This window comes from Peribacillus sp. NPDC101480, from assembly GCF_050277335.1.
Classification (GTDB): Bacteria; Bacillota; Bacilli; order Bacillales; family DSM-1321; genus Peribacillus.
On the sequence record NZ_JBNNSB010000001.1, the window covers coordinates 1,461,827 to 1,519,497 of the forward strand.

50 protein-coding genes, 3 pseudogenes and 1 riboswitch are annotated in these 57,671 nt (G+C 39.8%); of the genes and pseudogenes, 39 read left to right on the forward strand and 14 right to left on the reverse strand.

The annotated features are described in order from the left end of the window. The first annotated feature begins 163 nt into the window (after window positions 1-163). Both ACQKMF_RS07285 and ACQKMF_RS07290 read left to right on the forward strand, forming a co-directional pair. Window positions 164-1,090: a CobW family GTP-binding protein gene (locus ACQKMF_RS07285; RefSeq protein ID WP_427572325.1), complete on the forward strand. Its 927-nt coding sequence runs from the start codon at window positions 164-166 to the stop codon at window positions 1,088-1,090. 65 nt (window positions 1,091-1,155) lie between these two features. Continuing rightward, window positions 1,156-1,302 (forward strand): annotated as a pseudogene (locus ACQKMF_RS07290) (DUF2188 domain-containing protein); the annotation flags it as partial. A 57-nt stretch (window positions 1,303-1,359) separates the two neighbouring features. On the opposite strand, the gene ACQKMF_RS07295 reads toward ACQKMF_RS07290, so the two are convergent. After that, window positions 1,360-1,602: a DNA alkylation repair protein gene (locus ACQKMF_RS07295; protein WP_101225235.1), complete on the reverse strand. Its 243-nt coding sequence runs from the start codon at window positions 1,600-1,602 to the stop codon at window positions 1,360-1,362. A 109-nt stretch (window positions 1,603-1,711) separates the two neighbouring features. Here ACQKMF_RS07295 and ACQKMF_RS07300 point away from each other — a divergent pair, with 109 nt between their 5' ends. The 6 genes from ACQKMF_RS07300 to ACQKMF_RS07325 all read left to right on the forward strand — a co-directional run bounded on the left by ACQKMF_RS07300 (window position 1,712) and on the right by ACQKMF_RS07325 (window position 6,829). Then, a complete protein-coding gene (locus ACQKMF_RS07300; RefSeq protein WP_427572327.1) occupies window positions 1,712-1,978 on the forward strand; it encodes a hypothetical protein in 267 nt (88 codons plus the stop codon). A gap of 118 nt (window positions 1,979-2,096) precedes the next feature. Next, complete coding sequence (locus tag ACQKMF_RS07305) at window positions 2,097-3,059, forward strand: WD40 repeat domain-containing protein (protein WP_402937657.1); 963 nt, start codon at window positions 2,097-2,099, stop codon at window positions 3,057-3,059. Window positions 3,060-3,064: 5 nt separating this feature from the next. After that, window positions 3,065-3,751, forward strand: coding sequence for a response regulator transcription factor (locus ACQKMF_RS07310; protein WP_402937654.1), 687 nt, complete (start codon window positions 3,065-3,067; stop codon window positions 3,749-3,751). After that, on the forward strand, window positions 3,748-5,163 hold the full coding sequence (locus ACQKMF_RS07315; protein ID WP_402937651.1) for a sensor histidine kinase: 1,416 nt from the start codon (window positions 3,748-3,750) through the stop codon (window positions 5,161-5,163). The genes ACQKMF_RS07310 and ACQKMF_RS07315 overlap by 4 nt, the downstream gene beginning before the upstream one ends. Before the next feature lie 19 nt (window positions 5,164-5,182). Next, the gene (locus ACQKMF_RS07320) at window positions 5,183-5,620 is read left to right on the forward strand and encodes a FixH family protein (RefSeq protein ID WP_101225230.1); all 438 of its coding nucleotides are present in this window, start codon (window positions 5,183-5,185) and stop codon (window positions 5,618-5,620) included. A 465-nt stretch (window positions 5,621-6,085) separates the two neighbouring features. Beyond that, window positions 6,086-6,829, forward strand: coding sequence for a CAP domain-containing protein (locus ACQKMF_RS07325; RefSeq protein ID WP_427572330.1), 744 nt, complete (start codon window positions 6,086-6,088; stop codon window positions 6,827-6,829). A 193-nt stretch (window positions 6,830-7,022) separates the two neighbouring features. Here the strand turns inward: ACQKMF_RS07325 and ACQKMF_RS07330 are convergent, their stop codons facing one another. Beyond that, on the reverse strand, window positions 7,023-7,490 hold the full coding sequence (locus ACQKMF_RS07330; protein WP_427572332.1) for an Hsp20/alpha crystallin family protein: 468 nt from the start codon (window positions 7,488-7,490) through the stop codon (window positions 7,023-7,025). Window positions 7,491-7,648: 158 nt separating this feature from the next. Between ACQKMF_RS07330 and ACQKMF_RS07335 the strand changes: the two genes are divergently transcribed. Beyond that, entirely contained in the window at window positions 7,649-8,422 is a 774-nt protein-coding gene (locus ACQKMF_RS07335; RefSeq protein WP_260357879.1) for an SDR family oxidoreductase, read from the forward strand. A 48-nt stretch (window positions 8,423-8,470) separates the two neighbouring features. Here the strand turns inward: ACQKMF_RS07335 and ACQKMF_RS07340 are convergent, their stop codons facing one another. Both ACQKMF_RS07340 and ACQKMF_RS07345 read right to left on the reverse strand, forming a co-directional pair. Then, window positions 8,471-9,826, reverse strand: a complete 1,356-nt coding sequence (locus tag ACQKMF_RS07340; protein WP_101225226.1) for an MATE family efflux transporter — start codon at window positions 9,824-9,826, stop codon at window positions 8,471-8,473. A gap of 676 nt (window positions 9,827-10,502) precedes the next feature. Further along, window positions 10,503-11,615: a mechanosensitive ion channel family protein gene (locus ACQKMF_RS07345; RefSeq protein WP_427572334.1), complete on the reverse strand. Its 1,113-nt coding sequence runs from the start codon at window positions 11,613-11,615 to the stop codon at window positions 10,503-10,505. Between the two features lie 193 nt (window positions 11,616-11,808). Between ACQKMF_RS07345 and ACQKMF_RS07350 the strand changes: the two genes are divergently transcribed. Next, window positions 11,809-12,897, forward strand: a complete 1,089-nt coding sequence (locus ACQKMF_RS07350; protein ID WP_427572336.1) for an undecaprenyldiphospho-muramoylpentapeptide beta-N-acetylglucosaminyltransferase — start codon at window positions 11,809-11,811, stop codon at window positions 12,895-12,897. 52 nt (window positions 12,898-12,949) lie between these two features. After that, entirely contained in the window at window positions 12,950-13,093 is a 144-nt protein-coding gene (locus tag ACQKMF_RS07355; protein WP_427572338.1) for a DUF2639 domain-containing protein, read from the forward strand. A 43-nt stretch (window positions 13,094-13,136) separates the two neighbouring features. Here the strand turns inward: ACQKMF_RS07355 and ACQKMF_RS07360 are convergent, their stop codons facing one another. The 4 genes from ACQKMF_RS07360 to ACQKMF_RS07375 all read right to left on the reverse strand — a co-directional run bounded on the left by ACQKMF_RS07360 (window position 13,137) and on the right by ACQKMF_RS07375 (window position 16,059). Then, window positions 13,137-13,820 carry an LrgB family protein gene (locus ACQKMF_RS07360; RefSeq protein ID WP_101225223.1) on the reverse strand — a complete coding sequence of 228 codons (684 nt, stop codon included), beginning with the start codon at window positions 13,818-13,820 and terminating at the stop codon, window positions 13,137-13,139. Next, a complete protein-coding gene (locus ACQKMF_RS07365) occupies window positions 13,795-14,187 on the reverse strand; it encodes a CidA/LrgA family protein (protein WP_402937634.1) in 393 nt (130 codons plus the stop codon). Before ACQKMF_RS07365 ends, ACQKMF_RS07360 begins: the two co-directional genes overlap by 26 nt. Window positions 14,188-14,392: 205 nt before the next feature. After that, the gene (locus ACQKMF_RS07370) at window positions 14,393-14,947 is read right to left on the reverse strand and encodes a GNAT family N-acetyltransferase (RefSeq protein WP_101225221.1); all 555 of its coding nucleotides are present in this window, start codon (window positions 14,945-14,947) and stop codon (window positions 14,393-14,395) included. 332 nt (window positions 14,948-15,279) lie between these two features. Beyond that, complete coding sequence (locus tag ACQKMF_RS07375) at window positions 15,280-16,059, reverse strand: undecaprenyl-diphosphate phosphatase (protein WP_101225332.1); 780 nt, start codon at window positions 16,057-16,059, stop codon at window positions 15,280-15,282. Window positions 16,060-16,266: 207 nt separating this feature from the next. On the opposite strand from ACQKMF_RS07375, the gene ACQKMF_RS07380 reads away from it, so the two are divergent. The 5 genes from ACQKMF_RS07380 (at window position 16,267) to dapF (ending at window position 21,116) form a co-directional block, all read left to right on the forward strand. Further along, complete coding sequence (locus ACQKMF_RS07380; RefSeq protein ID WP_034311189.1) at window positions 16,267-16,587, forward strand: DUF4870 domain-containing protein; 321 nt, start codon at window positions 16,267-16,269, stop codon at window positions 16,585-16,587. A 443-nt stretch (window positions 16,588-17,030) separates the two neighbouring features. Further along, window positions 17,031-17,825, forward strand: a complete 795-nt coding sequence (locus tag ACQKMF_RS07385) for a hypothetical protein (RefSeq protein ID WP_101225219.1) — start codon at window positions 17,031-17,033, stop codon at window positions 17,823-17,825. Between the two features lie 89 nt (window positions 17,826-17,914). Then, on the forward strand, window positions 17,915-18,487 hold the full coding sequence (locus ACQKMF_RS07390; protein WP_101225218.1) for a beta-class carbonic anhydrase: 573 nt from the start codon (window positions 17,915-17,917) through the stop codon (window positions 18,485-18,487). Between the two features lie 158 nt (window positions 18,488-18,645). Then, window positions 18,646-19,947, forward strand: a complete 1,302-nt coding sequence (locus ACQKMF_RS07395; protein WP_402937624.1) for an NCS2 family permease — start codon at window positions 18,646-18,648, stop codon at window positions 19,945-19,947. A gap of 182 nt (window positions 19,948-20,129) precedes the next feature. Then, on the forward strand, window positions 20,130-21,116 hold the full coding sequence (gene dapF / locus ACQKMF_RS07400; protein WP_101225216.1) for a diaminopimelate epimerase: 987 nt from the start codon (window positions 20,130-20,132) through the stop codon (window positions 21,114-21,116). Window positions 21,117-21,458: 342 nt separating this feature from the next. Here dapF and ligD read toward each other — a convergent pair whose 3' ends face one another. Then, the gene (ligD, locus tag ACQKMF_RS07405; RefSeq protein WP_427572343.1) at window positions 21,459-23,306 is read right to left on the reverse strand and encodes a DNA ligase D; all 1,848 of its coding nucleotides are present in this window, start codon (window positions 23,304-23,306) and stop codon (window positions 21,459-21,461) included. A 150-nt stretch (window positions 23,307-23,456) separates the two neighbouring features. Here ligD and ACQKMF_RS07410 point away from each other — a divergent pair, with 150 nt between their 5' ends. The 11 genes from ACQKMF_RS07410 (at window position 23,457) to ACQKMF_RS07460 (ending at window position 41,082) form a co-directional block, all read left to right on the forward strand. Then, window positions 23,457-24,299: a Ku protein gene (locus tag ACQKMF_RS07410; RefSeq protein ID WP_427572345.1), complete on the forward strand. Its 843-nt coding sequence runs from the start codon at window positions 23,457-23,459 to the stop codon at window positions 24,297-24,299. A gap of 504 nt (window positions 24,300-24,803) precedes the next feature. After that, window positions 24,804-25,454, forward strand: coding sequence for an MOSC domain-containing protein (locus tag ACQKMF_RS07415; protein WP_427572347.1), 651 nt, complete (start codon window positions 24,804-24,806; stop codon window positions 25,452-25,454). A gap of 111 nt (window positions 25,455-25,565) precedes the next feature. Then, window positions 25,566-25,664, forward strand: a riboswitch (SAM riboswitch). A 104-nt stretch (window positions 25,665-25,768) separates the two neighbouring features. After that, window positions 25,769-27,616 carry a bifunctional homocysteine S-methyltransferase/methylenetetrahydrofolate reductase gene (locus ACQKMF_RS07420; RefSeq protein ID WP_427572349.1) on the forward strand — a complete coding sequence of 616 codons (1,848 nt, stop codon included), beginning with the start codon at window positions 25,769-25,771 and terminating at the stop codon, window positions 27,614-27,616. Beyond that, window positions 27,609-31,058, forward strand: a complete 3,450-nt coding sequence (metH, locus tag ACQKMF_RS07425) for a methionine synthase (RefSeq protein WP_427572351.1) — start codon at window positions 27,609-27,611, stop codon at window positions 31,056-31,058. The genes ACQKMF_RS07420 and metH overlap by 8 nt, the downstream gene beginning before the upstream one ends. Before the next feature lie 102 nt (window positions 31,059-31,160). Continuing rightward, complete coding sequence (locus ACQKMF_RS07430) at window positions 31,161-31,928, forward strand: polysaccharide deacetylase family protein (RefSeq protein ID WP_101225210.1); 768 nt, start codon at window positions 31,161-31,163, stop codon at window positions 31,926-31,928. A gap of 75 nt (window positions 31,929-32,003) precedes the next feature. Further along, window positions 32,004-32,774 (forward strand): dioxygenase family protein, encoded by a 771-nt coding sequence (locus tag ACQKMF_RS07435; protein ID WP_230175704.1) that lies wholly within the window; start codon window positions 32,004-32,006, stop codon window positions 32,772-32,774. Window positions 32,775-33,150: 376 nt separating this feature from the next. Beyond that, window positions 33,151-36,003 (forward strand): 2-oxoglutarate dehydrogenase E1 component, encoded by a 2,853-nt coding sequence (locus ACQKMF_RS07440; RefSeq protein WP_427572353.1) that lies wholly within the window; start codon window positions 33,151-33,153, stop codon window positions 36,001-36,003. Window position 36,004: 1 nt separating this feature from the next. After that, entirely contained in the window at window positions 36,005-37,282 is a 1,278-nt protein-coding gene (gene odhB / locus ACQKMF_RS07445) for a 2-oxoglutarate dehydrogenase complex dihydrolipoyllysine-residue succinyltransferase (protein WP_402937603.1), read from the forward strand. Window positions 37,283-37,512: 230 nt separating this feature from the next. Then, on the forward strand, window positions 37,513-38,265 hold the full coding sequence (locus tag ACQKMF_RS07450) for a DeoR/GlpR family DNA-binding transcription regulator (RefSeq protein ID WP_402937601.1): 753 nt from the start codon (window positions 37,513-37,515) through the stop codon (window positions 38,263-38,265). Further along, the gene (gene pfkB / locus ACQKMF_RS07455; RefSeq protein WP_230175707.1) at window positions 38,265-39,185 is read left to right on the forward strand and encodes a 1-phosphofructokinase; all 921 of its coding nucleotides are present in this window, start codon (window positions 38,265-38,267) and stop codon (window positions 39,183-39,185) included. The genes ACQKMF_RS07450 and pfkB overlap by 1 nt, the downstream gene beginning before the upstream one ends. 4 nt (window positions 39,186-39,189) lie before the next feature. After that, window positions 39,190-41,082: a PTS fructose transporter subunit IIABC gene (locus ACQKMF_RS07460; protein WP_402937598.1), complete on the forward strand. Its 1,893-nt coding sequence runs from the start codon at window positions 39,190-39,192 to the stop codon at window positions 41,080-41,082. 132 nt (window positions 41,083-41,214) lie between these two features. Here the strand turns inward: ACQKMF_RS07460 and ACQKMF_RS07465 are convergent. Both ACQKMF_RS07465 and ACQKMF_RS07470 read right to left on the reverse strand, forming a co-directional pair. Then, window positions 41,215-41,422 (reverse strand): annotated as a pseudogene (locus tag ACQKMF_RS07465) (IS5/IS1182 family transposase); the annotation flags it as partial. A 57-nt stretch (window positions 41,423-41,479) separates the two neighbouring features. After that, a pseudogene (locus tag ACQKMF_RS07470) lies at window positions 41,480-41,730 on the reverse strand (IS1595 family transposase); the annotation flags it as partial. Between the two features lie 128 nt (window positions 41,731-41,858). On the opposite strand from ACQKMF_RS07470, the gene ACQKMF_RS07475 reads away from it, so the two are divergent. From ACQKMF_RS07475 to ACQKMF_RS07490, 4 genes are all read left to right on the forward strand, one after another. Then, entirely contained in the window at window positions 41,859-42,095 is a 237-nt protein-coding gene (locus ACQKMF_RS07475; RefSeq protein ID WP_427572356.1) for a hypothetical protein, read from the forward strand. A 536-nt stretch (window positions 42,096-42,631) separates the two neighbouring features. Next, window positions 42,632-43,036 carry a secondary thiamine-phosphate synthase enzyme YjbQ gene (locus tag ACQKMF_RS07480; RefSeq protein ID WP_402937592.1) on the forward strand — a complete coding sequence of 135 codons (405 nt, stop codon included), beginning with the start codon at window positions 42,632-42,634 and terminating at the stop codon, window positions 43,034-43,036. Between the two features lie 39 nt (window positions 43,037-43,075). After that, window positions 43,076-43,651 carry a GNAT family N-acetyltransferase gene (locus ACQKMF_RS07485; protein ID WP_402937589.1) on the forward strand — a complete coding sequence of 192 codons (576 nt, stop codon included), beginning with the start codon at window positions 43,076-43,078 and terminating at the stop codon, window positions 43,649-43,651. A 105-nt stretch (window positions 43,652-43,756) separates the two neighbouring features. Further along, window positions 43,757-44,356 carry a cell wall hydrolase gene (locus tag ACQKMF_RS07490; RefSeq protein WP_427572359.1) on the forward strand — a complete coding sequence of 200 codons (600 nt, stop codon included), beginning with the start codon at window positions 43,757-43,759 and terminating at the stop codon, window positions 44,354-44,356. A 61-nt stretch (window positions 44,357-44,417) separates the two neighbouring features. Here the strand turns inward: ACQKMF_RS07490 and ACQKMF_RS07495 are convergent, their stop codons facing one another. After that, window positions 44,418-45,005, reverse strand: coding sequence for a metalloregulator ArsR/SmtB family transcription factor (locus ACQKMF_RS07495; RefSeq protein ID WP_427572361.1), 588 nt, complete (start codon window positions 45,003-45,005; stop codon window positions 44,418-44,420). 159 nt (window positions 45,006-45,164) lie between these two features. On the opposite strand from ACQKMF_RS07495, the gene trhA reads away from it, so the two are divergent. Together trhA and ACQKMF_RS07505 are read left to right on the forward strand one after the other, a co-directional pair. After that, a complete protein-coding gene (trhA, locus tag ACQKMF_RS07500) occupies window positions 45,165-45,809 on the forward strand; it encodes a PAQR family membrane homeostasis protein TrhA (protein ID WP_101225198.1) in 645 nt (214 codons plus the stop codon). Between the two features lie 99 nt (window positions 45,810-45,908). Next, entirely contained in the window at window positions 45,909-46,394 is a 486-nt protein-coding gene (locus tag ACQKMF_RS07505) for a YusW family protein (protein WP_101225197.1), read from the forward strand. Window positions 46,395-46,676: 282 nt separating this feature from the next. Here ACQKMF_RS07505 and ACQKMF_RS07510 read toward each other — a convergent pair whose 3' ends face one another. After that, window positions 46,677-47,249 (reverse strand): biotin transporter BioY, encoded by a 573-nt coding sequence (locus ACQKMF_RS07510; protein WP_230175713.1) that lies wholly within the window; start codon window positions 47,247-47,249, stop codon window positions 46,677-46,679. A gap of 275 nt (window positions 47,250-47,524) precedes the next feature. Here ACQKMF_RS07510 and ACQKMF_RS07515 point away from each other — a divergent pair, with 275 nt between their 5' ends. Then, entirely contained in the window at window positions 47,525-48,043 is a 519-nt protein-coding gene (locus ACQKMF_RS07515) for a hypothetical protein (RefSeq protein ID WP_101225196.1), read from the forward strand. Between the two features lie 21 nt (window positions 48,044-48,064). After that, a complete protein-coding gene (locus ACQKMF_RS07520) occupies window positions 48,065-49,597 on the forward strand; it encodes a flotillin family protein (protein ID WP_230175714.1) in 1,533 nt (510 codons plus the stop codon). 350 nt (window positions 49,598-49,947) lie between these two features. Here ACQKMF_RS07520 and ACQKMF_RS07525 read toward each other — a convergent pair whose 3' ends face one another. Then, a complete protein-coding gene (locus tag ACQKMF_RS07525) occupies window positions 49,948-50,298 on the reverse strand; it encodes a hypothetical protein (RefSeq protein WP_427572364.1) in 351 nt (116 codons plus the stop codon). Window positions 50,299-50,734: 436 nt separating this feature from the next. Here ACQKMF_RS07525 and ACQKMF_RS07530 point away from each other — a divergent pair, with 436 nt between their 5' ends. The 4 genes from ACQKMF_RS07530 to ACQKMF_RS07545 all read left to right on the forward strand — a co-directional run bounded on the left by ACQKMF_RS07530 (window position 50,735) and on the right by ACQKMF_RS07545 (window position 56,586). After that, window positions 50,735-52,123 carry a M28 family peptidase gene (locus ACQKMF_RS07530; protein WP_427572366.1) on the forward strand — a complete coding sequence of 463 codons (1,389 nt, stop codon included), beginning with the start codon at window positions 50,735-50,737 and terminating at the stop codon, window positions 52,121-52,123. A 704-nt stretch (window positions 52,124-52,827) separates the two neighbouring features. Further along, on the forward strand, window positions 52,828-54,363 hold the full coding sequence (locus tag ACQKMF_RS07535; protein WP_402937517.1) for a spore germination protein: 1,536 nt from the start codon (window positions 52,828-52,830) through the stop codon (window positions 54,361-54,363). A 28-nt stretch (window positions 54,364-54,391) separates the two neighbouring features. Next, window positions 54,392-55,471, forward strand: coding sequence for a Ger(x)C family spore germination protein (locus ACQKMF_RS07540; RefSeq protein WP_427572369.1), 1,080 nt, complete (start codon window positions 54,392-54,394; stop codon window positions 55,469-55,471). Between the two features lie 26 nt (window positions 55,472-55,497). Next, on the forward strand, window positions 55,498-56,586 hold the full coding sequence (locus ACQKMF_RS07545) for a GerAB/ArcD/ProY family transporter (RefSeq protein ID WP_402937511.1): 1,089 nt from the start codon (window positions 55,498-55,500) through the stop codon (window positions 56,584-56,586). Window positions 56,587-57,671 lie beyond the last annotated feature (1,085 nt).

The following is a 57,671-nucleotide window of genomic DNA, read 5'->3' on the forward strand; positions in this document are numbered from 1 at the left end:
TAAATAAAATATTGCAGTCGAACTCGCTTTTCTTCGAATTTGCCTAGTCTGAAACCAGCTTACGGGCTGGTTTTTTTATGTGAATCCGGCAAGTGCTTTAGTAAGGTAATTATGATAAAATTTAACGGAATCGAATTTAACCGGATCATAGGAGCAGATAAGAATGAAAACAACCGAAGTGTACATATTGGGCGGCTTTCTCGGCAGCGGGAAAACGACGCTTCTTCGAAATATATTAAAGCAGGAAAGTGACGCGGGCAGAAAAGTGGCCGTGCTTTTAAATGAGCTCGGCAGTGTATCGGTTGACAGCGGACTCATTGGTGATGGAGTGCCTCTGAAGGAGTTGTTTGACGGGTGCATCTGCTGCACAATTCAAGATAAACTGGAAGTTCAGCTTCATGAATTGCTAACCGAAAATGACTTGGATGCGGTTTATATTGAAACGACGGGCGCTGCTCATCCAGTTGAAGTATTGGATGGCATCATGTCCCCGATCTTCGCCAAAAGGCTGGAGTATAAAGGGATTATCACCGTGGTCGATTTATTAAGGTGGCGCGATCGCGAGGAACTGTCTCCTCAGCTTCGACAGCTGCTTGCCGAGCAAATCCACCATGCCGATTTCATACTATTGAATAAAGCGGATTTAGTAAGTGAGATGGAGGCCGCACAGCTGATATATACGATACAGGCACTGAATACGGATGCTGTATGTTTATTGACGGAGTATGCAGACGTTTCCTTGAAATCATTGCAAGGGATGCAAAGAAATCGGCAAAATAGCCATCAAAAGCTTGATGTACATGACCATTTGCATTTAACTGCAGTCGTTCATACCTTTGAAGGTGCCGTGGCACAAACCGACTTTGAAGAGTGGCTTAGGTCCCTGCCGGAAACTGTATATAGAATGAAAGGATACATTTCTTTTACATATTCACAATACCCCCATTTATTTCAATACTCATACGGAATGCCGATGTATATGAATGAAATGATGAAAATGCCATTGAATATCGTCATCATCGGGGAAAAGTTGGATAAGGAAATGTTGATCGGTCAGTTGAAAGCTTTGGAAGCGAGAGCGGTCCGATAAACGTTTACCGCCCATAAAAGAAGGGAAACATATAAGAAGACTTTCTTATCAAGGAGGCGGTATTAATGCCATGGAATAAGAACGATTACCCAAATTCGATGAAGAATCTAGATAAAGATGTCAGGGAAAAGGCTATAGAGATCGCGAATTCATTATTGGATGAAGGATATGAGGATGGAAAAGCTATTCCAATTGCCATAGACCGGGCTAAGTTGTCGGTGGGAAAAGATTGAAAAAATGGTCAGACCCATTTGTGGGTCTGACCATTTTTATTCTTGCATTCCAAAGGCGGCAAATGTCTTTTCGTCTTCTATTAATCCGCACGCAGCACATTGCACCCGAACTTCAGGACCATTATATGCTAGATGGAACGGCTGAAGGGAATCGTTCGAATATTGTTCAACAATCTCACCGGATTGCGGATCCTTTTTAACGGGGGTTGCTACTTGCTGAATGAGATTGAAGCGAGATTTATTTGTTCGGCAATTCGGACAGCGGTATACTTGAGACACTGTACTCACTCCTTTTTTGAATTTTAAAAAGCGTAATCGTATTATTAAGATAGTCTTTACGAACTTGATCAATAATATGTATGAATTAGTAATGGATGGAAGGGATACTATGAAGGAAAATATCAGGCAAGAAGAATTACTGGTGGCTTATTTAAGCATATGGAACAATCGTAAGGTGACCGATGGAGGTGGAAGTGAAGTTTTGCCGGAACTCATCCGCCGTGAGCTTTTGGATGAAAATGCCCATCCCCGTGCCCGAAAACCAGTATTGGAGAAATTTTACCTCTCCATTAAACGCGTGATGGAATCTTCGCTTTCGGAAGAAATGAAAAATGCGATCGTCAAGCTCTATATCACTGAATTGGAAAGATTATGATTTCAGATTGTGATACGGGTGCTTGTTAGCAAATATTCTTATCCGCTTCATACTTTTTTCACAAATCATTGTTAAAATTTTAAAAAAATAGATATTTAATGAATAAGGAGCTTAAAATATGAAGTGGGGCATTGGGGTTTTTCTTGCCATCGTACTGCTTACTGGGTGTAATAGCGGTAATGCATTTACTAAAATCAATAAAAGTGAATCTTTCCTGGCGACTGTCAATATCAAGGATACTTCTCTGACTTTTATAGATGAAAACTATCATCCATTTGCAAAATGGGATATTTCAGAACCATTTACCGGAGCCCTGCTCCTGGCAGACAAAGATACTATCCTGCTTTATGGAAAAGAGATGAAGAAAGTCCAAGTTTACTCTTTATCAGCAGGAAAACTGATAAACAGTTGGGAAATTGGGAAAGGAATCGTCAATATGCAATTGTTACGTGATGGAAAAAGCATCGTGGCGGTCAATCAAGCGAATCACTCCATTTATTTTTTAAATGCTGATGGGGAGGTACAGGATATTGTCAAGGTTGGTAAAAGCCCCTTGACCGTTCTTCAAGGAGAGCAAGCAAATCGCTTGTATGTTATTAATTTTGGTGATACCAAATGTTCAGTGATAAACCTTGAAACGAAAAAGGTCGATTTCGAATTTCCCGTACATAGTTCCAGCACCGGCACGTTATTAAGGGAAGAAAAGGATGAAATATGGATCGGAGGACATGGTGATGGGGACCAAGTGGAAGAAGATCTATATATTTATTCGGCAAAAACGGGAGAGTTGAAGAAGAAACTGAAGGCCCCCACCATGCCGATAAAGTTCCTGGAGAATGCTGAAGGCATATTTGTCCTAAGTCATGGTACAAGCTCCTTATATAAATTGAATGATCAATATCAGGAAGTGAAAAGCAAAGTGGTCGGCGTCAACCCCTTTGAAATGGCGAACTTCAATGAAGATGTGGTCGTGGCGGGATATGATAGTGATGAAGTGTATGTAATGGATGCTGAAACAGTCGATGTTAAAAAAACGATAAAAGTCGGCGAAGGTCCGTTCCAATTGATGTTGAGGGAGTAGATGACATGCATGCTTACACCATTTTAGTCGTGGATGATGAAGAAGATATGCGAAATCTAGTTGAAATGTATTTGCTGAACTCAGGTTATCGATGCCTTCAAGCTGCGAATGGAAAAGAAGCTATAAGGATGGTTGAAACAGAGGAAGTGGATTTAATCCTATTGGATATCATGATGCCAGGTATGGACGGTTTCTCCGTTTGTGAAGAGATTCGTGATAATTGGGAGATCCCTGTGATATTTGTCAGCGCGAAAGGTGAAGAATGGGATAAGGTGAAAGGGCTGAAGCTTGGCGGCGACGATTATATCGTCAAGCCGTTCAATCCAGGAGAATTGGTAGCAAGGGTCGAAGCTGTATTGCGAAGGACAGGGAAATTATCATTGAATGAAGAGAATCAAAACCATATCCGATTCGGTAAAATTAGCTTGAACTTACAATCCAGAACGGTTTTGGTTGAAGGGAAGGCAATCAATTTAACCTTGAAAGAATTCGAATTGCTGTTATTTCTCATGCGTCATAAAAGCCAGGCACTCAGCCGCGAACAACTGCTTGAAAATGTATGGAGCGGGGAGTATGGAGGATCTTTACGTACTGTGGATACCCATATCAAAACGTTACGAATGAAATTAAGAGCGGCCGATTACATTCAAACCGTCTGGGGAATCGGTTATAAGATAGAGGAAAAGAAATGATCAATAAATGGCGAACCCTTTCATTTAAATTATGGCTCACCATCATCACCGCCATCATCCTTTCCGTTCTGTTCGCATACTCACTTTCTCAATATTATTATAAAAATCTATATGTCGAGAAGCTTAAAACAGATTTAGTCAATGAAGCGTCATTGCTAGGGGCGGATTATACCGGCGGTGAAATCAGTGATGACTTCAAGGGAAAAGTTGAATGGTTTAACAGTAAGAATGACAGCGAGGTCTTTGTCGTCAACAATCCCAGGGAATTGAGTGCCTGTCTGCCTTTTGAAATCAATTATGATACTCTTATTTCTGAAGAAGAACGGCAAATGCTTTTAGATGGGAAAGCCGTTGAAAAAGAGGGATATGAGAAAAGGTTTGAAAAGAACATCGTAGCGGCGATCATACCCCTGATTGACGAAGATCGCCTCGAAGGTATCATCTATACATATATTCCAGTAGATTCCATTACGGTCTTACTTAAGGAATTTGCTGTAAAATGGTTGGCAGCGATCCTATTATTCTTGATAGTCGCGATATTTTTTACTACAAAATGGTTGAAAAGGCTAATCAGTCCGATTAAGGAAATCGAGACTGCAGCCCATCTCGTTTCAGAGGGGAATTATGACATACAGGTCCATGTAAGGAGCCATGATGAAATAGGTAAACTGGCAATAGCCTTTAATGATATGGCCAATTCCATCCATTTGGAAGAAGAAAGAAAAAAAGAATTTCTTGAAAATGTAGCACACGAGCTCAGAACCCCGCTTAGTTACGTAAAGGGATACACGCAGGCCATATTGGATGGTGTCGTGAAAAATGATGAAGAACAACGGAAATACCTTCATCTCATTTCAAGGGAGGCCCTTAGGCTGCAGCGGCTTGTGGGTGATCTGATGGACTTAACAAAAATGGATAGTGATCCATTCTTGTTAAATAAAATCCCAATTGCCTATGCTCAATTCATAGAAGACGTACTTGTGAAATATGAACCGATAATAAAGGAAAAGCAATTGGACTTGCAGTTGGATCTGGATCCAGACCCGATTATTTTTGGGGATGAAGGAAGGATGGAACAGATCCTGCATAACATTTTTGATAATGCCATTCAGTACACGGATTCTGGAGGGGCGATTCATATTACCCTAATTCAGCATAAAGATGATTGCGAACTGCTGATAACTGACACGGGTAACGGGATTCCGGAAGCGGATCTGCCTCATATCATGAATCGTTTTTACCGAGTGAACAAAGCACGCAGCCGTTTTGATGGCGGTTCAGGGCTTGGACTGTCCATTGTCAAAAAATTGGTGGAATTGCAAAATGGTAAAATCGAAATAGAAAGCAAGGAAAAAAGGGGAACAAAAGTCAAGGTCATCCTACCGGTTATAAAAGAAGAATGGAATTCATAAAAAGGGGATACGTTCAAAAATGAAAAAAATCGTATTATTTTGCATGACGTTAATTTTTTTGGCCGGATGCGGCAAGGAAGAGGAAATTCCGAAAATGTTAAATGTCGATTTAGCTGTCGATCCAATTCAGGGTAAAGTGAATGAGCCTGTGAAATTTCAGGCAAAAGTGACTTATGGGGACGAAGCCGTGACAGATGCGGATGATGTCAGTTTTGAAATTTGGCTTGCGAATAGCGATGACCATGACAAGATTGCAGTAAAACATAAAAGAAACGGCATATATGAATTGGAGAAGATTTTTGATGAAGAAGGAACCTATTATGTATATGCCCATGTAACGGCAAGGGATATGCACAACATGCCAAAGAAAGAATTCGTCATAGGGAAGCCAAGCACTCCTGAACAAAATGGTGGGAAAAAGGAAATGGACGAAATGGATGATGAAGAAATGAAATGATGAATGACCATCAAACTCAAAACAATTCGGAAGTGAATCCGAATTGTTTTTTTTTTTTTTTTTGAAAAATGGACCAAGGCAATAGGGTAGAAATGATCGGGACAAAAGACGGAGCATCGAAGTTAAATCGAAAAATTTGTAACATAAAAGTAATGAAAGTCATATTAAGTTGGTTAAATACGATATGTCAACAAAAAGTTATTAGTATTCAATGGAAATGGTTCTATGTAACTACCATTGACAAGTGAGGGCTGGAAAAATATGAGTATATATACCACCGAAAGAAACATAGATAGGTAAAGCATTCTTGCAAGTTTTCTCTGAAACTAGGATAATAATATTTTCTCTTTCGTATCCTGTTAAATTCGATGGAAATTTCTGGTGCATTTATTACAAAAAGTGCATGTTATGATAATTCCAGAAGCAAAGCACAACACAAAACGAACATCACAGGAGGAAATACGAATGAAAAAGAAAATGTTTATGTCAGCAGCAGCGGCTGCAGCTATTATATTCACAGGAGTAGGAGCTAACCAAGCTGAAGCAGCCAACTGTGATACTGTTAAACAAGTAACTTATAAATCTATGAATAAAGAGGATATGCAAAATGTCCTTAACCAATACCTAGCTAAATACAACATCACTTTACCTGCAGCGCAGGCACAACAAAAACCGGTTCAAAAACCAGTTCAAAAACCAGTTCAAACACCAGGTCAAGAAGCTGGAACAGCGAACCAAGCAAAACCTGAAGCAAAGCCTGAAGCAAAACCTGCAGCACCGGAAGTGACACCTGATAAATCAACTGATGAAAAACAAGAGACAAGCTCTGAATTAAGTGCTTTTGAACAAGAAGTTGTTAAATTAACTAATGCAGAACGTGAAAAACAAGGTTTGTCAGCTCTTAAAATCGACACTGAGTTGAGCAAAGTTGCACGTATCAAGTCTCAAGACATGAAAGATAATAACTACTTTGATCACAATAGCCCAACTTACGGCTCACCATTCGATATGATGAAAAAATTCGGAATCAGCTATACATCAGCTGGTGAAAACATCGCACAAGGTCAACAAACACCTGAAGAAGTGGTACAAGCTTGGATGAATAGCCAAGGACACCGTGAAAACATCATGAACTCTAGCTTTACTCATATCGGAGTAGGTTACGTAGAATCTGGTAACTACTGGACTCAACAATTCATCGGAAAATAATAGATTAATAGAAAAGTGCATCCCATTAATATGGGGTGCGCTTTTTTTTTGCGAGAAATAGATTATTCCATTCCATGGAAAAAAATCAATTCTGACATTGATTGTTCTCTATAATGTACCCAAATCTAAAAAAATTGAACCAAGAAATAACTGGAACCGCACCTTAACATCAGTGAGGTCCCGGTGAAGCCACTTAAATCTCGGATACATCGATTTCTGAATACTGTGTATTGAAACTTTTCTGAAGACGTATTTCCAATGTTGATTCTTTATATTGGGCTGATGCCCCTTTTTTCTTTACAGGTGCGGGGAGTGTTATGACATGCCGATCTGACTCTTCAGGAATCCCCTCGATGATGGATTGGGTAGATGTATGGTAAAGTTTCATTTTCTTTAGCCAAGATTCATCTTCTATTGGAATTCTTACGAAGACATATAAATGCGTTTCAAATACTTCGGCATGTAAAGGATGTTCAGATCTGGCATTTTCTTTTTGTGAGCGGCCATCATTTTGATTCATCATACCTTGCATATTTTCAGGTATGACTTGTGAAAATACTTTTTCAATGAATGATTGTACATCACTTTGCTGCATATTTTTCATGAAATCCTTTTGGTTCGGGTTATTCTTAAAAGAAAAAAGTGAATTCCAAGGAAACATATTGAATTCCTCTCTCCTGCTTATGGTCTGACAGGTTTATTTGTTATATTTTATGCAGCTAAAGCCCATAGGTTCTTTTATATAATTACTAAATTATAGAAAACGGAATAAACTTATGTATAATTAAGTAAAATCCATTAGATAAAGAGGGTAGGCCTGTGGATGAAAAAGTAGCTTTTATTACTGGTGGAGCAACGGGAATCGGCAAAAGGATGGCATTTTCACTCGCGGATAATGGAATGGCCATTATCATTACTTATCGAAAAAGTAAAAAGGCAGCTTTAGCATTAGTGGATGAATTACAGGAAAAATACCATGTTAAGGCACTTGCGATTCAAGGTGACTCGTCAAGTGAAGAAGATTGCCGGAATATTTTGCAAAAGATTTTGGAGGTCTTTGGCCATGTTGATATCTTCATTCATAACGCAGGGCCATATATGCATGATCGTAAACACATGACTGAATATGGCAGTGATGAATGGAAGTACATCATGGATGGGAATTTAAACGGTTTTTTCTATTTTGCGAAGGAACTTATTCCGCAAATGCGAAGTAGAAACTGGGGCAGAGTCATTACATTAGGGTTTGAACGGTGTGAAACTGCACCAGGCTGGATTTATCGTTCTGCTTTTGCCGCGGCAAAGAGCGGCTTGACCTCCTTGACAAGAACTTTAGCTGCGGAAGAAGCTACACATGGCATCACCGTGAATATGGTCTGTCCTGGTGATATAGTAGGTGATTGGAAAGAGGGGGAAATCAGGGGCGCGAGAGCAGAAAAGGATGGTACGGTTCCAATCGGCAGACCGGGTACAGGCGAAGATATAGCGAGGGTCGTCACGTTTCTTTGTGATGAGGAGTCAGATTTCATTACCGGCAGCATCATTCCGGTAACAGGCGGAAAGGATGTTCTCGGGAAAATATATAAAGCCTAGCGTGAGAATGAAAAAGGGTGAGGCCGGTAATCCAGCCCCACTCTTTTTTCACGCCATTTTTTTATATTTCACTTGCTGTATGAACCGTAAGCGAGCCGCCAAGCCTATTGCTCCGAGAGCCAAGCCGGTAATTAGGCCAATCCAATACCCAAAGGCTCCCATATCGGTATACTTTGCGAAAACATAGCCAATGGGAAGCCCGAGAATCCAGTAGGAGACCAGTGACATCGCAAATGTGACATTAACATCTTTATAACCACGCAATATACCCTGAATAGGTGCCTGGAGGGCATCCGATATCTGAAAGAAGATGGCATATATTAAAAAATGTGAAGTCAGCATCATTACCTCATGATCTTTTGTGTATAAAGAAGCCACAGGTTCACGGAAGAGGAATAGGATGGTCGACAAAACGAGCGACATTGTCAAGGCCATCGAAATGCCAATCCAGCTATACACTTTTGCATCTTTATAACGGTTTGCCCCAATTTCAAATCCAATGACGATCGTCAAAGCCATGGATATACTTAGCGGTATCATATAAAGCAGGGAGGCAAAATTCATGGCAATCTGATGCGATGCTATTGTGACGGTATCATACTTACTCATCAAAAGGGTGACGGCCGAGAAAATGCTTGTTTCAAAAAAGATAGCCAGCCCGATGGGTACTCCAATCAACAATAAAGCACGCCATTCTTTCCAGGAAACCCGGAAAAATTCATTGAAAACCTTATATGTCGAAAACGGGTTTATTTTTATTACAACAAGGATGGCCACCAAGGCAATTAACCAATAAGTAATGGCAGTGGCGTACCCCGAACCGACACCGCCAAGTTCGGGGAATCCAAGCTTCCCGTAGATTAATAGGTAATTAAAAAGGACGTTTACCGGGAGTGCACACAAGGTGATTATCATGGATATCCTGGTCTGCCCCAGAGCATCAATGAAGGCCCTTAACGCATTATAAACGAATAAAGGAATGATACCGAGTGAAAGTGCAATCAAATAATCATGAGCAACCATGTGGACACTATCTTCAAGGTCCATGGCATTCAATACGGGGTTCAAAGAAAACGCCCCAATGATTAATATGAATAAGGCTAAAGTGACAGCTAAATAAATGGCCTGCATCACGGAATAGGAAACGGATTTAGACTGCCTGGAACCGACCAGCTGTGAAACCACCGGCGTTAAGGCAATCAATATCCCGCTCAGCCCCGTGTATACGGGTGTCCATAGCGAACTGCCGATGGAGACGCCAGCAACGTCCTGAGTGCTGTATTGTCCTGACATCATCACATCAAAAAAGGTCATGGCATACATGCTGATTTGGGTTATCAGGATAGGTATCAATATATAAAATAATAGGCGGATCTTTTGTGATTTAGTATAAGTCTGATTCATTAAAGTACCTCAATATCAATATTTGCAATTTTCAACACAATGAAAGAATTATATCACATAAGCATGTGATGTTTTAAGAGTTTTTATTTGAAGCTAAAAAAGACTTGCCGTTTTGGGCAAGTCTCAGCTTGTAGACAAAAGGGGTTCGGATAAAAAATTCAGAACCCCTTTTGATTTTTAGCTTATTTAAGTTAATAAGTGCAAAGCAAGTATACGTGGATTCCACACATGTGAAAAAGTGCGATATGGTTTCCATGAAAAGTGCCTCATATCTCAATGTTCGGGGAAAATTAAACGACACTTTAAAGATCTAAAGTAACCATTTCAAGTTGATCTCGCTGAATAGAATCATGTTTAGAAAGCATCCTCATCACCTCAAGTTTTAATTAGTCTATTTTAAAACAATAAAGACTTTAGGCAAAAGGGTTCTATCTAAAAGTTAAAACAAAGTTGATTGGAGCGGGTGTGCGAGACTCCTGCGGGAAAAGCGCGTCCAGGGGAGACCCCACAGGCGCAAGGGCGCCGATGAGGCTCCCGGACAGCCCGCCGAAAGCGAGTGCCTTACGTTATAATCAACGTCAAAATTTGTACAAGCCATAAAAAAATGTAGACAACCTCGATTTTCATCGAGGTTGTCTACATTCTGAGACTTTCCGTTTTTGGGCAAGTCCTTTTGTCAGTCGCGCATGGATTCAAAATCATTCATGGCTTCCATATTTGAGTCTTTTTGAAGAATGAAGGCTTGGGACGGAATGGCAATTTGTACATCTTCCTGTTCCAATATCTCCATTATTTTAAAGTTCACATCTTCTTTGATTGATAAATATCCTCCAAAGTCCGTCGCTTTCGTGAAGAAATAAAGGTAAAGATTGAAACCGGAATGACTGAACTCATCAAATTTAACCAAAATCGTTTCCGGATGGACTTCAGGATGATCAATCAGCATTCTTTCTATGTCTTTAATGACATTTTCCAATTTTTCTTTTGGTGTCGTGACATTCACACCTAAATGGAAGGCAATCTGTCTTTTTCCCATCTTGGACCAGTTGATGATCGGTTCATTCGAAAGGGTCGCATTTGGGACTGTAACTAAAGCTTGGGCAAAAGTCCGAACTTTGGTGCTTCGGAATGTGATGTCTTCAATGGTTCCCTCAACACTTGGAGTTTTGACCCAATCTCCTATGGTAAAAGGTTTTTCGGTAACGATGACGATCCCTCCAAAGAAGTTGCTGACTGTATCTTTAGCGGCAAGAGCGAAAGCCAATCCACCCAATCCAAGCCCTGCAACGAATCCATCGACATTAAATCCCCATTCTTCAGCAATGATGGAGGCACCAAAAGCAATGATGATTAATTTTATGATTTTCGTAAAGAACGGCATGACGATTTGATCGACTTCAAGCCCGAATTTACTTACTAATTTCGGAAATAAAATGGTTAAGATCGAACTGATATTGAAAATCGTCCAAATTATTAAGAAGACAAAAAATGATCTGTATATTTTCGATCTTAATTCAACCGAAGGTGAGTCAATCGGAAAATAGTGCAGTGAAATGATAACACCAATCAAAACGATAAGCCATCTTACCGGCTGTTCTATAGCGAGCATTAAGTTGGCGGCAAATTCTACTTTACGTTTTTCTGCAATTCGTAGAAAGAACTTGAATATATATGTAGTAAATACTTTCCGAAGCAAAAGGAAGATTAGTAAAATTCCAATGGATATTCCTAATTTGGTCCAGGCTTCGATTCCATCAAATTGATCGAGTGATTCAGAAACTTCTTGCAATGTATTACTCCTCCAATGTATCTTGTAGTATTGTAGAATACTAAGATTATAATATATTCATGCTGAAAAAGGAAAAATAATCGATGATTACATTCCTCACTGGGATTTTGCGGTTCACTGAATACTTTTTCAAGTTATTAATGGCAGGGATATATGGTAATATGGATGCAAAGTGATTTTTTAAGTTTGGAAGGTGGAAATATTGACTAAGAAAATAGTATTTACCGGAGGCGGTTCTGCCGGTCATGTATCTGTTAATGCAGCAATCATCCCGGAATTTTTAAAGCATGATTGGGATGTTACTTATATTGGTTCAAAAAAAGGCATTGAAAAAAATATCATCGAAACGGAATTTCCCGAGGTCCGTTATGAAACGATTTCCGTAGGTAAATTCAGACGATATCTATCAGTTGAAAATATGAAAGACCCTTTCCGGGTCATAAAAGGGATTTTTGATGCACGAAAAATATTAAAAAAGACCAAGCCGGATTTCATTTTTTCTAAAGGTGGATTCGTTTCGGTTCCAGTCGTTTTGGCAGGCAGGATGCTGAGAATACCGATTGCGATACATGAATCGGATTATACGCCTGGTCTGGCTAATAAGATTGCCATGCCACTTGCATCGAAAATTTTCACCACTTTCCAGGAAACGGAAAAAGACCTTCCGAAAGATAAGGCCATGTATCTAGGCGCTGTATTGCGCGATGGGATTTTTAAGGGAAGCGCTACAGCTGGTAAGACATTCTGTGGATTCACGAATAACAAACCGGTGTTACTCGTTATGGGCGGGAGCCTTGGGGCCGTTAAAATCAATAATATGATTACAGATAACCTAGATGCATTATTAAAGGATTACCAGATTATACACATTTGCGGGAAGGGAAATGTGAAAACGGAGTTGAAACAAAGGGGATATGCTCCTTTTGAATTCGTGCATGAAGAATTATTCGATCTTTTGGCGGCTGCTGATGTCGTTGTGTCAAGGGCAGGTTCAAATTCAATCTTTGAATTCCTTGGTTTGCAAAAGCCGATGCTGCTTATCCCTCTAAGTGCCAATGCATCCCGCGGAGATCAAATTCTGAATGCGTCAAGCTTTGAAAAACAGGGCTTTTGTAAAGTCATTCAAGAAGAAGAGTTAAATGACCGGATTTTTAATGATACATTAGCGGATTTATTGGAACAATCGAATGAATATCAGGAAAAAATGCGTCAAAAACGCCCATTCAAAACGGCAGCTGAAATGTATGAATTATTACTACAAGTAATGGCTGCAAAAAAATAAGTATCAATCCCCTCTATGCAGCATATCTTTTTCGAACAGAGGAGGGGGTAGAATGGCTTATGAATATTCCAAAGGATGGTTCATTCAGCAGCTAAAAGCTGCAGGGATAAGCTATCATCCAATTGAGAAAAAAAAGCTGGAGCTGTATAAAACCTTTATTCTTAGGCGTTTATACGACGATTTGCAAAAAAGGTAAATCATAAAAAAGAACCGCAACGTCGTTGACGTTGCGGTTCTTTTTATAGGAAATTACTTATAAAAGGAAAAAAACAGGAAATAAGAATACCCGCGATAGCCATTGCCGCACCTGCGACAGCCCCGGTGAACTCACTTTCCTGGGCAGCTTGAGCAGTTCCGAGACCGTGAGCGATCGTACCATAAGCGATACCACGAGCGAAGGGCATCGTAATGTTTAGTTTATCCATCATTTTTGGAGCGATCATCGTACCCAGCACCCCAGTCAAAATGACGAAGGCTGCTGATATATTGGAATTTCCGCCATAAAGTTCAGTGATTTCAACAGCGATGGGCACTGTAATGGATTTAACCGCCAATCCTTGGAGTATGAATTGCGGAAGAGAAAATGCTTTAGCGATGGCGAAGGCAATGATCAATGTGACCATAAGGCCAAATATCATGCCGCTAATTGCCGGCATTGCATATTTAACGATTATCTTTCTATTCTTATAAAGTGGTACGGCCAAAGCAACGGTAGCCGGTCCCAGGAAATAGGTTATGATGTCTTTTCCCGGTGAATAATCTTCGAAGTCCAAACCGCTGATCAGCAATACGAGAATTATCGTAACCGTACTGAAAAATACGGGCGTCGTAAAAGGTGATGGATGTTTAGCATATATTTTCCTTCCAATGAAATAGGCAAGGATGGTTATCAAGATGCTATATGTTGTGATGAGCGCTGTCATGCTGCTTAACCTCTCCTCTATGGGATAGCTTCTGAACAGTCAAAGCTGAAACGATGAATCCAAATATCAGGCTGACTCCCAATGTAAGTGCCAATGGCAAACCGAATTTAATGAAAAGCCATCCCATTGTCATTAAACTGATTGAAATGGGGATGAAGAAAAAGGCTAGGTGCTTTACCAAAAATCCTGAAGTAAGTTCAATCCATTCGACTTTTATAACCTTCGTCTGTAATAAACCGAATAACAGAATCATGCCGATGACGTTGCCTGGTACGGGTAATTGAAGTAAATTGGCTAAATAATAGCCGAGCTTGCAAATGATGAGCAGGAAGATAAGCTGCACGATAAAAGCAAATGTTTTTTTCATGATTAAGTCCTTTCAATGACGCTTTGAATATATTGATGAATTGGTCAATTGTATTCATTATAAAAAAATATCCCTAAAAAGAATAGGGATTTGCAGCAATCTATCTTAAACATCCTATGCAAATGGAAAAAAGAGCTTTCCAGGTTTGGAAGCTCCGGCCATTATATGAAAAGATAAACAAATCCAAATTGAAATGTTCTTCGCTTTATGCTTCAAGTAACTGCTGTTCATCATCATCATGCTGTCTAAGGATATGAAAGGTGTATAAATCTTTAGGGATTTCATACAAATCGTAGATATCTTCTTCATGATTGATCTGATCATAAAGGGATTTTCTTGTTTCGTTGGCATTGACGGCATAGGGAAGCTTTTCTGCAGCTTTTATAGAGCGGATATTTTTTTTGCGAATACGCATGAAGACCGTTTCCAAACCGAGCTCGAAAAAAAGCTCTTTGAAGAAAGCGTCTTTTGCAATGGCATTATACCCTTTTCCATGATAAGGCTTGCCGAGCCATGTGCCTAAGAAACCTGCACCATTTTCAATATCATATAAAGAAATACAACCGATGGGATTTTCCCATTCATCCAAGATTGTTCGTGAAATGAGTTGCCCAGCATCTTCGGCTTCGATCGTTTGCTTAGTGATGAAAACATATTCTTCATATGAATCTACCTTATGGCGCACGAAAGGGAAGACATCTGGATGCGTCATTTGTTCATAAAGAGAAAAACAATCTGTGAAATCTCTCTTTTTTAACATTTCCGTCCCTCCGTTTGAGGGCAGTTCTTATGCGTAGTCGCTGCCCACCCTCGAAATTTTTTAAGTCGTTCATCAAAAAATTTCGGGGTGGGAATCGAACCCACTAGAACCGGAAACCGGTGGCGCACCATTTGCCTTCCCTATTTTTATTGTCAGAAAATATGCAAATCTAAAGTACCTTACGAAGGTATAATACTAAAAAAAAAACGGTTTGGGAATAGGTTTTTTGCCTTTTTTTTTCGTCAAATTTCAACTTTTTCCTGAAGGGGGAAATCAGTAGGCAAACGTCTGCATTTTTCCTTGAAAAACTGGTTTTTCGCCCGCCTTTTTCTTTAAAATTCACCTGTGAATTGCATGAATAAAATGATTGCGCCGAGGGCCCATACATAAATGGAGAATATTTTCAGTGAACGCTTTTTTAAGAAATCGATCATCCATACTACTGCAATATAACCAAAGATTGCTGCGGCCAGGGTTCCGACGAAAAGCGCAGTGAGTGGAAGCCGTTCAACATCTCCAGTAAAAATCGGTTTCATCTGAAATACGATGCCCCCCGTAATGGCAGGAATTGAAAGCAAAAAGGAAAAATAGGCTGCAGTGGCCCTATCCAATCTGCAGAAGAGACCGGCAGCTATCGTTAGGCCGGAGCGCGAAAGAGCAGGCATGATGGCAGCAGCTTGGAAGGTACCGATAATCAGCGCATCTTTAATGGAAATTTCATTAAGGGATTTGGCCCCTTTTTTCACTCCGTCCGCTACCCATAAAATCAGTCCGGTCGCTAAAAATTCCCAGCCAATGGTGACACCTGTTTTTGAAAGGCCATCAAACCAATCCCCGAGTAAAATGCCGGCAATTACTGCAGGAATCGTCCCAGCAATGAGAAGCAGAGTCATTTTTGAGAAAGGATTTTTCAAAATGGCAATTATGTCATTCTTATAGACGACCAATAACGCCAGCAATGTTCCGATGTGGAGCATGGTATCCAGAAAAATTCCGGCCTCGTCAAGATGGAAAATATGCCGTCCTAAATATAAATGTCCAGTACTTGAAATAGGTAAAAATTCAGTCAAGCCTTGAATGATCCCAAGGATGAAGGCTTGAAATTCATTCAGCAAAAAAACATCACTCCATTCTAGAAGGTATAGGACAATCCATTATTTAAACTGTATGCACAAGAATGATGAACATGTCCGGATTTTATTTGCTATATCAAGAAAAAGCAGTCCAATTTTACCTGTTTTCGAATAAAATGAAAGGAAAATGAAACTATTTTTCATTTGATTCGTAATTATTCATATGAGAAAGGAGGAGAAGACACTATGCCTACTAAAGATGAAAGAGTGTTTGCTGCCCTTATTTATGTGATCAGCTTTTTTACAGCATTTATCGGTCCTTTGGTGATTTGGTTATTGAAGAAGGACTCGTCACAATTTGTGGATTATCACGGAAGGGAATACTTGAATTTTTTCATTTCCTACACCGTATATTCAATAGTCGCAGGGATACTCACTATAGTATTGGTTGGATTCTTGCTATTGCCGGTTATCGGGATAGCTTTAGTCGTATTCACCATCATAGCTGCTGTTAGGGCTTATGAAGGAACGGATTACAGGTTCCCGTTGATTTTCAGGATATTATAGAATGATGTAAAAGGATTCCGTTCATTCGGAGTGCCTGCAGTTTTTTATTTAAAAACGTTCCAGTGGAATGAAGAAATCCGCTTCCTTTCCGCCGACTGCCTGCCAAGCCTCCTCGCCTAGCCAGTAATTCGGCAGGAGTGTCGCAAATTTCTTCAATCCAATAAGGAATCATTAAAAAGACATTAGTCTTGTTTTTAAAATTGGGTAGAAGCCATTTTGTCTACTATAGGATTCCGTTCAATTCGGAGTCCTTTTTTATTTGAACCGTGTTGGGAAATGCCCTTCTTAAAAAGGGAATAGATCACATTAAAGCGAATAAAGTATTATGAAAACTACTTCCATGCACTTTTAGGAAGTGGATGCCGGGCGGATTGTTGTACTGCTAAAATGGCCGCCCTTAAGGCGGCAATCTTTCTTGTAAGGGGTGAGGAGCAGAGCGGGATATGAATATACGTGAATTTTATCAGAAAACGAGCAATTCAAATTTTCATGCATCTTGGATATCTCTTCTTTTGGCATTTGTATTTTTCATTTGCCATATTTTTGCGATGATACCGGGCAATATATTATTGATCACGTCTCCTTTTATTTTCTTTAGCATTGCCCAATTTATCAGTCATCGGATATATGAAAATAGAATGAAGGAATTGCCTGATGAACTCGTCGGGACGAATACCGGGTTATTAAAAAATGAACATGTTTTATTGACTTTTATGCCAGCACCGACTTTGCGCCTGCTCCTATTTGCGCCTGATGGGTCACTAATGGGAGAGATACGGGATTTGAATATGAAGTGGTTCATGTGGATGATACCCAATTTCTTGTCGATGCTCATGACCAAGCGTTATGAACTGGTGGACCATGAAGGGCGTTTGCTGGCTAAGTACCATATCAAAAGGGGGCTTTTCAATAAAATGACGATCATGGATGACCAGGGCGGCATTATAGGATCGTATCAAGAAAATAGGTCATTCGTGAAAATCAATGGAATGATCTATAAGGCAGACGGTACGGAATGGATGCCCATTGAAACGCCGGGGAGCGTTAATTCATTCGAGATTGTCACAAAAGACGGGGAAAAGATCGTTTCATATCAAGAAGGCTGGATGCCTTTGGAGTGGGGGAAACGATTCAAGACTAATACACCCATACTTTCTTTTTCATCAAATGTTGCTGAAATTCCTAAAATCATCGTCTTTGGGTTCTGTGCAGCCACTCTGAATCATCGTTCAAATTGACTATGGTTACCCTTTAGCAAATCTTTTAAATATTTGATATAATAATAGGAGATACATAAATTAAATACATAATGAAAAGGTGGTAAATTATGAGTTTACTTAATGAGATTCTTGATTATAATGAACAGTTTGTAGAAAAAGGTGAATATGTTAAGTATAGAACGGACAAGTTTCCTGAGAAACGTATGGTCATCATAAGCTGTATGGACACTCGGCTCGTTGAACTATTGCCAAAATCCTTGAATGTCAAAAATGGCGATGTCAAAATCCTGAAGACTGCCGGCGCAATCGTCTCCCACCCATTCGGAAGTGTGATGCGGAGTATCCTTGTTGCTATTTATGAGCTAAAGGCAGATGAAGTATTGGTCATACCTCACCATGACTGCGGAATGGCATCAGTCGATGCCGATTCTGTAATGGACAAGATGATCGAACGTGATATACCAAAGAGCACCATCGATACACTGGGAGCTGCAGGAATCGATATCCGCAATTGGCTTCGCGGATTTGATGATGTTTATGAAAGTTGTAAGAACAGCGTCGAAGTGATTAAAGGACATCCTTTGATCCCTAAAAATATTCCTGTGCATGGTCTAATCATTTCGCCTGATACAGGGAAGCTGGAATTGGTAGTAGATGGATATTCGCAAGAACAAAAATAATATATTCATCGAGGCTGTCGGGATCATTCCCGGCAGTTTTTTTTTCAAATTTTTATCATTGCTATTTATTTTTATCCTTTTTTTTGTTAAAATCGCCAAGTGTAGTTTGTCACTAATACAAACGGGTGGGCGAGGGATAAATTTAATAAGGATACAACATGAAGAAATTAAACTTGGAAACGTTTTTTCATTTTTCCGACTATGGAACGAATGGAAAACGTGAAATCCTTGCTGGAGTGGTCGGCTATTTTACGATAGTCTATATTCTCATCGTGAATTCCCTGATTTTATCGGAAGCGGGCATACCGATTAATGGTGCAGTGATCGCCACGATTCTTTTATCTGCTTTAAGCTGTGTCATGATTGGACTTTGGGCGAATGTCCCAATCCTTCTCGTTCCAGGAATGGGCGTAAATGCCCTATTTGCTTATACCATGGTTCAAGGAATGGGTCTATCTTGGCAATCGGCTCTTGGTGCTGTGTTTATCTCCGGGTTAATTTTTGTAATCATCGCTTTTACAAAATACTCTAAGTTAATCAGTGATTCGATTCCAAGTTCGATAAAAGAAGCCATATCTGTCGGTCTTGGCTTATTCTTGATGCTAATCGGTCTTGAAAAGGGCGGGATAATCACAGGAGGTTCATCATCAATCGTCGCACTCGGAGATTTAAGCGATCCAGCCGTGTGTGCAACGGTGTTGACCTTTTTATTGGCAATCACGCTGTTCATCAAGAATGTCCCCGGTAATTTCATGATTACCATCCTGGCAGGCAGCCTCATTGCCTATTGGTTCGGAACGGTTCAACTATCGGATATCCATTTTTCAGGCATAGACACAGCTTCCTACGGCGATCTTTTCTTTTCATTATCGTTCCTGGAAGCAAACCGGATTGAATTCTGGATAAGTGTATTTGCGATGACGATGGTTCTTGTTTTTGAAAATATTGGTCTTGTACACGGGCATGTAGACAGTATCAACCGCCAGGATGCCTATAAAAAGTCGCTGCAGGCGACAAGTGTGTCCGTTCTATTATCAGGCTTATTCGGTTCGAGTCCTACCGTTGCAACAGTAGAAACGGCAGCTGGAATCGCATCAGGAGGCAGGACTGGTTTTACTTCAGTGGTGACAGGCGTTCTATTCATTCTATCACTGTTATTTATACCGGTGATTAAAGTAATCCCTGACAGCGCCATTGCCCCCATCTTGATTATCATTGGCATTTTGATGCTCGGAAACATAAAAAAGCTGAATTTCAGTGATTTAACCGAGAGCATACCTGCAATCATGATCATCACGATCATTCCTTTCACATACAGTATTGCCGATGGAATGGCATTCGGTTTCATCCTGTACCCTTTCTTGAAGCTTGTAACCGGAAAAGCAAAAGAAGTGTCAGCCCCGATGTATGTGAGTGCCGGAATGTTTATCGTCTATTTCATCATCGGTATGATCGGTTAATTATTCAAAAGAGCGGTTGGAATGAGTTAATTCTTATTCCAACCGCTCTTCTTATTTGTTTTTTCGTTGGAAAAAATGGATTTAATGTGATTTACGCGATGACACATCCATCTTGAAAATGCTATGATATAGAATATTAAAAAATGATAAATGAAAAGCAGCATATTAGAGGATGTGACAGGATGATTATTGAAGGTTTAAAAAGCCATGGTTCAGGAAATGATTTCTTAATCATTGATGAATTGACTACAACCCTGACGTTTACTGAAGAAGAGCGGAAAAATTTCGCGAAGGCCCTATGCAATAGGGAGAAGCTTGGAGCGGATGGTATTTTGTTCGTAATGAAAAGTGAACATGCCGATTGCCGGATGCGTGTCTTTAATGCGGATGGATCTGAAGCCTCGATGTGCGGCAATGGACTTCGATGTGTTGCACGTTACGCGAACGACGTTCTAGGGCTAGATAAAATGATCGTGGAAACCATGAAGGCAGATCTACTCGTGGAAAAAACGGAAGATATTTATGAGGGCATTCCGACTTTCAAGGTGGAAATTTCACCAGTAAGTTTCAATGTGAAGGATCTACCTCTTGTATTGGCTAAAGAACAGCTGCAAAACGAACCATTGCCGGAACTTCATGATACCCTGCTATTTTCGGCATTGGCGGTTCCTAATCCACATTTGATCACACTCGTCGATAGTGATGTTTTACAAAGTGATTTGCAGGAAGAACTTTCAACAAAGGTCAATCAACCAAATGAACTTTTCCCTGATGGTGTCAATGTCAGCTTTGTGAAAGAGCTGGAACCAGGGAGCATTTATGTGCGGACATTCGAACGGGGAGTAGGCTTCACGAATGCATGTGGAACGGCGATGTCGGCTTCAAGCCTTGTAACATGCTCTGTTGGTTTAAACGCGTTGGAAAGTGAAATATCTGTCTACAATAACGGCGGAAAAGTGAAATGTGTCGTCCATCATGATGAAGAAAGCCAAAAGTATTCAATTGATTTAATCGGGAACGCAACTTATGAATTCAAGGTATCGATTGAAATAGATTTAGATCAGCCTGAAAAATTTGAAATGCTTGAAAAAGAGGATTTTGAATTGGAAACAAGCTTATATGCCAAGCTTCAGGATGAAGTGCAAAGTTATTTGAAAACAAAATTATAAAGAAATCTTCAAACTGCAGGCAAACTCGGAGAAAAGCGAGTTTGCCTGCAGTTTTCTTATTTGAAAAAGTTGCAGTTGATTTCAGAAATCGGTTCCCTTTCTGCCGAGTGTCTGCCAAGCCTCCTAGGCTCAAGCGCCTGTGGGGTCTCGGCTAGCCAGTTATTCGGCAGGAGTGTCGCAAATTTCTTCAATCCAGTGAGTTTTCATCTCATATAAAACAGTAAAAAATCATGTTTTGTGAAAGCCAGTCTTGTATTCTCTATATTAAATTGAGAAAGGGTTTCGGGATGAGACCATTTCGAATCCCATAAATAAAGCGACTTCTGACTCTTTGGGTTTACTTCAGTTGTTGGTTTTTTTTTGTTTTAGGAACGACAAAACTTCCAAAAAGGCTGGTCCATTATCGACAAGTCTGTAATCCACAAAAGCACATCCATCCCTTTTTATTCTGTTTGGGATGGTTTCAATCGTATAGTCCTTTAACTGGAGATTTTCGTCCACTTCTTCCCAAAACAAAGGAGTAGCCACACCTGCGAAAGAATTTCCCCGTGGGGAATAAGGCTGGATGATGGTTTTTCCTTCACTATGCTGCACAAAGTCCAAGTAAAGTCGATTGTGCCGATTTATTTTCATTCTTTCGGTTGTAAAATCATTTGGATTGGAACTTGTTAAGTAGTCACCGAGAAAGTCGGTGAATATGCGTGTCTCCTGATAAGTAAATCTGTCTTCAGGCAGTGGGATGTGAATTTGCAGTCCTTTATTACCTGAAGTTTTTACAAAAGCTTTAATCCTTAATGATTCCATCACTTTTTTAATTTCCTGTGCGGCCTTTATCGCAAAGGAGAAAAATTCGATTGATGGGGGATCCAAGTCCAAGACGATTTCGTCAGGTCTTGTTTTACCCGCTTTCTGAAATGGGGCATGGAATTCCAATGCAAGCTGATTACCAAACCAAAGAAGCGTTTCAATATCGTTACACAGCATGTATTCGATATCCTCATCCATGAACGTTTTAATAAAGGCCGGCGCATAATCAGGTTTGTTTTTCTGGAAAAATCTTTCTTTATCCAAAGTGCCATGAGGATAGCGGATCGTCGTAAGCAGTTTATCCTTCAAGTAGGGTAAGAAGAAAGCTGAAACCTCTCGTAAATAATGAAGGTATTCAACTTTTACCACCTGTTTACCTTCAGTTATCCAAAGCGGTTTATCCCTGGAAGTTATTTGTACCGTATCTGGAAATGTGTATTGACCTAGCACGAATTTCTCCCAGGTACATTCATCGGGAGTCGTTTGTAAAAGCCATTGCGAAAACTGGGGTTCACGCAATTCATTTTCCTCGTATACGTGTAAGAATTGAACTTCTATGCAAATGGATGGATGGATATAAAAAAATTGTGCGTCTTCGTTTGATGCATTTTGCTTTATCAGTTGATGCAATATACTTTTATCTTGAGCACTCAGTCCATTTTTAACACTTCCGATTTTCGTTACGGCACCTTCCTTGAAAACTGCGAGGGAAACATAACCATTTTCTTTGTGCAATGCTGTAATGAAACAAGAAACGGTTTTCCAGTTTTTCACCTTAATCCAAGATGTAGTACGTTTTCCTTCTTGCCAAGTACCCCTAATTTCCTTGGCGACAACCCCTTCGCCATCTAATAGGGTGACCTTATTCAAGGCACTTTCCAAAACGTCAAAACTTTCTATTAATTGTATCAAAGCCTTATCGTTGGGATCAGGCGGAATAGGAAAGCCAAGTTTTGCCCCCATATTCAACATCAATTCCCTACGTTCTTCCATAGGTTTAGCTGCTAAGTTTTTTCCGTTGATGCGAAGCAGGTCAAACGCTATAAACCGGCATGGGGAAAAGCGGGATTTTTCGGATATTAGGGATTGTTTACCAAGGCGTCCTCGCCACTGTATTTGAAAAAAGTCCGCTTTCGCTTCATTGGTAAGCCAGACCAATTCTCCATCCAACTGAAGCGGGAGATATTCTTCCAGGTCCAGTTCTTTGATGTAAGCAATGATTTCTGGGAATTGTGGTGATAATTCCTTCTCGTTCCGACTTGAAAGGCTTATGGTATCGGAGTCTATCGTTAAAATAGCCCTAAAGCCGTCATATTTGACTTCATAACGCCAATCCTTGGAGCTGGGGGCTTCGGGGGAATATGTTGGCAGCATCGGTTTCATTTTTGTATCACCTCCGCAAATAATTGATTAACATTATTTTGCCAAAAAAACGAAGTGTTAGAGTTGGCAATTGTTTTTTCGGTTTTTTTTGAACAAAGGGGAATAATAAAATTGTTCTTCTCTTTAAAAATAAGTTATGAGGTGACGAATATGCATACGATGTGGAAGGGGAGCATATCATTCGGTTTGGTGAACATTCCGATCAAACTTCATGCTGCAACGGAGGATAAGGATATTTCTTTAAGGACGTTGCATAAGGAATGTCATTCACCGATTAAATACGAAAAAGTTTGTCCGGTATGCCAGAAAGAAGTGGGTAAGGATGATATAGTCCGCGCTTTTGAGTATACAAAGGGAAAATTTGTTGTATTGGAAGACAATGAACTAGAGCAACTGAAAAAACAAAACGAAGAAAAAGCCGTGGAAATTGTGGATTTCGTTAAAATTGAAGAAATAGATCCCATTTATTTCAATCGGAGTTACTACATGTCCCCTAATGATGGAGGGTTAAAAGCTTATTCCCTATTGAGGCAGGCCCTCAAGGAATCGAATAAGGTAGGATTAGCAAAAATCATCATTCGCTCTAAAGAACAAATGGCGGTAATCCGAGTCGTTGATAATACCTTGGTGATGGAAACGATTCATTATCCGGATGAAGTCCGTTCCACAGCGGATGTTCCGAATATCCCCGCCAATGATACCATTGCAAAAAAAGAAATCGATACTGCCGTATTATTAATAGATCAATTAACGACCACTTTCGATCCGACAAAATACACCGATGACTATCGAACCGCGTTACTTGAATTAATTGAATCAAAGAAAACGGGACAGACGACGATTACAGCCAAAACAAAAGAACCAGTTTCCAACAATGTAACCGATTTAATGGAGGCATTACAGGCATCCATTGACCGTACGAAACATGATGAACCGGAAAAGAAAAAGACGACCCGAAAGAAAGCGGCACCAAAAAAAAAGAAACAAGCTTAAACAGGAAGCTGAGCGGAAGACATATGGTGTCGCTCGGCTTTTCTGCTTGTTTTAGCAAGGAATCAGGCCTCTTATAAGGGAATGAAAGTGACTTTACAGGGAGGTATTTGAATAGGGAATGAAAGTGAAAATAGGTAAGTGAATCACGATTTAAGGATTAGAATGGAACTAAAAGAAAATGATGGATGATAATGAAGGCAAAAAAATTCGCTCCCTAAAGAGCGACAATGAGGAATTCAATCGTGAAAATCAACATATAGGCGAACGGTTGTAGTTTTCGACTATATATTGTGTTCATATTCTACCATATTTAATTCTGAAATAGCAACAAAATTACTGAAACTAACCTATGAATTTTTCTGGAAATCAATGATATTTCGCCCATTTAACGGCTCATGTGGCTTTTTCACTTCATATATTTTTAAAAACTACTAATATAATGGATTTTTAGTATAATTTATACATATAGGATGATATAAATTAAATATGAATGGAAGATGGAAAATGGAAAATGGAAAAATCAAATCACTTCAGGCCGGAAAGCCGAAACATGAAAGTTTTTCGAATGTCGATATCTTTTCAGCCATGGATAAACAAGCACAGGATAATGTGAAAGTGACTAAATCAGGCATAATTGGTGATGGGGTAGGTAATGAAAAGTTCCATGGAGGTCCTGATCGGGCTTTGTGCTTTTACCCCTTTGAGCATTATTCATTATGGAATGAAAGATTCTCTAAAAAGCTGGATATCCCAGCATTCGGTGAAAATTTAACCGTAGCGGGGATGAGGGAAGAAACCACGTTTATCGGCGATATTTATCAAATAGGCGATGTGATTGTTCAAATTAACCAGGGGAGGATACCTTGTTCGACCATTTCCCACTTCAATCAAGAACCTAAGTTTTTGGAACTCGTGCTGAAAACGAGTTTCACTGGTTATTTTGCAAGAGTACTTCAAGAAGGAACGATAAATAAACAAAACGAGATCGTGCTAATAGATCGTTTGCAAGAAAAAATTTCAGTTCATTATGCAGCAGAGGTAATCCTTCATAAACGAGATGGGCTGGAAGGCGCCAAGGCTTTACTTACTCTGGACCCATTAGCGGAAGACTGGAAACAAAGAATCTTGAAGAGGGTTCAGGCTGCAAAAGATTGAATCATTTTTGCAAAAGTGAAAAAAATGTCGATCAGGTATTGAAATTGACAGATTATTAATGTAAATTAAATATAATCTAATTTTGAAATCTTGTGAAAATTATATAAATGGATCTTATCGCGAGAGGTGGAGGGACTGGCCCGAAGAAACCTCAGCAACCAGCTTAGGCAAAGGTGCTAAATCCAGCAAGCAGAGCTTGATAGATGAGGAGAATGTTTCAAAAAACCTTCTTCTTTGAGAAGGTTTTTTTTCCTTTTCTCTCATACTCATAAAATACGACAAAAACAGGACTGTTTTTGAGAGAGGGTGTAATGATGAATTTTCGTAAAGAAGTGAAAGAAAGAATGCTGGTTGGGGAAGGGGCAATGGGGACCTTATTGTACTCAAATGGCATCGATCAATGTTATGAGGAATTAAACTGCACGAATCCGGATCAAATAGAGTCTATCCATCGTGCCTATCTGGAAGCTGGTGCAGATATCCTTCAATCGAATACATACGGAGCCAATTTCAACAAATTGAAACGGTATGGACTTGAAGATGAAGTAAGCAGAATCAATCGCCAGGGAGTCATTCTTGCTAAAAAAGCGGCAAAAGGAAAGGCTTATGTCTTCGGTACCATAGGGGCACAACGGAGTATCAGAAAATCGGATTTAAGCATGGAAGAGATTAAACGGGGGTTTCGTGAACAGCTATACAGTCTGTTGATGGAAAATCCTGATGGGATTCTCTTGGAAACATTTTATGACCTGGAAGAGCTGGAAACCGTTCTGCAAATCGTAAAAAATGAAACTGGACTGCCGATCATCGCAAATGTCTCGATGCATGAACTGGGTAATCTCCAAAATGGAATCCATTTAAATGAAGCCTTTCAAAAACTCGAGCAATTGGGTGCCGATGTTGTTGGGGTGAATTGCCGTCTTGGTCCACATCATATGATCCGGGCGTTGGAAGAAGTGAGTTTGCCAAAGCAAGCATCGATTGCCATATTCCCTAATGCCAGCCTCCCTGATTATGTGGATGGAAGGCTCGTCTATAAAGCCGTGCCGGAATATTTCGGTTCAAGTGCCCTGGAACTTCGTGAGCAAGGTGCCGCTATCATAGGCGGGTGCTGTGGAACGACGCCACTGCATATTCAAGCTGTAAAGAATGCGATCGGAAGTTTTGCCCCCGTAAAAGAGAAAGTTACGAAATCCCGTGAAATAGAAATAATTGAAGTGAACGAAAGAGAATTGGAACTTCCACTGTACGAAAAGGCCAAGACGGAAAGGACGATCCTGGTGGAACTTGATCCACCTAAAAAGCTGGGAATAGAGAGCTTCATGACCGGTGCAGAGGTTTTGAAAAAAGCAGGGGTCGATTCAATTACACTAGCGGATAATTCACTTGCCTCACCAAGGATATCGAATGATGCTCTGGCTAACCTACTGAAGAACCAATTGAATATTAATCCGATGGTGCACATAACATGCCGTGATCGAAATTTGATTGGCCTGCAATCACATTTAATGGGTCTGCAGACGGTGGGGCTGAATGAATTATTGATCATCACCGGAGATCCTTCAAAAATAGGGGACTTCCCGGGTGCCACTTCGGTTTATGATTTATCTTCCTTCGACCTTATAAGCATGGTCAAACAATTTAATGAAGGTCTTTCCTATTCCGGTCAAAGTCTGGGGCAACGGGCAAATTTTAAAATTGCGGCAGCGTTTAATCCGAATGTGAAATATCTGGATAAAGCAGTACTGAGAATGGAAAAGAAGATTTCCTGTGGTGCTCAATCCTTTTTGACACAGCCAATTTATTCGGTGGAGCAAATCGAAGAAGTACATGAAGCTACAAAACATTTAGAAACCCCGATTTTCATCGGTATCATGCCTTTGACAAGCACCCGGAACGCAGAATTCATCCATAATGAGATCCCAGGCATCAAATTGCCTGATAACGTAAGAAGGGCAATGGCTTTAGCGGGGGATGACCCTGTAAAGTCAAGGATTGAAGGGGTTAGTATCGCGCGGGAACTGGTGGACGCGGCAAGGGAAAAATTCAAGGGCATATATTTAATCACTCCGTTCCTTCGCTATGAAATGACGGCGGAACTTACGAAATATATTAGAAAAGTCGATAGTAAACAGACATCAGAGGTGGCAGTACATGAATAAAAAAGCGATTCAAGATCAGTTAAATTCCAAAATTCTCCTACTTGATGGGGCGATGGGAACCATGCTTCAAGCGGAGGATTTGACAGCAGATGATTTTGGCGGGGAACAATTCGAGGGCTGCAATGAATATTTATCACTGACCCAGCCGGAAATCATCCAATCCATTCATGAAAAATATTTAGCGGCGGGCGCAGATATCATTGAAACAAATACCTTTGGAGCGACCAGCATCGTTCTTGAGGAATACCAAATAAGCACGATCGCCTACAAGCTAAATAAAATTTCTGCTGAGCTTGCCGTTAAAGCTTGTGAAAAGTATTCCAATGAGGAATGGCCAAGGTATGTAGCTGGCTCGATGGGCCCCACTACAAAAACGCTTTCCGTAACGGGCGGAACGACTTTTGATATTTTAACCGATTCTTATGAAGAACAGGCACTGGGTCTCTTGGATGGCGGTGTAGACTTGCTGTTGGTGGAAACCTGTCAGGATATGCTTAATGTCAAGGCTGCCTTTTCTGGAATCAAAGCAGCATTCGCAAAAACAGGAAAAGATGTGCCTGTCATCATATCAGGAACAATCGAACCGATGGGCACGACACTTGCTGGCCAGTCCATAGAAGCTTTTTATTTATCGGTTGAACATATGAAGCCCGTAGCTGTCGGCCTTAATTGTGCAACAGGGCCGGAATTCATGATAGACCATATCAGGACACTTGCAGATATATCAAACAGCGCCATCAGCTGTTATCCGAATGCCGGGCTCCCTGATGAAGAGGGCCACTATCATGAGTCACCTACTTCCCTGGCAGAGAAAATGAAGCAATTTGCCGAAAAGGGATGGGTCAATATCATTGGCGGATGTTGTGGTACGACACCAGAGCATATTAAAGAACTTTCCAGGGTCCTCGAAGGCATGAAGCCCCGTACTATTACGGAAACTGCCCATGGTCATGCCGTATCAGGCATAGAGCCGCTCATTTATGATGATTCAATGCGTCCTTTATTCGTAGGTGAAAGGACGAATGTTATCGGTTCCCGAAAGTTCAAGGAGCTGATACGCGGCAAGCATTACGAGCCAGCAGCCGAAATTGCACGTAACCAGGTGAAAAAAGGCGCCCATGTCATTGATATTTGTCTTGCTGATCCTGATGGGGATGAGCTTGGCGATATGAAGGAATTCGTGGAAGAGGTCGTCAAAAAAGTGAAGGTCCCTTTGGTCATCGATACTACGGATGAAGTTGTACTTGAACAAGCATTAAAACATTCACAAGGAAAATCGATCATTAATTCCATAAACCTTGAAGATGGTGAAGAGCGCTTTGAAAAAATAGTACCCTTAGTCCATCAATATGGTGCTGCAGTTGTCGTAGGAACCATTGATGAAATCGGGATGGCCGTCGATGCTGAACGGAAATTGGAAGTGGCAACACGGTCTGTGGATCTGCTCGTCAATAAGTACGGTCTAAACAAAAGTGACATCATCTTTGATCCGCTTGTATTTCCTGTAGGCACAGGAGATGAACAATATATCGGGTCTGCTTTAGAGACGGTGAATGGAATAAGGGCGATTAAAGAAAAGTTTCCAGAATGTCTAACGATACTTGGCATTTCTAACGTTTCTTTCGGTCTGCCAGCGAGGGGAAGGGAAATATTAAATGCAGTTTTCCTTTACCATTGTACAAAAGCGGGGCTCGATTATGCCATCGTGAATACAGAAAAACTTGAACGTTTCGCTCTGATTCCGGAAGAGGAAGTGAAACTGGCTGAGGCACTCCTGTTTGAGACTTCAACTGAAACTTTAGCGATTTTCACCGAATTTTATCGTGGAAAAAAAGCTGAGAAGAAGGATAATGGTGTGATCCTGCCATTGGACGAACGTCTAGGTAACTATATTATCGAAGGAACGAAAGAAGGATTAATTGATGATTTAAATGAAGCGATTGAGCGCGGTGATACCCCATTGGAAATCATCAATGGACCATTGATGGATGGCATGAGTGAAGTGGGTCGGTTGTTTAATGACAACCAACTTATTGTCGCAGAGGTGCTTCAGAGTGCTGAAGCGATGAAAGCGGCAGTATCTCACCTTGAACCACTTATGGAAAACTCTGAAGATAGCGCTAAGAAAGGGAAAATCCTTTTGGCGACTGTCAAGGGAGATGTACATGATATCGGGAAAAACCTAGTGGATATCATCCTATCGAATAATGGCTATGAAGTCATTGATTTAGGGATCAAGGTCGCCCCGCAACAAATCATTGAAGAGGTTCGAAAACATGAGCCAACCATCATTGGCCTTTCTGGGTTACTTGTCAAATCTGCACAGCAAATGGTTTTAACCGCTCAGGATTTAAGGCAAGCTGGAATAGATACCCCAATATTAGTGGGTGGGGCAGCATTATCACGTAAATTCACCGATTTTAAAATATCACCTGAATATGAAGGACCGGTTTTATATTCCAAAGATGCGATGGATGGTTTGGCTGTAACGAATATTTTACATGACTCTGACAAAAAAGTGGTGTACTTGGAAGAGTTAGTCGAGAAACGAGAAAGGTCGAAAGCGAATGCCGCCATTGCCGCCACGCTGGAAAAACCTGTCCGTAAGCAGTCCACAGCTGCTCCTTTAAGCGATGTTCCTGTTCAAATACCGCGTGACATCAAACGTCACGTCCTGAAAAACTATCCATTGGATGTCATCCAGCCATATATAAATAGGCAAATGCTGATTGGTCATCATTTGGGGTTAAAAGGTAAAGTTTCCGAACTGCTTAAGCAAGGGAATGAAAAAGCAGTGCAGCTCAATGATCTCGTTGATGAATTGATTGAATTCCTTAAGAAGGAACCGGATTATGGCTTGCATGCAGTTTATCAATTCTTCCCTGCTCAAAGCGAAGGAGATAGGCTATTGGTATACAACCCGGACAATCATCAAGAGGTTTTGGAAACTTTCGATTTCCCAAGGCAAGATACGAGTCCGCATCTTTGTTTAGCGGACTTCGCGAAACCGGTCTCCTCCGGGCAAATGGATTATGTTGGTTTCTTCCTGGTCACTGCCGGAAAAGGAATCAGAAAATGGGCAGAAAAACTTAAGCTTGAAGGAGATTTCTTGAAAAATCACGCCCTTCAATCACTTGCTCTCGAAACAGCAGAAGGGTTTGCGGAAAGAATTCATCAATTAATGCGTGATGATTTAGGCATAAGCGATCCGATTGAAATGTCCATGAAAGAGCGATTTGCCGCTAAGTACACCGGACAAAGGTTTTCTTTTGGTTATCCTGCTTGTCCTAATCTGGAAGACCAGGAGAAGCTTTTCCGCCTGTTACAACCTCAAGATATTGGCGTGGAATTGACTGAAGGATGCATGATGGAACCAGAGGCTTCCGTTTCCGCCATTGTTTTTGCACATCCTGAAGCTCGTTACTTTAATGTCGATCGATAATTCATATTATAAGGCAGCGGTATTTTTTACCGCTGCCTTATTGCGCATGAATCCCCTATATTTGCACATCTTAATGGTCAAAAGGAAGGGGATGCAACACCTATGAAGAATAAGCTTAATTTATTTCTTTCCATGGCGGGTTCTTTCATTATTATTTTGTTCCTTATGGCTGTGCAAAACGTTCAAGTACATGCAATGGTACCTGAAGAGATGACACCACTCCTAAAAAGTAAGGAAAATCAGAAAATCGCCTATTTGACTTTCGATGACGGACCATCTTTGAATACCATCAAGATATTGGATATTTTGGACCGCTATCATGTTAAAGCCACATTTTTCGTTAAAGGCAACGAAGAGCCATACGCAAAGGAATGCTATCAGGAAATGATTTCCCGCGGTCATTCGATTGCCCTTCATTCATATACACATGATTATTCCATCATTTATCGATCGACTGAGGGTTTCTTTCAAGATTTGAATAGACTTGAAACCATGCTGCAAAAGGAGTATGGGTTAAAAAGCAGAATTGTGCGCCTTCCTGGCGGCTCGAATAATCGTCTGCGGCATCAGGCTGCCACTAAACCCATCATCAATGGAATCCTTCAACAACTAAAGGACAAAGGGTATATATACTTTGATTGGTCCATTGACTCGACAGATGGCTTCAGTCCGTCAATAAGTGAACGACAAATCATTACTGCTGTACAAAAAGGGACGAAAGATCAAAAGCATGTTAATATCTTATTGCATGATATCAATAGTATGAAAAATACAGTGAAAGCATTGCCTGATATAATTGAATTCCTAAAAAAAGAAGGGTATACCTTTGATACTATTGATGAGACAACCCCAAAAATGCAATTTAATTGATGAACACATTGTTTATCTATAGTAAATTAAGGTATAGGATATAGAGATTACATTGTGAAAGGATTTATCGTTTCTATGATGCCATCATTGTTTTTATCACATGGAACACCGCTATTAGCTTTGGAAAAGAATAGCTACACTTCTTTTTTGAAGGATTATATGCAAGCTATGAAGAAACCTGCTGCCATCGTTATTTTGTCAGCACATTGGGAAAATGAAGATCAAATGATTTCTGCAGTAGGGAAGCATGAAGTCATTTATGATTTTGCAGGATATCCTGAAGAAATATTTCAAATAACTTATCCTGCCAGGGGATGCCTTGAGCTTTCAGATCGAATTTTAACCTTATTGTCCAAGATAGGTGTATTGGGGGAACTTGATGAAAGGCGCCCCCTGGATCATGGAGCATGGGGGCTTTTGCATATCATGTATCCCGAAGCTGACATCCCGACCGTATCCATGTCCATCAGTCCTGCGCTGCCATTGGACAAGCAGTATGAAATTGGGAAAGCATTGAGAGAATTAAAGGAAAGTAATGTCCTAATCATAGGAAGCGGTGGAATTGTCCATAATTTCACCCAAATTCAGAAAGATATGCATGTTGCAGAAGGATGGGCAATCGAGTTTGAGAACTGGGTCGAAGAGAATATCATGAAATGGGATTTGCAATCTTTGTTCAATTATGAAAAAATCGCCCCTTACAGTACAGAGGCTGTGCCTTCCAAAGAGCATTTCATTCCATTGGTCATCGCAATGGGGTCAGGAGATGACAACAAAAAAGCTACTCTCCTGCACAGAAGCTTTCAATATGGCAATCTGAGTTTAACAGCTTGGAAGTTTGATTGAGGTGAAAGGGTTTTCAAACTAGTTAAATTTACCTGAAAAATAATCATTATACAAAAATACAAAATTCTTTTTTTAGCGAAAAAAAGACTTAAATGAGCAAAAAAGACAATTAAAAGCGATTTTTGACGAATTAAACAGAAATATAGTTTAAAAAAGGTTGCATAAAGTGGTTTAACCTTTGGATATTTCGACAAAAACATGTTAATATAACATCTGAAAACGTTTTATCCTTTAAAATTTTATTATTCAATAACCAAAGTTATTTAGTATATATCTTATATATATCATATATTTGGGGAGAATTTAGAAGAAAGAAATTTGGGGATGGATAAAACGAAATGAAAAAAATTATGAGAAAAATTTGGGGGTTTACAAAATGACCATCAATGATTCTAAGGTATTAGACCACTGGAAAACCTTTTCGGGTCCAAACCTTGGGTATGTCATGGAGCAATACGATTTATTTCTAGCCAACCCGGAAGAAGTGGATCCGGAACTGAAAAACTTTTTTGAAGTATCTGGTCCTCCTTCATTCGATGTATCGGCAGAAACAACGACTGTAAGTGCATCAACTGTACAAACTGGAGAAGTTCTTCCAATGAAGAAAATTATGTCTGCAGTTAATTTAGCTGAAAATATCCGTGCATACGGACATCTTGCTGCAAATATTTATCCTTTAAAAGAAGAAGCTCTGGACACTGAACAAATTCACTTTGAAAAATATGGCTTGACTGCAGATGATTTAAGGAAAATACCGGCTGACTTAATTTGTCCGGAATCACCTGAAGACGTGAAAGACGGATACGAAGCCGTACAATACCTAAAACAACTCTATACAAAAACGATAGCCTTTGAATTTCATCATGTTAATGACTTGGATGAAAAGCAATGGCTTACTGATATGGTCGAATCCGGAAACATGTTCCCGGAAGTGGGAAAAGAGAAAAGAGAACTATTACTTAAACGATTGAATGAAGTAGAAGGCTTCGAGAAATTCCTTCACCGCACATATGTAGGGCAAAAACGTTTCTCTATTGAAGGACTGGATGCTTTGGTTCCGATCTTAGATGAAATGATTTCACAAACTGTTCAAAACGGAACGGGGAATGTGAATATTGCCATGGCTCACCGTGGACGTTTGAATGTGCTTGCACATGTATTAGGAAAGCCATATGAGGTCATTTTCTCTGAATTCCAACATTCACCTAATAAAGATTTGGTTCCTTCCGAAGGTTCAACAGGCATTAACAATGGATGGACCGGTGATGTTAAATACCATTTAGGTCTGGATAAACAGATTACTAAAGCTAATATACAAAAAGCAAGGATTACACTTGCCAATAACCCAAGTCACTTGGAAGTGGTCGGTCCAATCGTGGAAGGGTATTCTCGTGCGGCTCAAGAAGACCGTTCAGAAAAAGGATTCCCTGTTCAGGACATTTCCAAATCCCTTGCAATCCTGATTCATGGTGATGCAGCATTCCCAGGTGAAGGAATTGTACCTGAAACGTTTAACTTAAGCCGTTTACGCGGTTATCAAGTTGGCGGCGCCATCCATATCATTGCCAATAACATGATCGGTTTTACAACGGAAAGTGAAGATTCACGTTCAACTTTATATGCTAGTGATTTGGCAAAAGGCTTTGAAGTGCCGATCGTGCATGTGAATGCAGATGATCCAGAAGCATGTATGGCTGCTGTGAACCTTGCTAACCTATATCGTGAAAAATACAACAAGGATTTCTTGATCGACCTGATCGGTTACAGACGTTTCGGCCATAACGAAATGGATGAGCCATTGGTGACTCAACCTGAAATGTATGCATTAATTCATAAGCACCCAACCGTTAAAGAGCTTTATGGGAAAAAACTTATTGAAACTGGCGAGTTCACTGAAGCCGAAGTTAAAGCGATTGCTGAGCAAGTGGATACAAGGCTTGCAGATGCATATGCGAAAATTTCCGGAAATAAACCGGAAGCTTCTAAAGAGTGTAATCCTCCTGGGATTATTGAAAAAGGACTTCCAGCCATTGAAACGGCAGTTCCGAAACAAGAACTTGTTACAATTAACGAAGAACTTGTTAAGTGGCCGGAAGGATTCACTCCTAATAAAAAATTAGGAAAGATTTTATCACGTCGCTTGGATTCCTTTGGTGCTGACGGAAAAATTGATTGGGCTCATGCCGAGACATTGGCATTTGCATCCATATTGAGTGACGGCACACCAATCCGTTTGACAGGACAAGATTCAGAGCGTGGAACATTCGCACAACGTAATATCATGTTACATGATAGTGTTAATGGCAAAACATATTCACCACTTCACACACTTGAAACTGCCAAAGCATCATTCGCTGTTCATAACAGCCCGCTTACTGAAACGGCAGTTCTGGCTTATGAATATGGTTATAATGTATTTGCACCTGAGACACTTGTATTATGGGAAGGGCAATTCGGTGACTTCGCTAATACAGCACAAGTGATCTTTGACCAATTCATCGCGGCAGGCCGTGCAAAATGGGGTCAAAAATCAGGTCTTGTCATGCTGCTTCCACACGGTTATGAAGGACAAGGGCCAGAGCACTCAAGTGCACGACTGGAACGCTTCCTTCAATTAGCAGCTGAAAACAACTGGACAGTTGCCAACTTAAGTTCGGCAGCTCAATACTTCCATATCCTTAGAAGACAAGCTAAGATTTTGGATCAAGAGCAAGTACGTCCGCTTGTCATCATGACACCGAAGAGTATGCTCCGTAATCAAGTGATGGCTTCTACAGCAGAAGAATTCAGTGAAGGCGCATTTGAATCCTTCGTAGAAACCAAAGCTTTGGGCAAAAAACCTAAATCGGTTGAACGCATTGTTTTTGCATCAGGTAAATTGGCGGTTGAACTTCGTGAAAAAGCGGCAACTGAAAAAAATACGGATTGGTTGCAAATCATCAGTATCGAAGAGATTTATCCATTCCCATTCACTGGAGTTCAAGAAGCCCTGAAAAAATATACAAATCTTAAAGAAATCTTCTGGGCTCAAGAAGAACCTAAAAACATGGGTGCTTGGACATTTGTTGAACCTCGCCTAAATGCAGCGGCTCCTGGCAATCTTTCAGTAACATATATAGGAAGGAAGCGCAGATCAAGCCCGGCTGAGGGAGATCCACTTGTCCATAAAAATGAACAACAACGGATTATGACTCAAGCAATTACACGCAATAATGAGGGGGAGAAATAAAATGGCTGAAGTAAAAGTACCTGAATTAGCAGAATCAATTTCTGAAGGATCTATTGCGCAATGGTTAAAACAACCCGGTGATCACGTTGAAAAAGGAGAATATGTCCTTGAACTTGAAACGGATAAAGTCAACGTGGAAATCATTTCAGATTATACTGGTACACTTTCGGAACATTTAGCAGAAGAAGGCGATACTGTCCAAGTCGGACAGGCTATCGCCATCGTTGATGAAAATGGATCAGCTGCAGCAGCTCCAAAAGCGGAAGCTCCTAAGGTTGAAGAAGCTAAAGCAGAACCAGCTAAGGCTGAACAAGCGGTTCCTGCTAAAGAGGCTCCTAAAGCAGAAGCGAAAGAAGCATCATCCACTCAACAAGTTATTGCTTCACCAGCTGCAAGGAAATTGGCTCGTGAAAAAGGAATTGACTTGACTCAAGTGCCTGTAGCCGACCCACTAGGTCGTGTACGTGTACAAGACGTAGAAGCAGCAAGTAATGCTCCTGCAGCTCCTACAGCACCTGCGGCAGCTCCAAAACAAGCTCCTGCAGCTAAACAAGCAGCCGCTCCTGTTGAAGTGAATGATGACCGCATTGAAGTGGTTAAGATGACACGCCGTCGTCAAACCATTGCCAAACGTCTAGTTCAAGTACAATCCGAAGCAGCCATGCTTACTACTTTTAACGAAGTCGATCTTTCTGCAGTCATGGAATTGCGTAACCGCCATAAGGATTCTTTCGTGAAAACAAATGACGTTAAACTTGGTTTCATGTCATTCTTCACTAAAGCGGTCATTGGCGCATTGAAAAAATATCCGCTATTGAATGCTGAAATCCAAGGCGACCATATCCTGAAAAAGAACTTTTATGATATCGGTGTAGCTGTATCCACAGATGAAGGTCTTGTTGTTCCGGTAGTAAGGGATGCTGACCGCAAAAGCTTTGCTGAAATCGAGAAGAACATTTCCGATTTAGCTGTTAAAGCGCGTAACAACAAACTGGGACTTTCAGATTTATCAGGTGGTACTTTTACCATCACAAATGGAGGGACTTTCGGTTCCCTATTATCAACACCAATCTTGAATGCCCCTCAAGTTGGGATCTTGGGCATGCATACAATAAAGACTCGTCCAATCGCTGTTGGAGATCAAATCGAAAACAGACCAATGATGTACCTTGCATTATCTTATGATCACCGTATCGTAGACGGAAAAGAAGCTGTTGGTTTCTTAGTGGCTATCAAAGATATGCTGGAAGATCCAGAACAACTTTTACTTCAAGGCTAATAAAATAATAAGAAACCCCCCTGTCATCATGACATGGGGGTTTTTTGTTTGAAGAACTGAAAGGATATTTTCATAGAAAAAGAGATAATGGGGTTCAAGAAAGGTTTTCTCAATTGAAGTTGAATGTTTTTGAAGGTATTTTTGAATGAATTTGAGTATTTTTAAACGTTTGTGATTGATTATTCCTTCGTTTTCATATATGATGATGATATTAAAGTGAGGTGGGCGAATTGTTGACAACTGAAAGGCACCAGTTCATCTTATCGATCCTTAAAGAACATGGAACGGTAAAGCTGCAGGAGCTTGTAGATCAGCTACAAGCCTCGGAGTCGACCATTCGGAGAGATTTAGTGCAACTCGAAGAAATGAAGCTCTTGAAGCGTGTGCATGGCGGGGCCTCTTTACTTCAAAGAAAAGGCCTTGAACCAACAACTATTGAAAAACAAAACAAAGCAAGAGCTGAAAAACAACTTATAGCAAGGCTGGCGGCTTCATTCATAGAGAAAAATGATTGTATATATCTTGATGCAGGCACGACAACTGCGGAAATGATTCCTTATTTAAAGGATAAAAATATAACGGTGCTGACAAATGGTCTTATGCATATTCCAAAACTCATCGAATTGGAAATCAAAACAGTGTTAGTTGGCGGAATGATTAAATTTTCGACAAATGCGGTTATAGGAAGTAATGCTGTACAGTTTTTGAATGAATACCGTTTTGATAAATGTTTCTTGGGAATGAACGGCATCCATCAAGATCTGGGTTTCACAACACCCGATCCGGAAGAAGCCCTACTGAAGAAGATGGCGTTACGCCTCTCTAACGAAACTTATGTGCTTGCTGACAGTTCAAAACTGAATGAAGCTACTTTCGCTAAGGTGGCAGATGTAAGCGATGCCATAATCCTTACTGACAGCAATGATGAAGAGGCTGTTGCTCAACTCGATAAAAATCCAAAGGTAAAGGTCGTGACCATTTAATGATTTATACAGTGACACTCAACCCATCCATCGATTACCTTGTCGAGGTGGAAAGTTTTCAAATGGGCAAGGTGAATCGAACCAGTTATGATGCAAAATTCCCTGGAGGGAAAGGGATCAATGTTTCCCGAGTGCTTAAAAGGCTGGGCAATAGTACGACTGCTTTAGGATTCATCGGTGGACAAACAGGTGAATTTGTAAAAAGGTTTTTAAGACAGGAAGAGATTTTCACGGACTTTACAGAGATAGCTGGAGATACAAGAATAAACATCAAATTAAAGACAGGGCTGGAGACCGAAATTAATAGCCAAGGGCCAGTCATTTCAAAAGGGAATTATCAACAATTATTTAGCCAAATTGAACAGTTGAATAATAATGATATCCTCATTTTGTCAGGAAGCATCCCTCCAAGCGTTCCATCGGATGTATACGAAGCCATGGCAAGGTCATGTTCCGATAACGGCATTAAAGTGGTGGTGGATACGAGTGGCAAGGGATTACTGAATGTCCTTCCACACCGGCCATTTTTAATAAAGCCGAATCACCATGAACTGGGTGAGCTTTTTTCCACAGAAATAAGGACTGTTGATGATGCTAGAGAATATGGCACTAAATTGGTTGAAGCAGGAGCACAAAATGTTATTGTTTCAATGGCGGGACAGGGGGCCGTGCTTTGCACCGGTGGAGAGTCATATTCCGCAAATGTTCCAAAAGGGAACGTCATCAACTCAGTGGGTGCCGGTGATTCCATGGTCGCAGGTTTCATCGGGACATATGAAAGGACTGGGGATATTTTATCCGCTTTCCGCTTCAGTCTTGCCGCAGGAAGTGCTACAGCCTTTTCATCCGATCTCGGTACACTGGATAAAATTGAAGAGTTATTACCGCAAATTGCCATCAATCAACTAACAGGAGGCTGACTCTATGAAAATTACAGACTTGTTAAAATTGGATACAATCATAATAGATTTGCAAAGTGTTACAAAGCAAGCAGTCATTGATGAACTATCAGGAAAGTTGGCCGAGGCAAACAGGTTAAACGATGTGGAGGGTTTCAAAGCTGCCATCTTAAAACGTGAAGAGCAAAGCACAACAGGGATTGGTGAGGGGATAGCCATACCGCACGCAAAAACAAATGCTGTAAGGGTACCAGCCATCTGTTTCGGCAAATCGGTCAGTGGTGTGGATTATGAATCGCTTGATGGGCAGCCAGCTCATTTGTTCTTTATGATTGCAGCAAGTGAAGGAGCGAATGCAGATCACTTGGAAACCCTTTCCCGGCTTTCTTCGTTACTGATGGATGATAAATTCAGAGCCCGCTTGATTTCTGCTTCTTCCGGTGAGGAAGTGTTGGAGATAATCAATCAAAAAGAAATGGAGGCTTATGAAGAAGAAAGGGAAGAGGAGCAATCAAGTAATGATGCCAGTGGTAACGATAAAGGAGGTAAAATCCTTGCCGTTACAGCATGTCCAACAGGAATTGCCCATACTTATATGGCTGCCGATGCGTTAAAGGCCAAAGCGAAGGAAATGGGAATCGATTTCAAAGTGGAAACAAATGGTTCCACAGGAATCAAAAATGGTTTAACCGCCGCCGAGATTGATGAGGCGGATGCAATTATCGTCGCAGCGGATAAGCAGGTGGAAATGGATCGTTTTAATGGAAAACATGTCATTATTGTGCCTGTTGCCCATGGAATCCGGAAGACCGAGGAGCTGTTAACCAGAGCCGTGAATCAGGATGCACCTGTTTACAAAGGAACTGGAAATGATAAAACTGATGAAGGTGATTCAGCTAAAGGAGGATTGGGGATCTACAAGCACTTAATGAATGGCGTAAGTAATATGCTTCCATTTGTCGTCGGGGGCGGAATCCTGATTGCGCTTTCTTTCTTTTTCGGGATAGAGGCAGCCGATCCGGCAAATCCGGAGTATAATCCGATTGCCAAAGCATTAAGTGATATTGGCGGTGGAAATGGTGCTTTCTTCTTGCTTATCCCTGTCCTGGCTGGATTCATTGCTTCAAGTATTGCCGACCGTCCAGGTTTTGCTCCTGGTATGGTAGGGGGATTATTGGCAGCACAGGCCAATGCCGGTTTTCTTGGCGGACTGATCGCCGGTTTCCTTGCAGGTTATGTCGTATTACTTTTAAGAAAATTGTTTTCCAAGTTACCGCAAACACTCGATGGCATTAAACCGGTTTTACTCTATCCTGTTTTCGGAATGTTAATTACAGGGTTTATCATGATATTTCTTATAAATGAACCAGTAACAGCAATTAACACGGGCCTGACCAATTGGCTTCAGGGCTTATCCGGAACGAACGCAATATTCCTGGGCCTGATTCTTGGGGGTATGATGGCTGTGGATATGGGCGGACCTTTAAATAAAGCAGCATTCACCTTTGGGATTGCAGCCATTGAGGCATCAAGTTTTGGACCGCATGCTGCAGTAATGGCTGGCGGAATGGTTCCTCCCCTGGGAATCGCATTTGCAACAACATTCTTTAAAAGTAAATTCAGTGAAATGGAAAGGAAGTCCGGATTCACTAATTACTTCATGGGTGCTTCATTCATCACAGAGGGTGCCATTCCTTTTGCGGCGGCGGATCCATTGCGCGTTATCGTCAGCAGTGTTATTGGGGCAGCGACGGCAGGAGCCCTGTCAATGGCTTTTGGTGTAACTTTGCCAGCGCCACATGGGGGAATATTTGTCATCCCTCTAGTCAACCATCCTTTCCGCTATTTGCTGGCGATTTTAATAGGAGCCCTTATTACCGCTTTAATATTGGGATTCTGGAAAAAGAAACGGATATAAAAAAACTGAAAGAAAGCGGGTCCAAGTACAGTGGATCCGCATTCAGTTTGTAGACAAAAAGGTTTCGGAATGGCATCATTCCGGAACCTTTTTTAATTTTATTGGATGGAAGCAGTTATTAATAGAGGATCTAAGATGACTATCATGCGTATTTTCTACTGCCGCATGAAACGAATAGGCAAACTTTTTTGTTCTCTTGCACATAGTAGCTACTCTCAGGATCAGTTGAACTTTCTTTAATCTCCCTGTCTTCTTTCTTGATAAACTTATCTGGTGGAAAGGACTTCTTTACACTGTTTTTACGATCTTGATTTATTTCTTCTTGAATGTGTCCTTGATGGCACGTGCTTCCTTAGGATAGATGTTTCACTATACCTAAAAAATAAAACCAACTCTAATAATTATCGATGAATTTTGTTGCTACACCATTGAAAAATTATCACAACCTTTTATATGCCTGTGATAATTTTTCGGATTCTGGATGTGGTAGAGTCCTTTAACACGTTCTGTTCCATCTGATTTAAAACGGCAAGGATCCAATCCTTTGCTTTTTACATACGAAGAAAAAGCCATTCAAGCATCTAGCAAGCGTATTGTCCGATGTCAATTTAGTGCCGATCGAGCTTTGGCTAATTGGGGTTTCACAATATTGAAGTGATAATTTATCTATAAGAAAAATCATTGTAGATAGCTGTTTATTACCGATTAACGAAACTTTTCAGTCATTAAGAACGTACCATTAATAATGGTGACCTAAAAACTGGGAGGTAGTATGTATGGACTTGACCCCAAAACAACGAATCTTGTTGCTATCATTAACCACTGATTGGCAGACACCGATTCAAATTTCTGGCCGTCTTCCGAAAGAATGGGGAACCCTATCATGTATAAAACAGACTCTTAAAGAGTTAGTCCGAGAAGGGTGGGTGCAAGCTAATCCAGTAATGTTCGGTCTATTCCGATTAACCACGGAAGGCATGAGCATAAAGGAGATAGAATTGGGTGAGAACTAATGCTATAAGGCAACTTACACAAGAGGATAAATTCATTTTATTCGATTAGCTGTTATTTCAATTGTAAATTAACAATGAAAATTAACATAGCCTAAAACAAAAAAACTGAAGACAAACTTGATTTTCGTCGAGTTTGTCTTCAGTCTGAAAGCGCACCCATTTACACCGGGTCCGCTTTTCTTATATCCAATCCAAAACTTCAATCCGGTTGCCGAAAGGGTGATACAAAAATGCGGTTCGCTTCAGGAAACCTTGCGTCACTTTAAAAGATATATGATTAATTATTAAATGTGGCTAGAAGCCTATAGCTTATCTTATTCTCAACTACAAGAGCTGGATGGGATTTTTCGCGCAGTCCTCAATTGATCGATCCGGATTCAAACCATTCTCACCTCCCTCATTCCTTATAGATCCAATATTAAAACAAAATAATTATAATAAGGTTTGCTAATCTTAATATCGACTGGTTTTTTAAAGCATGAATGTTATGTTTATGGGTAAAGGAGTATTAAATTGACAAAAGGGAGTGAACGTACATGCTGAAGAAAAATACCTTAAAAACGACGAAAAGGGATGATATGATTGATGTAACGACAGAAGTACAGGCCTTCATTAATGAAAATGGGGTTCAAGAGGGGATAGCTCTTATATATTGTCCACATACGACAGCAGGAATCACGATTAATGAAAATGCTGATCCCGATGTCAAAAAGGATATGCTAAGAAGACTGGATGAGCAATACCCATGGAACCATACATTGGATTTACATATGGAAGGAAACACGGCTGCCCATCTGAAATCAAGTACGGTTGGTTCTTCACAGCAGGTGATTATCCATAAAGGGAGTTTAATCCTTGGTACATGGCAGGGTGTATATTTTTGTGAATTCGATGGTCCCAGAGAAAGGCAATATTTTATAAAATTATGTGTCGACCGGTAAAATGGAAGGTATGGCAAGGATGAAGTGGGAGGAAGCGGATTGGATGATGTTTGGATTGAAGGAAGCAAAGTAATATTGAGGAATGTTAAACAAGCCGATTTAAAACGTTTATGGAGCCTGAAATATGGAGAAGCCGATCCAGTATGGAAAAAGTGGGATGCACCTTATTATCCTCTAGAACTCATTGATTTCCAAACGTATATCGATAAAGAACTGAAGCATAAAACCTATGATGAGAAAATGGGGGCTTACTCCGAGTTATTAATGGAAAAAAACGATCAAATAATAGGCTCTGTTGTATATTACTGGGAACATGAACCTTCACGCTGGCTTGAAATCGGAATTACGATTTTTGAGCCCGAGTATTGGAACGGCGGTTACGGAACAGAAGCGTTAATGTTATACATAGGCTATTTATTCGAAAAAATGGAGATTGAGCGGGTTGGTCTGACGACGTGGTCAGGTAATGAACGTATGATCGCAGTTGGAGAAAAGGTGGGCATGCAAGTAGAGGGAAGGATGAGAAAATGCCGTTATCATGATGGTTATTATTACGATTCAATCAGAATGGGAATGCTACGGGAAGAATGGAAATCATTAAAATTTCGAAGTTAATAGACCCGTGAAAATTTTTCCTTCATTTCCTTGGAAAAAATTTAGCACTGTTTTCTCCCATATGGTCTGTTATCCTAGGAAGATGCTTAACGAGGAGGTTACAGGATGAAATTATCAGTTATAATAACTGTGATAATGACTCTAAGTGTCATCATACTTGGGATAGCTTTTCCTAAGGGAACGACCAGTAAAGCTTCGGATGGAGCAACCAAACATGTCATTAAACAAGGTGAATCGATATGGGATATTGCGAAGCAGCACGGTGTTCCAATCGGTAAGTTGAAAGAAGTCAATAATAATGTAAATAATGTTGTCGAGCCCGGTAAAACATTGATTATTCCACATGTAATGAATGAAAAAGATAAAGAATTATTAGCAAGGCTTGTGCATGCAGAAGCTAAAGGGGAGCCATACAGAGGTAAGGTCGAGGTGGCAGGAGTTGTTTTGAATCGCCTTGATAGCGATGAATTTCCTGATACGGTACGGGAAGTCATATATCAAAAAAACCAATTCTCGCCTGTTGGTGATGGCAGTATAAATAAACCAGCAGGAGATGACGCCAAGAAAGCTGTCAATGAAGCATTGGCGATTCATGGCTATACAAATGATGCATTGTATTTTTGGAATCCTAGCATTTCGGACAGCGAATGGATGAAACAATTAGATGTAATCAAAATAATTGGCGGTCACCATTTTGCCATATAAACTGCATCTCAAGAACCGGCTTTCCAAATGGGAGGCCGGTTTTTAATTTAGAATCCTTCCGTTAAACGATGTCCTCCCACATCTCGCGGGGATTCAGCTCATAAATGCTGTTTTCACGGTACATGATGCTTCCGATAATGAGTTCACGCCTTATCGTTGCATAATCATCATGGAATGCCTGTATGAATTCATTCAGTTCTTTTTCTGGATACTTACGTCCCTTTTCCAGAAGGCTGCCAATATGATGAAGGATGATCATTTTCTTTTTCCTTTGTGCTGGTATTGTTTTTAGTCGGCCATCTGGCGTATAGAAGTTTTCAAGGATCTTTTTGTGTTCTAAATTCAGCTTTTGATTATCCATATTATTGGAGTCCCCCTTATTTGAAACCATTTTAGGTAATGCTGACGAATAATGCTTCAGTACATCTTCATTCAAAAAATAATATACCGTATTTTTTTCCCTGCGATCCTTCACTAAATTAATGTCCTTCAATTTCGTTAAATGGTGTGATATGGTCGGGGCCGTCAATTTCAATATTCCCGCAAGTGCCTGTCCGTGTTTCGGGCCATTTGCAAGGATGGATATAATCCTGATCCTGGTTACATCACCAATCGTTTTGTGGAAAGCGACCAATTTTTCTAATTGCACTTTTATCCCCCTTTTCTAATTAGGTTATCATCTAATTAGATGATAATCTAATTAGTGGTATTAATCAAGTTAATATTCACTTTTCTATATTGCTTGGAAGAACTGGTGTATACTTTAGGTGAATACAAAAAAATTAAGCCGGAATTAAGGAGCTGTAACATGGCTAATACACATGTTTATACAAAAAAAGAAGAAGTGGTCAATGCGATAACCCACGGTATCGGCGTTTTGTTAAGTATTGCCGCCCTTGTGTTTTTAATCATATTCTCAGCCCAAACAGGATCGCCTTGGCATGTAGTCATTTCAGTCATTTATGGTGTTTCCATGCTTCTTTTATATGTTTCTTCCACTTTAGTGCATAGTTTTCCAGAGGGCAAAACGAAGGATATATTTGAAATCTTTGATCATTCAGCCATATATATATTCATTGCCGGGACATACACGCCCATCATGCTTCTTGTGATCCAAGGGTCACTCGGCTGGACACTGCTAGGTATAATTTGGGGAGTTGCAATCATAGGCGTCGTCTTCAAAGCTTTCTATGTGAAAAGATTCCTCTTCCTTTCGACGATTCTCTATATTGCGATGGGGTGGATGATCGTTATCGTTTGGGGACCACTTACAGCAACGATGCCTTCAGCTGGTATCCAGTTATTGATTGCAGGGGGATTGCTTTATACGTTTGGAGCCATCTTTTATGTTTGGCGCGGTTTTCCGTTTCATCATGCGGTTTGGCATGTATTCGTGCTTGGGGGGTCTGTCACACACTTTTTTGCGGTATTGTTTTATATCCTTCCACTATGATAACTTCGTTGATATGATGTATTTGAGAGATTCTTGAGGTTTTAAATGCCCCCTATTAGGAAATTAATAACGTATACAAACTAAAGGAGGAAAAAACTAATGAGAAGATCTATCAAAATATTATCGGTCCCGTTTGCGGCTATGCTTGTTTTGGCTGGATGCGGCGAAGAAAACGATGAAGTGAAAAACCCGCCAGTTCAGGAAAATGAAAATCAAGCGGAAAATAACCCTGAAACAGGAACGGATAATAATGAAAAACTGCCTTTCACTTATAAGGATTTTCAATTAGAAGTGGATTATACAGGCAATGATAACGAATACGAAGCTGAATATGATACCATGGGAGCCCAAACAGAAGCTTCGATCGAGGACAAACTTAACAAACATGAAGTTCACGGTGATGAAGCAATGAAAGAATTGACACCGATTTTAGAAAAATTGACATTCACCAAAGATTCATCAGATGAGGAAGTCATTCAAGAAGTGACAAAAGCTTTTAATTTGAAAGATGACTATCAAGAATTCGATCTAGAGGTCGTTTTCGAAGATGGTACGAAAAAAGAATATAAAGTGAATAATAAGTAACCAAATCCGTTACTATATTCTTCCTTGTGTAATAAAATGGTAGCATGTTCATTGTGTCCTCAATAGTTGTCAAATTACTGTTACTATAGTAAAATGATTACGGTTAGCAAAGGGGATAATATACATTTGCTATTCATATTCGGACTTATGGGGATAGGACCGCAATAAATACTTGTAAAAAAGATTCTTTTTAAGAGTCTTTTTTTTATGCAGAGTTCCGGAATTTTGAATATAGATGAAAGAGAGGGTACCACTAGCGGTACCCTCTCTTTCATTTACCCATCATTGGGAAAGTGGTGCATTTTTTTTTGGCAGCATATTAGCCGACGCTAACCTTGAACGGATTGTAATGCCAAGCCAAGATGCAAGGAATGCCTTTAAAACGCCTACGATTATAAATGGAGCAAAACCGCTGGCAAATGCCACTGGCCAAGATAATGAACTCATATATTTTAACCAAACTGTACCGATGACCAAAGTAACTATCATCCCGATTGTATTTGCAAGGAAAGCCATTGCAACTGAGAAACGCGTTTTTTCCAATATCAAACCCGTTATATATACTGTCGGGATATAGGATAATAAATAACCGCCAGTCGGACCGAATATTTTAGCTAGCCCTCCTGACATTTCAGCGAATACTGGAACACCCGCTGCTCCAATGAACAAATATAATAAAACGGAAGAGGTTCCATAACGTGAACCGAGTATCGTAGCTGCCAATCCAACAGCTAGAGTCTGTCCTGTAATCGGTACTATGGGCAGTGGAATTGTAATTTGGGCAAGTATTCCTATAAGTGCTGCAAATAAAGCTGTAACCATCATCATTCTTAACTTCTCATGACGTTCCTTCATCGTGCTTCCCCCTAATGTAAACCTAGTTATGTAACGAGTTAACATATAAAGAATTTTAATATGTTAAGTAAACACTGTCAATGGTATTATGAATTTTATTTCAATAATGGTCTTTTAAAATAAATGAAACTTTTTGAATGCGTCATTCGTATGAATGGTAAGCAAAGTAATTGGAGGGTATTATAACCAGATATTATCATTGTTGGTAAAACGCTTATCCCAGGTCCTTAAAGTAGTAAGCGGCTTGGAAAAATCGAAACTAAAGGATGAAAAAGATGGAGTTATTTGGGGTTCCGTTAGAAACAGTCTATTTATATGGATTAATTATATTCGGGGGGCTAACATTCTTATTTATTTTGTTTAATGATATATTTTCCGGCCTTGAATTACCGGATATATTTAATCCAACTCTCATTTTTAGCTTTTTCACCGTGTTTTTTGCGAGTGGGTTTTTGTTTGAATCGCTTTCAGGACTTAATGCTGGATTGAGTGCCGGCATTTCCCTGATCATTTCATTAATTATCGTCACTTTACTGAATGTATTTGTTTTGATTCCCATCTCATCAGCGGAAGAAAGTTTGACATTTCATGATAATGACCTGAGAGGGAGGGTCGGCAGGGTTCTGACATCAATCCCGGTTGACGGGTTTGGGGAAGTCCTGATTGAAAGCATCAGCGGAAGCATCGCGAAAACTGCGGCAAGTTATAAGAATGAAGGTATTGTTTCGGATTCAAAGGTCTTGATCATCGAAGTTAAAAATGGGGTTGTCTATGTTATGCCCCACCAGGATTAAAAAAAGGGTAGGAGGTAAGTTATGTTTGATTTGATTTGGATTGTTGTCGCCATTGTTGCATTTTTACTTATCGCACTTATTGCTGTCTTTATTACGAAATACCGTACTGCTGGTCCTGATGAAGCATTGATCGTGACCGGAAGCTATTTAGGAAGCAAAAATGTTCACATCGACGAATCAGGAAATAAAATTAAAATCGTCCGCGGCGGTGGTGCATTCGTTCTCCCGGTGTTCCAGCAAGCGGAACCACTAAGCTTGTTATCAAGCAAGCTTGAGGTTTCAACGCCTGAAGTATATACGGAACAGGGAGTTCCTGTCATGGCAGATGGTGTATCGATAATCAAGATTGGCAGTTCAATCACCGATATCGCCACAGCGGCAGAGCAATTTCTTGGTAAATCAAAAGATGACCGTGAACAGGAAGCGCGGGAAGTCTTGGAGGGACATCTTCGTTCCATCCTTGGTTCGATGACAGTCGAGGAAATTTATAAAAACCGTGAAAAGTTTTCCCAGGAAGTACAGAGGGTAGCCTCTCAGGATCTAGCTAAAATGGGACTGATCATCGTATCGTTCACGATTAAAGATGTTCGGGATAAAAATGGATATCTTGAATCGCTCGGAAAGCCAAGGATTGCCCAGGTGAAAAGGGATGCCGATATAGCGACCGCCGAGGCAGAGAAAGAAACGCGAATCAAGCGAGCCGAAGCTTCGAAGGAAGCCCAGCGTGCCGAGCTTGAAAGGGCAACCGAAATAGCAGAAGCCGAAAAAATCAACAAGCTAAAGGTTGCGGAATTCCGGCGTGAGCAGGATATTGCCAAAGCACGGGCTGACCAAGCTTACGATCTTGAAACGGCCAGATCTAAACAGGATGTAACAGAACAGGAAATGCAAATCAGGATCATTGAACGTCAGAAGCAAATTGAGCTGGAGGAAAAAGAAATCCTACGCCGTGAAAAGCAATATGATTCAGAAGTGAAGAAAAAGGCCGATGCCGACCGTTATGCGGTAGAGCAGGCAGCCTCAGCCAACAAGATGAAACAGATTACAGAAGCGGATGCCGATAAGTATAAAATTGAAGCCATGGCGAAAGCGGAAGCGGAACGTGTTCGTATGGACGGTCTGGCTAAAGCGGACGCACAAAGGGCACAAGGTACGTCTGAAGCGGAAATCATCAGGTTAAAAGGGGTAGCAGAGGCAGAAGCCAAGCAGAAAATCGCTGAAGCTTTTGAACAGTTCGGGCAAGCGGCCGTAATGGACATGATTTTGAAAATGCTGCCGGAGTATGCAAAACAAGTGGCAAGCCCGCTTAGTAATATCGACAAGATCACTGTAGTGGATACAGGTGGAAGCGGTGCGAATGGCGGGGCTAATAAAGTGACTGGATATGCAACGGATTTAATGGCATCCTTGCAGGAGTCATTAAAGGCATCCTCGGGAATTGATGTCAAAGACTTGCTTGAGAATTTCTCAGGAAAACGAAATTTACCATTTACCACCATCAGCCAGGAGAATGTCGAAGCGAACATGAATATGGCAGCAGGCAAGGAAGAATAACAGGTAAATCATACTGTTCAACACATGAAATTAAAGCTGATGTATTAAAAAATACAGATAGGTTATTGGACTTACTTATAGAGAATAAACAACCAAGGATGATTGGTTGTTTATTTTTTGCTTTTTAATAAAGCCTAAATTGGTTTTTAGTTTCGCTATTACTAAATGTTTGAAACCTATATTTGGATGCACTTAAAACTTTATCTATTTGAACATCTGAACTTAATTGCATTGAGTTATAAATTTTAAAAGAAAAAAGCTTTTTACTTAGTCACCTTATTTGTTGCAATCAAAGTCGTTATCATTTAAAAAAAACACGAGACATAGATAAAATTTACAATCATTTGGCTTTAAAATCGTTTAATAAAGAAATGCAAGTTTCTTATCTTTAAATCGAATTTTATATTGTATATTTCTCGGTACTGTGTAAAATCTTGAGATTTTAATATTAAATTAAATACCTCTTCTGTCAAAGACGCATTGTAATAGAACTCTGGGTCAAGTGATTTTACCGTTTTATTAGAAAACACAGCTTTCTCCGGATCAATCTTGTAAATTACACTATTAAAAATATATTTATTACCCTCCCTTGCTATTGTAGCCCAATTCTTAGTGATGTTATTATCTCGGTTTACTTCAAATTTAACCGTATAAAATTGGCCTTTTTTATTTTGTTTAACAACTAAATTTTTAATCTCCACTTTATACAACACCTCTAATCTATTAAAGAAAAAAGAGCATATTTTTAATAGGTTTATGTTTCAAAACCGCTAACAATGATCTAAAGAGACGCTCCTGAAAATGGAAATATTAAGTCCGCGTGCAACAAGCGTAAGACACGCAATAGTCAAAACTATTGGTGATGTAATTTATGATTAGGATTCATTAATTACTGATTTAACTATACTCAGAATTATTGTTTAGTGAATAAATTTCTCGATTTTTTCACTTAGTAACCAAATCAACGGGACATGAGCTAACTGCTATAATTAATTGTGAGGATTCTAATAAGACTTCCTTTCTAAGAGTGCGGGTGTCAGACCCCGATTGATAGTTGGAATTTAAAGACTAATGACTCATTTACAAACTATTCAGTTAAATGCATAATTAGGAATATTATGGAGAAGGAGGGATTATATGTATAGAAAATCACTAACAGTACTATTAGCTGCTGGTATGGTTCTATCAACTGGTACAGTATATGCACAAACAAACGGGGCAACAAATGCCCAGTCTGACACAGCTTTTGATAACAAAGTTATCAAAAAAATTAGTGCGGACAATATGTATAATACGATTGCCTATCTATCAGAGCAACCGAGGGCTGCTGGTACAGAAGGGGAGCTCCGTGCAGTCAAATACATAGAAAGTCAGTTTAAGAGTCTTGGTTTTGAAACAAAGGTTCAGCCTTTTCCCATCTATGATACGGTGCAAAATGTAAAAGTGAAAATTGGTGAAAGTGATTTAGGAGGAACACCGCGTGCATTTAGCGGCAGTATCAGCGGGAAGGTAACGGCCGAACTTGTTAATGTTGGAAAAGCAAAACCAGAGGAAGTTGGAGAAAATGTATCTGGGAAAATTGCACTAGTTGAACGTGGGGACATTACCTTTGTTGAAAAGGTTCAGAATGTCCTAAATAAAGGAGCGGTTGGCGTTTTAATGTACAACAACTCACCATCAGGAAATAATTTCGGACAAGTATCAGCGGGGCAAAATATACCTGCTGTAGCCATTACCCAAGCCCTAGGGTTAGAGTTGGTCGAACAGCTTAAAACTAAACAAATCACGTCCACTCTGGAAGTGGGAAAAGCTGAAAGAATCGAAAAGACATCCTACAATGTCATCGCTTCCCTAAAACCAAAAGCCAATAAGGATAATGGTCAAATCGTGACTGTTGGAGCCCATCATGATTCTGTCCCGGGCGGCCCTGGTGCAAACGATGATGCTTCGGGTGTATCAGCTGTGCTGGAACTGGCAAGGATCCTGGCCAAAACGCCAATTGACACTGAAATTCGCTTCCTCACGTTCGGATCTGAGGAAAGAGGGCTCGTTGGATCATCCTTCTATGCAGATTCCCTTCCCAAAGAGGATGTAGACCGCATGGTGGCTCACTTCCAAATGGATATGATAGGCGGACGTGATGCTGGCGAGGATAATCCTGCAGGTGGTTTGATTATGTATACCATTGATGGAATGAAAAACCTTGTGACGGACCTTGGTTCCTCGGCAGGGGCCAGAACGATGGATGTTGCGATTCCTTATGGACAGCTGGGCAGGAGTGACCACCAACCATTCCATGAGCTTGGCATTCCATCCGCCTTGTTTATCCATTCCCCTGTAGAGCCTTGGTATCACCAGCCTACAGATACACTGGATAAGATATCGAAAGAAAAATTGCAGCAAGCAGCTGAAATTGTCGGTGCCAGTGTGTATCAAATTGCCCGTCCGGAAACTCCGGCATTAACAAATGCACGTGTAGCTCCTGGCACGGTAGACTATGATTTTGATGACCGTCCGGTAGATTAAATACTTCATTGTACAGAATTACGAGATTAATAATGGATCTTGGCGAAAATCAGGAGGGTAGCTGTGTAGTTTACAGATGCTCTCTTCTTTTTATCGGCCAGCGCCTCGTGCTTAATTTTTCACTATTTCTAAGCTCTAAGTCTAGTGAAAATCCTATATGAAATATGTAATAAAACATACATGCTTATCCAACTCCAATACCATAAAATCTAAGTTTAGTAGTACTATAGAAAAATTAGAAGTAGAACAAACGAGTAATCTTTTAGTTGCTAGATATTGCATAAATCAATGAAGTTTAAAAAAGGTTTGACAGAAAATGATGATACACTAATAAGCAAACTGTTTAACAAAAGGAGAGTTGGGTTAATGTATGGACCGGTTTAAATGAGTATCCTGAATTAAATATAAAATTGAGGGGAGCATTAGAGTTTAAACTCCATTCGATGATTTAAGAGAGCCTTTTGGCTCTTTTTATTTTGAAAAAGTTTTAACTTTGTAAATTTGTGTTTGCTGTCCTACCCTATCCCTACAGGAATTATTTCTATTAGGATCATGGTCCTTTGCTTACTCTAAGCTATATTTATATTATGTAAACTGGAGAGGATAAAGTTTTCAATTATTATAAAACGAATTTACATAAATTTGGGGATGACTTTACATAATATAGAAGGATATGAATTCCATTGTAATAGGGAGGTGATTAGATGTTCTTCAAAAAACGAAAGATTAGAAATAATAAAGACAAACAGGCCGTCACTGAGAATTCACAAGATATTGGCCAGCTGTTTGCTAAGGTTAAAAAATCCAGTGATTTTAAACAATTTCCACTTACAGATGAATCGGGACATTTAATCATTTCTTACTACAATACACTGGTCGATCAACAACAACTCCAACAGAAAATTTTAATGATTTTCCGAGAGACCCCTTTTGAACTAGACAGGCTAGAGAAAATTGATGACATAAAAAAAATCATCGCAATAGAAGATATTGTAATAACGGATAATCGGAACGAAGCTGAATCAAAGTTACTTAAAGGGTATGCGATACTTCAAATGAAGGAAAATGATCAAAGGGTTGCTTTAATTCTCTTATCTAATGATAAAGCTGGATTGCGTGAACAAAATAACGTTGAAAATGAGTTTAGTGTGGTGGGGCCACAAATTGGGTTTCTTGAGAATATTGATGTAAATATACATTTATTAAGACAACAAATAAATACAACTGATCTAATTACGAAGGAAGTAAACATTGGTTCAACTTCAAATACTCGAGTTATTATTGCTCATATTGATGGGATTACGAGTGAGCAGCATGTTAATACCATGACCCAACGGCTTCAAGATATTGATTTTGATGTCATTTTTGATACTTCTCAGCTGCATCAATTTATAGAAGATAATTCCCTTACACCGTTTCCTTTGCTTCTTCCAACTGAACGTGTGGATAGGACGGTTCAAGCTCTTATTAACGGACAAGTAGCTGTTTTAAGTAGTGGGTCGCCATATGTCATTACAGGTCCTTCTACGATCATTGATTATTTTATTTCACCTGAAGATTACTTTCTCCCATGGATTCTTGGATCTTTTTTTCGTTTAATACGGGTATGCAGTGTCCTTTTCTCCATTTTTGGAACATCTATTTATATAGCCGTTATCACTTACCATTACGAGATGATTCCAAACGATTTATTCGGTTCACTTAGTATTTCTCGTTATAATGTCCCGTTTCCGCCGGTATTAGAGGTGATTTTTCTGGAATTCACGATTGAACTATTACGTGAAGCGGGAGTCCGGTTACCTACAAAGGTAGGACAAACATTAGGAATAGTGGGCGGTATTGTTATCGGCCAAGCGTCAGTTGAGGCGTCCCTTACAAGTAATGTCTTACTCATTATAGTCGCCTTATCTGCCTTAGCTTCCTTTACTACCCCAATTTATAAAATGTCGAACACTATACGTTTTTTGCGTTTTCCTTTAATTCTCTTCGCATCTATTTGGGGGGGATTAGGTATCGTTATCGGGATTGCCTTTTTACTCATTCACCTTACACGGTTAGAATCTTTAGGAACACCCTATACCGTTCCATTTTATCCTTTTAGGCCAGAGGATTTAACGGACAGCCTGATCCGTTCCTCTTATAGTAAAACATCCAAAAGGCCAAATTATTTACGTCCTAAATCAATTTTGAGATACCACCCACATAATCACAAAAAAAAGAAAAGTGATTTTGATGAATAATCAGGAAAGGATCATAAAGGTGAAGTAAATGAAATTATGTTTTCTGATAACTTTTAGCTTAACTTTCTTTTTATCAGGGTGTGGTATACATGAGAGGATCATTGATGAAGTTCAGATAATTGAAGCTCTAGGATATGATCGGGAAGAAGGCAAAGTTAAAGGAATTGCTCTTTATCCTACTTTCGCAGAAAAGGATAATATCAAATTGAAGATTTATAAAACGGTGTCTGATTCAAATGAAGACATACTCCCGAGAATGAATGCAAAATCAGCCTATCCTATTGAGACAGGAAAATTAGATTTTATATTGTTCGGCAAGGAATATGCCAGACAAGGGATCGAAGATGTTATCACTAATTTTGCCCGAAATCCAAGAACGGCGAGTCGAATGCAGTTGGGCATTGCTGAAAACAAAGCCGAAGATATACTTCAATCCAGTAAACATGTGAATCTTTCATTCCATTTAAGTGAAAAAATCAATCAAAACATTGAAAGTGGTAATTTGCCAAAAATGAATCTGCACATGTTTTTGAAAAATTTTCATCAAGAAGGGAGGGATCAAATTTTACCTTACTTTATCCTAGAGGAAAATCAAATTAAAATTGACGGGTTAGCTTTATTAAAAAACGGGAAGTACATAAATCATATTAATTTAAGACAGTCCTTAATTCTAAAAACATTAATTGACGGGTCTCAAAATGGACAATATAAAACCAAAATCACGCAAAATAAAAAGGAAGGTTTTATACTCTTGAAAAACCTGGATGCAAAAACTACATATACGGTTGAGAAAAGCGAAAGCATTCCCAGTATATTCATCGATATAACCATCCATGCAGAGATTGAAAAAGCATCATCCTGGTTTGATTTGAAAAAAGATAAAGATATTGTAAAATTGGAACGAATTTTAAATGAACACTTTAAGGAAGAGGTCCAACGTTTAATTTCACTGGTACAAGGATACAATGTAGATCCCATTGGGTTGGGAGAAAAGGTTAGAGCCACCTCAAGAAATTGGGACTATCAACGGTTTATGGAGATATACCCAGAAGTAAAAACCACTGTACACACAAATATTGACATCCTAAATACAGGTACTGAAGATTAAGTCTGCATGATAAGAGGAGGAACCACGTGAAATCATTACTAGACGAACGACATTTAGTATCTTCTTTTTACGTTTTCTTTCTGATCTACACGAATATTATTGGCATAGGAATCATGAGTTTTCAACGAGGTATAACGAAGGACGCAGGTTATGATGCATGGATTTCCATCATTTTATCAAGTATAAGCATTCATATACTAGTTTGGATGGTCTATCGTATTCTTGGAATTGCTAATAATGATGTCATACATGTTCACAAATTTTGCTTTGGAAAATGGATTGGCGGACTGTTCAACATTTTTATGATTTTCTACTTTCTTATATTAGCGTTAATTGTTTTCCGTGTTTATATTGAAGTTGTTCAAGTTTGGCTGTTTCCCTTAATGAAGACCTGGCAAATAAGCCTCATTCTTCTAGTCCTCATTTATTACGTTGTATCCGGTGGATTCCGCGTTATTACTGGAATGTGTTTCTGGGGAACTATCATACCCTTTATTATCCTGTTTCCCCTTAATTTTTTTTCATTGGAATTTGCCAATTTTCACAATTTATTACCCGTCTTTAACCACTCTGTGAAGGAAATCGTATCATCCTCTAAAGCTATGTTGTTTCAGTATGTTGGCTTTGAGACCTTATTCATGTTCTACCCATTAATTAAAAATCCAGACAAATCACAAAAATGGGCCCATTTTGGACTTTTGTTCTCAAGCTTACTTTATCTAATAATAGCACTCATCACATTTGTCTTCTTTAGTGAAGGACAATTAAACCATACAATATGGCCAACATTAGCTCAAATGAAAATTGCGAAATTCCCTCTAATAGAAAGAGTCGAATTTATCGTTGTTTCGATTTGGTTACTTCTCATATTACCCAATATCAGTGTGAAAATATGGGCAGGTTGTCGTGCTATTAAGAAAGTAATAAATGTGAAACAACGTATAAGTCTGTTCATTGTACTGATCCTATTCTTTATTATAGCTAATGTGCTCAAAGAGAGGAGTCAAATAGAGCGATTAAATGAAATGTATTCAAACATTGCTTTTTACTTTGTGTATCTATATATCCCTTTTCTCTTTTTGTACATTCATATTAAGCATAAAATAACTAAGTAGGATAGAAAGCTTCTAGAAACTTATAATACAAACTGGGCAGATCGTTTTGTAAGGATTCAACAGAAAAGGTCTGTAGTTACATTTGAGAAGGTGAACCATTCCAAATCACAGATTTTAAAATGGATAATCGTAAACTAAGTGAGGTTTTAGTTCGCCTTATTGCGTCGGGGATTTTGTCACACTGATGTTCTAACACAAATCAAGCTTACCATTATATAATTCTCCATTGGTTTTTGTAAATTTAGGTATCATAACGCATTTTGGTGGTTGAAGTTAATTAGGGGGTTTGTAGGAATGGGAATAAGTAGGGTAGGTGCAATTATATTTGGAATAAGCCGAAGAATCTTAGTTTTAATATTAATTACAGATTTAAATTAGAAAAGAAAATTGAAGAGAATAATTTGATTGATTAATGATGTGTACTTCTTAAACTAAGAGTGCGATACTTCAATAAGAGGTATCGTATTTTCTAATTGAGCTCCCATAAAAATTAAAAAAGCTCAAAATCCAGAAAAAACCACAGCAAAATAGACACAGTAAAAATGCTTTTTAAAAATAGGCTGAGCCATATGAGTGATCTAATTGAGTTTGGTAAACCGTTAAATAAAAACCTCCAATCATTGCAAATTAAGTAAAGGCTAGCGCGACGATCAAAAAAGGATTAATCTCCCCATGAGTGCTACCCATAAAGGGCGCGACAGTCGATAGTACACCGTAGTCGTCGGAGTCAGACTAACGGATGGGCTCAAAGGCACCATAGTTCAACGACGTTCTTCGCCAGCCATTAAAACATTATCGACACAGAGACCAATTTTCATTCTCTGTGGTGAAACGCTGATTTTTGCGCTTCATAGATGGTAACGGGTGCGTTAGCTGAAAACAGGAGCTGTTTTTAAGGCAGCACATTCTTTGTATACCGGGCATTTTGGTTGAAGAAAAAAATGAATTAATTAGTGTTGAATTAAATACTAAATACCCTAATTATTGCTTATACCAAGGCGTAACTGCCGGGCAGGAACAAATAATTAGACAGTTGGTCAGAATATATTGAATAAGAAAAAAGAGTCGGCAAAGCGACTCTCCTC

Coding starts and splice junctions, on each gene's coding strand:
- ACQKMF_RS07285 (WP_427572325.1), top strand. CDS start 164: ATGAAAACAACCGAAGTGTACATATTGGGCGGCTTTCTCGGCAGCGGG.
- ACQKMF_RS07300 (WP_427572327.1), top strand. CDS start 1,712: ATGAAGGAAAATATCAGGCAAGAAGAATTACTGGTGGCTTATTTAAGC.
- ACQKMF_RS07305 (WP_402937657.1), top strand. CDS start 2,097: ATGAAGTGGGGCATTGGGGTTTTTCTTGCCATCGTACTGCTTACTGGG.
- ACQKMF_RS07310 (WP_402937654.1), top strand. CDS start 3,065: ATGCATGCTTACACCATTTTAGTCGTGGATGATGAAGAAGATATGCGA.
- ACQKMF_RS07315 (WP_402937651.1), top strand. CDS start 3,748: ATGATCAATAAATGGCGAACCCTTTCATTTAAATTATGGCTCACCATC.
- ACQKMF_RS07320 (WP_101225230.1), top strand. CDS start 5,183: ATGAAAAAAATCGTATTATTTTGCATGACGTTAATTTTTTTGGCCGGA.
- ACQKMF_RS07325 (WP_427572330.1), top strand. CDS start 6,086: ATGAAAAAGAAAATGTTTATGTCAGCAGCAGCGGCTGCAGCTATTATA.
- ACQKMF_RS07330 (WP_427572332.1), bottom strand. CDS start 7,490: ATGTTTCCTTGGAATTCACTTTTTTCTTTTAAGAATAACCCGAACCAA.
- ACQKMF_RS07340 (WP_101225226.1), bottom strand. CDS start 9,826: ATGAATCAGACTTATACTAAATCACAAAAGATCCGCCTATTATTTTAT.
- ACQKMF_RS07355 (WP_427572338.1), top strand. CDS start 12,950: ATGGCTTATGAATATTCCAAAGGATGGTTCATTCAGCAGCTAAAAGCT.
- ACQKMF_RS07360 (WP_101225223.1), bottom strand. CDS start 13,820: ATGACAGCGCTCATCACAACATATAGCATCTTGATAACCATCCTTGCC.
- ACQKMF_RS07365 (WP_402937634.1), bottom strand. CDS start 14,187: ATGAAAAAAACATTTGCTTTTATCGTGCAGCTTATCTTCCTGCTCATC.
- ACQKMF_RS07370 (WP_101225221.1), bottom strand. CDS start 14,947: ATGTTAAAAAAGAGAGATTTCACAGATTGTTTTTCTCTTTATGAACAA.
- ACQKMF_RS07380 (WP_034311189.1), top strand. CDS start 16,267: ATGCCTACTAAAGATGAAAGAGTGTTTGCTGCCCTTATTTATGTGATC.
- ACQKMF_RS07385 (WP_101225219.1), top strand. CDS start 17,031: ATGAATATACGTGAATTTTATCAGAAAACGAGCAATTCAAATTTTCAT.
- ACQKMF_RS07390 (WP_101225218.1), top strand. CDS start 17,915: ATGAGTTTACTTAATGAGATTCTTGATTATAATGAACAGTTTGTAGAA.
- ACQKMF_RS07395 (WP_402937624.1), top strand. CDS start 18,646: ATGAAGAAATTAAACTTGGAAACGTTTTTTCATTTTTCCGACTATGGA.
- dapF (WP_101225216.1), top strand. CDS start 20,130: ATGATTATTGAAGGTTTAAAAAGCCATGGTTCAGGAAATGATTTCTTA.
- ligD (WP_427572343.1), bottom strand. CDS start 23,306: ATGAAACCGATGCTGCCAACATATTCCCCCGAAGCCCCCAGCTCCAAG.
- ACQKMF_RS07410 (WP_427572345.1), top strand. CDS start 23,457: ATGCATACGATGTGGAAGGGGAGCATATCATTCGGTTTGGTGAACATT.
- ACQKMF_RS07415 (WP_427572347.1), top strand. CDS start 24,804: ATGGAAAATGGAAAAATCAAATCACTTCAGGCCGGAAAGCCGAAACAT.
- ACQKMF_RS07420 (WP_427572349.1), top strand. CDS start 25,769: ATGAATTTTCGTAAAGAAGTGAAAGAAAGAATGCTGGTTGGGGAAGGG.
- metH (WP_427572351.1), top strand. CDS start 27,609: ATGAATAAAAAAGCGATTCAAGATCAGTTAAATTCCAAAATTCTCCTA.
- ACQKMF_RS07430 (WP_101225210.1), top strand. CDS start 31,161: ATGAAGAATAAGCTTAATTTATTTCTTTCCATGGCGGGTTCTTTCATT.
- ACQKMF_RS07435 (WP_230175704.1), top strand. CDS start 32,004: ATGATGCCATCATTGTTTTTATCACATGGAACACCGCTATTAGCTTTG.
- ACQKMF_RS07440 (WP_427572353.1), top strand. CDS start 33,151: ATGACCATCAATGATTCTAAGGTATTAGACCACTGGAAAACCTTTTCG.
- odhB (WP_402937603.1), top strand. CDS start 36,005: ATGGCTGAAGTAAAAGTACCTGAATTAGCAGAATCAATTTCTGAAGGA.
- pfkB (WP_230175707.1), top strand. CDS start 38,265: ATGATTTATACAGTGACACTCAACCCATCCATCGATTACCTTGTCGAG.
- ACQKMF_RS07460 (WP_402937598.1), top strand. CDS start 39,190: ATGAAAATTACAGACTTGTTAAAATTGGATACAATCATAATAGATTTG.
- ACQKMF_RS07475 (WP_427572356.1), top strand. CDS start 41,859: ATGGACTTGACCCCAAAACAACGAATCTTGTTGCTATCATTAACCACT.
- ACQKMF_RS07480 (WP_402937592.1), top strand. CDS start 42,632: ATGCTGAAGAAAAATACCTTAAAAACGACGAAAAGGGATGATATGATT.
- ACQKMF_RS07490 (WP_427572359.1), top strand. CDS start 43,757: ATGAAATTATCAGTTATAATAACTGTGATAATGACTCTAAGTGTCATC.
- trhA (WP_101225198.1), top strand. CDS start 45,165: ATGGCTAATACACATGTTTATACAAAAAAAGAAGAAGTGGTCAATGCG.
- ACQKMF_RS07505 (WP_101225197.1), top strand. CDS start 45,909: ATGAGAAGATCTATCAAAATATTATCGGTCCCGTTTGCGGCTATGCTT.
- ACQKMF_RS07510 (WP_230175713.1), bottom strand. CDS start 47,249: ATGAAGGAACGTCATGAGAAGTTAAGAATGATGATGGTTACAGCTTTA.
- ACQKMF_RS07515 (WP_101225196.1), top strand. CDS start 47,525: ATGGAGTTATTTGGGGTTCCGTTAGAAACAGTCTATTTATATGGATTA.
- ACQKMF_RS07520 (WP_230175714.1), top strand. CDS start 48,065: ATGTTTGATTTGATTTGGATTGTTGTCGCCATTGTTGCATTTTTACTT.
- ACQKMF_RS07530 (WP_427572366.1), top strand. CDS start 50,735: ATGTATAGAAAATCACTAACAGTACTATTAGCTGCTGGTATGGTTCTA.
- ACQKMF_RS07535 (WP_402937517.1), top strand. CDS start 52,828: ATGTTCTTCAAAAAACGAAAGATTAGAAATAATAAAGACAAACAGGCC.
- ACQKMF_RS07540 (WP_427572369.1), top strand. CDS start 54,392: ATGAAATTATGTTTTCTGATAACTTTTAGCTTAACTTTCTTTTTATCA.